This window comes from Gimesia sp. (assembly GCF_040219335.1).
Classification (GTDB): Bacteria; Planctomycetota; Planctomycetia; order Planctomycetales; family Planctomycetaceae; genus Gimesia.
This window is the reverse complement of record NZ_JAVJSQ010000034.1, coordinates 57,672-101,893: the sequence shown is the minus strand read 5'-3', so window position 1 is coordinate 101,893 and position 44,222 is coordinate 57,672. Positions and strand designations below refer to the sequence as shown.

General features: G+C 55.2%; 29 protein-coding genes (1 of these 29 only partly in view). 15 read left to right on the top strand and 14 right to left on the bottom strand.

The window, feature by feature from the left end:
* Positions 1–191 precede the first annotated feature (191 nt).
* Positions 192–2,366, bottom strand: coding sequence for a cation:dicarboxylate symporter family transporter (locus tag RID21_RS27730; RefSeq protein ID WP_350194634.1), 2,175 nt, complete (start codon positions 2,364–2,366; stop codon positions 192–194).
* A 205-nt stretch (positions 2,367–2,571) separates the two neighbouring features.
* On the opposite strand from RID21_RS27730, the gene RID21_RS27725 reads away from it, so the two are divergent.
* Positions 2,572–3,147 carry a class I SAM-dependent methyltransferase gene (locus tag RID21_RS27725; RefSeq protein WP_350194632.1) on the top strand — a complete coding sequence of 192 codons (576 nt, stop codon included), beginning with the start codon at positions 2,572–2,574 and terminating at the stop codon, positions 3,145–3,147.
* A gap of 64 nt (positions 3,148–3,211) precedes the next feature.
* On the opposite strand, the gene carB is transcribed toward RID21_RS27725, so the two are convergent.
* Complete coding sequence (gene carB, locus RID21_RS27720; protein WP_350194631.1) at positions 3,212–6,466, bottom strand: carbamoyl-phosphate synthase large subunit; 3,255 nt, start codon at positions 6,464–6,466, stop codon at positions 3,212–3,214.
* Positions 6,467–7,218: 752 nt separating this feature from the next.
* Here carB and amt point away from each other — a divergent pair.
* The gene (gene amt, locus RID21_RS27715; RefSeq protein WP_350194630.1) at positions 7,219–9,879 is read left to right on the top strand and encodes an ammonium transporter; all 2,661 of its coding nucleotides are present in this window, start codon (positions 7,219–7,221) and stop codon (positions 9,877–9,879) included.
* On the opposite strand, the gene RID21_RS27710 is transcribed toward amt, so the two are convergent.
* From RID21_RS27710 to RID21_RS27685, 6 genes are all read right to left on the bottom strand, one after another.
* Positions 9,880–10,353, bottom strand: a complete 474-nt coding sequence (locus RID21_RS27710) for a hypothetical protein (protein WP_350194629.1) — start codon at positions 10,351–10,353, stop codon at positions 9,880–9,882.
* 44 nt (positions 10,354–10,397) lie between these two features.
* Complete coding sequence (locus tag RID21_RS27705; protein WP_145045622.1) at positions 10,398–10,577, bottom strand: hypothetical protein; 180 nt, start codon at positions 10,575–10,577, stop codon at positions 10,398–10,400.
* Positions 10,578–10,672: 95 nt separating this feature from the next.
* Complete coding sequence (locus tag RID21_RS27700; RefSeq protein WP_350194627.1) at positions 10,673–12,922, bottom strand: VWA domain-containing protein; 2,250 nt, start codon at positions 12,920–12,922, stop codon at positions 10,673–10,675.
* A 21-nt stretch (positions 12,923–12,943) separates the two neighbouring features.
* On the bottom strand, positions 12,944–13,849 hold the full coding sequence (locus RID21_RS27695) for a DUF58 domain-containing protein (RefSeq protein ID WP_350194625.1): 906 nt from the start codon (positions 13,847–13,849) through the stop codon (positions 12,944–12,946).
* Positions 13,806–14,876, bottom strand: coding sequence for an AAA family ATPase (locus tag RID21_RS27690; protein WP_350194636.1), 1,071 nt, complete (start codon positions 14,874–14,876; stop codon positions 13,806–13,808). The genes RID21_RS27695 and RID21_RS27690 overlap by 44 nt, the downstream gene beginning before the upstream one ends.
* Before the next feature lie 125 nt (positions 14,877–15,001).
* Positions 15,002–17,110 (bottom strand): alpha/beta hydrolase family protein, encoded by a 2,109-nt coding sequence (locus tag RID21_RS27685; RefSeq protein ID WP_350194623.1) that lies wholly within the window; start codon positions 17,108–17,110, stop codon positions 15,002–15,004.
* Positions 17,111–17,434: 324 nt separating this feature from the next.
* On the opposite strand from RID21_RS27685, the gene RID21_RS27680 reads away from it, so the two are divergent.
* The 8 genes from RID21_RS27680 to RID21_RS27645 all read left to right on the top strand — a co-directional run bounded on the left by RID21_RS27680 (position 17,435) and on the right by RID21_RS27645 (position 29,309).
* A complete protein-coding gene (locus tag RID21_RS27680; RefSeq protein ID WP_350194621.1) occupies positions 17,435–18,388 on the top strand; it encodes an AAA family ATPase in 954 nt (317 codons plus the stop codon).
* Between the two features lie 290 nt (positions 18,389–18,678).
* Positions 18,679–21,204, top strand: coding sequence for a DUF255 domain-containing protein (locus tag RID21_RS27675; RefSeq protein WP_350194619.1), 2,526 nt, complete (start codon positions 18,679–18,681; stop codon positions 21,202–21,204).
* A gap of 72 nt (positions 21,205–21,276) precedes the next feature.
* Positions 21,277–22,743, top strand: coding sequence for a pyruvate kinase (gene pyk / locus RID21_RS27670; RefSeq protein WP_350194617.1), 1,467 nt, complete (start codon positions 21,277–21,279; stop codon positions 22,741–22,743).
* Positions 22,744–22,772: 29 nt separating this feature from the next.
* Positions 22,773–24,095, top strand: coding sequence for a PQQ-binding-like beta-propeller repeat protein (locus RID21_RS27665; RefSeq protein WP_350194615.1), 1,323 nt, complete (start codon positions 22,773–22,775; stop codon positions 24,093–24,095).
* Between the two features lie 185 nt (positions 24,096–24,280).
* Positions 24,281–25,351 carry an Ldh family oxidoreductase gene (locus RID21_RS27660; RefSeq protein ID WP_350194613.1) on the top strand — a complete coding sequence of 357 codons (1,071 nt, stop codon included), beginning with the start codon at positions 24,281–24,283 and terminating at the stop codon, positions 25,349–25,351.
* Between the two features lie 44 nt (positions 25,352–25,395).
* On the top strand, positions 25,396–26,034 hold the full coding sequence (locus tag RID21_RS27655; RefSeq protein ID WP_350194611.1) for a thioredoxin family protein: 639 nt from the start codon (positions 25,396–25,398) through the stop codon (positions 26,032–26,034).
* Between the two features lie 31 nt (positions 26,035–26,065).
* Positions 26,066–27,013, top strand: a complete 948-nt coding sequence (locus RID21_RS27650) for a DNA-methyltransferase (RefSeq protein ID WP_350194609.1) — start codon at positions 26,066–26,068, stop codon at positions 27,011–27,013.
* 343 nt (positions 27,014–27,356) lie between these two features.
* Positions 27,357–29,309: a preprotein translocase subunit SecA gene (locus RID21_RS27645; protein WP_350194607.1), complete on the top strand. Its 1,953-nt coding sequence runs from the start codon at positions 27,357–27,359 to the stop codon at positions 29,307–29,309.
* A 16-nt stretch (positions 29,310–29,325) separates the two neighbouring features.
* On the opposite strand, the gene RID21_RS27640 is transcribed toward RID21_RS27645, so the two are convergent.
* The 5 genes from RID21_RS27640 to RID21_RS27620 all read right to left on the bottom strand — a co-directional run bounded on the left by RID21_RS27640 (position 29,326) and on the right by RID21_RS27620 (position 37,344).
* Positions 29,326–31,665, bottom strand: coding sequence for an efflux RND transporter permease subunit (locus RID21_RS27640; protein ID WP_350194605.1), 2,340 nt, complete (start codon positions 31,663–31,665; stop codon positions 29,326–29,328).
* A 171-nt stretch (positions 31,666–31,836) separates the two neighbouring features.
* On the bottom strand, positions 31,837–32,787 hold the full coding sequence (locus RID21_RS27635; protein ID WP_242022717.1) for an ABC transporter permease: 951 nt from the start codon (positions 32,785–32,787) through the stop codon (positions 31,837–31,839).
* A complete protein-coding gene (locus RID21_RS27630; protein ID WP_350194603.1) occupies positions 32,784–34,289 on the bottom strand; it encodes a sugar ABC transporter ATP-binding protein in 1,506 nt (501 codons plus the stop codon). The genes RID21_RS27635 and RID21_RS27630 overlap by 4 nt, the downstream gene beginning before the upstream one ends.
* Positions 34,290–34,292: 3 nt before the next feature.
* Positions 34,293–35,282, bottom strand: a complete 990-nt coding sequence (locus tag RID21_RS27625) for a sugar ABC transporter substrate-binding protein (RefSeq protein WP_350194601.1) — start codon at positions 35,280–35,282, stop codon at positions 34,293–34,295.
* Between the two features lie 145 nt (positions 35,283–35,427).
* Positions 35,428–37,344: a polysaccharide biosynthesis protein gene (locus RID21_RS27620; protein WP_350194599.1), complete on the bottom strand. Its 1,917-nt coding sequence runs from the start codon at positions 37,342–37,344 to the stop codon at positions 35,428–35,430.
* 363 nt (positions 37,345–37,707) lie between these two features.
* Here RID21_RS27620 and RID21_RS27615 point away from each other — a divergent pair, with 363 nt between their 5' ends.
* The 5 genes from RID21_RS27615 (at position 37,708) to RID21_RS27595 (ending at position 43,981) form a co-directional block, all read left to right on the top strand.
* Positions 37,708–38,313 (top strand): anthranilate synthase component II, encoded by a 606-nt coding sequence (locus RID21_RS27615; protein WP_350194597.1) that lies wholly within the window; start codon positions 37,708–37,710, stop codon positions 38,311–38,313.
* A 22-nt stretch (positions 38,314–38,335) separates the two neighbouring features.
* The gene (locus RID21_RS27610) at positions 38,336–39,550 is read left to right on the top strand and encodes a molybdopterin molybdotransferase MoeA (RefSeq protein ID WP_350194595.1); all 1,215 of its coding nucleotides are present in this window, start codon (positions 38,336–38,338) and stop codon (positions 39,548–39,550) included.
* A gap of 225 nt (positions 39,551–39,775) precedes the next feature.
* Complete coding sequence (gene lnt, locus RID21_RS27605; protein ID WP_350194593.1) at positions 39,776–41,665, top strand: apolipoprotein N-acyltransferase; 1,890 nt, start codon at positions 39,776–39,778, stop codon at positions 41,663–41,665.
* A gap of 286 nt (positions 41,666–41,951) precedes the next feature.
* Positions 41,952–43,472: a DUF4339 domain-containing protein gene (locus RID21_RS27600; protein ID WP_350194591.1), complete on the top strand. Its 1,521-nt coding sequence runs from the start codon at positions 41,952–41,954 to the stop codon at positions 43,470–43,472.
* Positions 43,473–43,579: 107 nt separating this feature from the next.
* Positions 43,580–43,981 (top strand): hypothetical protein, encoded by a 402-nt coding sequence (locus RID21_RS27595; RefSeq protein WP_350194589.1) that lies wholly within the window; start codon positions 43,580–43,582, stop codon positions 43,979–43,981.
* A gap of 41 nt (positions 43,982–44,022) precedes the next feature.
* Here the strand turns inward: RID21_RS27595 and RID21_RS27590 are convergent, their stop codons facing one another.
* Positions 44,023–44,222 carry the final stretch of a hypothetical protein gene (locus RID21_RS27590; RefSeq protein WP_350194587.1) on the bottom strand. Its footprint extends 250 nt past the window's final position, so only the last 200 of its 450 coding nucleotides appear in the window; its start codon lies beyond the right edge, outside the window; its stop codon occupies positions 44,023–44,025.

The window sequence follows — 44,222 nt, the reverse complement described above, 5'->3', positions numbered from 1 at the left end:
CGCTGGACGTATACCGGCCACCGCACACAGAAACAACAGCAGATCGAACGCCCCCGCACCTGGAGAGAACTCAGGAAAACCAGGAAGCAATGGCAACAATTTGCTCTGGTGGGAAACTATTTGTAATCGGAGTTACTAGCGCCTTGCCGCTCAGAGGAGGTGATGGAGTGGTGGCGATGCTGATTCTGGATTCAGTCTACCCATTGGAGGACGTCGCGGATGATGGACCAGCGGGGTTCGGCGTCTTTGTTGTCTTTGCCGAGGATCCAGTAGTTGTAGAGTTCTTCGAAGATGCCTTCCTTCTTTTTGAGTTCGAGCCAGACTTCCATGAATTCTTCGAACTCGATGTCGTGGGCGCCCAGGTAGTACATGGGGACCTTCACGTTTTTTTTGAGAGGATTGATGACGGAGAATTCGGGGTAGAGGAGCGTCCAGGCGGCACCGGCTTCGGCGCTGGTGACCAGCAGGTCAGCGCCGTCGGCTTTTTCTTCGAAGAAGTCTTCCTCGGAATTGATGGAAACGAAGCTGGCGTTGGGGAAGAACGTGTGTGCTTTTTCATCGAAGAAGCTGTTGGCGACCACGGCGATTTTGAGGTCGGGGGAATGCCGGAGTTTCTCGAATTCGAGGAACTCGACTTTGCGGTAGTCATGCAGGACCATGGCCAGGGTGACATCCATGTAAGAATCGGCGACGGGGAAGGCGGTGGCCCGTTCGATGGTACCTTCCAGTCCGGACATGGCGAGGTCGAAGTGATCTTCCTGCAGCTGTTTGATCAGGGTTTGTGGCCTGAAGGGAACGAACTCGATATCAACGCCGAGGTCGAGGGCCAGGCGATGGGCCATGTCGATGTCGAAGCCGACGAGTTCCCCGCGATCGTTAAAGTAAGAGAACGGCAGCCGTTTGGCGTCGAAGCCGAGCCGGATCGTGCCACGCTTGCGAATGCGTTCGATGCGCGTCTGGCCGGGCTGGATCGGGTCCGGGTTGGGAGCCGATTCTTTGAGGATGGTTTCCTTGACGCCGGGGAAGAGCAGCTGGCGGTCGGCAATCATCGCTTTGGACTGGTAGAGGTTTTTGAATGTAAATTCGAGAACGGTATGAATGCTGCCAATAACAATTCCTGCCATGATCAGCGAGAGGACCGTGTAGACGAAAAAGCGTTTCCACTGCACCTTGAGTGTTCCCGAGAGCGAAGCTGCTGTGAGAACGGCGAAGGAGAAGAGGTAGACCGAGCGCAGGGCATCGCCCAGGCGGGTGGTGTAGACGCCGACCGCGAGATAGAGCTGGAAAATGTCGTGCGGGATGTGCATCAGGTCGAGCAGCCAGGGGATCGTGACCGCGGGTTTAGCGAAGGAACCGGCCATGCCCAGAGCGAGAAACTTGGGGTACTGTTCCGCCATCAGGCTGGAGCCATAGAACCAGGCGGAAAAGGGAATGAAGATCAGCCCGACGATGCGTCCCAGGTCGGGAAAGGGAAAGACGAGGGGAATCAACACGTCGGGCGAACCGCCGGTTTCGTCTTTTTCGAGTTTGTAGCGTTCGAGGATTTCCCGCGCCGATTCCACAATGATGGGGAGGACGGCGAAGGTACTGCTGAGGACGAAGGCCGCGATGACGGCCGGCTGGGAGACGCGGAGCGCATCCCAGTAGCGGACCGGGGTGCAGATGGAGATCAGCATGGGGAGAATGCCGACGGTCAGAATCAGTGTGGCGACGGTATAGGTAATCAGGTAAGCCTGCAGCAGGCCGAACTTTTCAAAGGGGAGCGTACCGACGGCATAAGCGACGATCGCGAAGACTCCGAAGGGGGAGAGATGCACGACGAAGCGGTTAAGTTTCATCAACGCATTGACGGCGACGGACAGTGGTGCGAGGAGCTGTTCTCTTTTGGGGAGCGTGCTCAAAGCGATGCCGACGCCGATCGAGAAGAGAACCACGGCGGGGACGGCGTTATTGGCCAGCGAGAAGAACGGGTTCGCCGGAATAAACAGATCGTACAGACTTTCGGTCTGGGGGCCTTCGATGATACTGGTACTGAAGAAGGCGCCTTTCTGCCAGAAGGGAAAGGAGAGGGACATCAGGCAGACCGTGAACAGACCGATGCACCAGAGGATGAGCATCAGGCTGACGACGGTGAGGGCCATATGCCTGGTCTGACGGATGGAGATCCGACCGAGGTTGAGGATCAGCGAGAGCGTGATGTAGGGGAGCACGGTCATCTGCAGGAGACCGATAAAGATCTCGCCGACCGTTTTCAGGGGCGCACACAGTTCGCCAAAGAACAAACCACAGGAGATCCCCAGCACCAGACTCGTGAGAATCCAGGTGGTGAGTCCCGGTTTGAAATGGGGGTGAGCGCCTTTTTCCATACGCCAGATCCTTGCCCGCTGAGGTATCAGTGTCGAAAAAATCAAATCTACATCACAGGAAACCCAGGACGGGCCATGGAGAAATCCAGGTCGGATGTGTATGTTTCCACAGAAGATACAGTAATCTGGAGTGTGAATCCAGACCTGCGAGTGTTAAGGTTTCTTAACACAAAGTCGTTCATAACTCCAGACCTGTTGTACCTGTATGCCATTCTCCCTTACCTATCATAGTCGGCAGTTCCAGTTTGAAACTGCGGTGGAATTATTTTCTCCCCAGAATCTGGATCGGGGGACGGAAGCGATGCTCTCGACGGTGACATTTGCACCAGGAGAGCGGGTGCTGGATTTAGGTTGTGGCTGGGGCGTGGTGGGGATTCTGGCGGCTTCGGTTGTGGGGCCGGAGAATGTGGTGATGACGGACATCGATGCCCGGGCGGTCAAAGTGGCCCGACAGAACGCCGAACGGAATCAGATTGCGGGGGTGACGATTCTGCAGAGCGACGGCTTACAGGATCATCGCGAGACCGACTTCGACTGGATTCTCTCGAACCCGCCTTACCATGAGGATTTTGCGGTCGCCAAGCAGTTTATCATGAAGGGATTCAACCGGCTGAAGGTCGGCGGGCGGATGGTGATGGTCACACGACGACGGCTGTGGTACCAGAAGAAGCTGACGAGCATTTTCGGAGGGGCCGAAGTGCACGAGATTGACGGCTACTTTGTGTTTCACGCGGAGAAGCGACGCGACACGTATGCCAAACGCAAGAAGCGGAATCGCTGAGGGATTGATCAGACAAGGCTGTGCTCCTCACAGAAATGAGGAGCACAGCGACTTGAGATTGCGTTTAGAGATCGGCCATCCAGTCCTGCAGAGCACGGACCTGGGGAGTGGCATCTTCGGCGAGTGCTTCGAGGGCTTTGACAACCGCAAGGCAGCCGGGGATTGTGGTGACACAGGTCACGCCATACGAAACCGATGCGGAGCGGATTTTGCCTTCGTCCGTCCGCGAGCCTTTGCCGCTGGGCGTGTTGAAGATGAACTGGACTTCCTGGTTGGCCATCATGTCCAGCAGGTTGGGACGACCTTCTTTGAGCTTCTTGACGGTCGAGACTTCGAGGCCAGCTTCGCGAAGAACGCGGGCAGTGCCGGAGGTCGAGACGATCTTGAAGCCGAGGTCGATCAGCCGTCGTGCGGGATCGATGATCATGTCTTTGTAGAGGTCAGCCATACTGATGAAGACGGTGCCTTCGGAGGGCAGGCTGGTATTTGCTGCGAGCTGGCTCTTGGCGAAGGCCATCGCGAAGCCATCCGAGATTCCCATGACTTCCCCGGTGGACCGCATTTCGGGGCCGAGGATGATGTCGACGCCCAGGAAGCGGGAGAAGGGGAAGACACTCTCTTTGACCGAGGTGTGTCTGGGTTTCGGTTCTTTGGTCACGTTCTGTTCCAGCAGCGAGACGCCCGCCATGACCTTGGCGGCGATTTTGGGCAGTGGAAGCCCGGTGGCCTTGGAGACGAACGGCGACGTCCGGCTGGCACGCGGGTTGACCTCGAGGATGTAGACGATGTAATCGTCTTCTGTCTTCTTCACCGCGAACTGGATATTCATCAGGCCTTTGACCTTGAGTTCGCGAGCGAGAGCATGCGTGGCCCGTTTGATTTCGTCGATGACGGAATCGGGGAGCGAGTGAGGCGGCAGGACACAGGCCGAGTCACCGGAGTGCACGCCGGCTTCTTCGATGTGTTCCATCACGCCCCCGACCAGCGTAGTAATGCCGTCGGAGATGGCGTCGACATCGACTTCGATCGCGTCTTCGAGGAACTGATCGACGAGGACCGGATGGTCTGGAGAGGCACTGACCGCTTCGTTCATGTAGCGGACCAGCGATTCTTCGTCGTAGCAGATTTCCATGGCCCGACCGCCGAGCACGTAGCTGGGGCGAACCAGAATCGGGTAGCTGATTTTGCGGGCGACGTTGCGGGCGCTCTCGATATTCGTGGCGATGCCGTTCGGAGGCTGATGCAGTTCGAGCTTCTCAAGAATTGCCTGGAAGCGTTCGCGGTCTTCGGCAGCATCGATCATTTCGGGGCTGGTACCGATGATGTTGATGCCAGCGGCTTCGAGTCCCCGGGCGAGGTTAAGCGGAGTCTGTCCGCCGAACTGCACGATGACGCCATCCGGCTGCATACGATCGCAGATGTTGAGCACATCCTCGGTGGTCAGAGGTTCGAAGAACAGGTGATCGGAGGTGTCATAGTCGGTCGAGACCGTTTCGGGGTTCGAGTTGACCATGATACTTTCGATGCCCAGTTCCTGCAGGGCAAACGAAGCCTGGCAGCAGCAGTAATCGAATTCAATCCCCTGCCCGATGCGGTTGGGTCCGCCGCCGAGAATCATGATACGGCGTTTGTGATCGGGATTGCCCGGCGTTTCGTTTTCATCTTCGTAGGTCGAGTAGAAGTAAGGTGTGTAGGCTTCGAACTCGGCAGCACAGGTATCGACCTGTTTGAAGGTGGCTTCGATACCCAGGCTCTTGCGGTACTGGCGGACATCCATTTCGGTGGAGTCGAGCCAGAAGGCAAGCTGCTTGTCGGAGTAGCCGTGCTGCTTGGCCTGTTTCATGAAGGCATAGTCCAGGTCTTCCAGGCGGGAGACAGCGCGGATTTTGTCTTCGAATTCCACGAGCTGACGGATGTGGTTCAGGAACCAGGGATCGATGTCGCTGAGTTCGTGGACTTCTTCCACGCTCATGCCGGATTTGAATGCGTAACGCAGGTAGAACAGTCGCTCGTCGTTGGGGATCGACAGCTTGGACTGAATCAGGTCCCGCGCGGGTTGCTTGGGTGTGCCCCAGAGATCCTTGTTACCGCCACCCAGCCCGAAGTGACCGATTTCCAGGCCGCGGAGTGCTTTCTGGAGCGACTCTTTGAAGGTACGGCCGATGGACATGGTTTCGCCTACCGATTTCATCTGCACGGTGAGGACCGGGTCGGCATCGGGGAATTTTTCGAATGTCCAGCGGGGGATCTTGGTGACGACGTAATCGATGGTCGGCTCGAAGCAGGCGAGCGTTTCCCGGGTGATGTCGTTGCGGATTTCATCGAGGCGATAGCCGACGGCCAGCTTGGCTGCGATTTTGGCAATCGGGAAGCCGGTCGCTTTGGAGGCGAGTGCACTGGAGCGGCTGACGCGGGGGTTCATTTCGATGATCGTCATGCGGCCCGTATCGGGATTGATGGCGAACTGCACGTTGGACCCGCCGGTCTCGACGCCGATCTCGCGGATACAGGCGATGGTCGCATCACGCATCCGCTGGTATTCTTTGTCAGTCAGCGTCTGAGCGGGGGCGACGGTGATCGAGTCGCCGGTGTGCACACCCATGGGATCGAAGTTTTCGATCGAGCAGATGATGACGACGTTGTCGGCCTGGTCCCGCATGACCTCCATCTCGTACTCTTTCCAGCCGAGGATGGATTCTTCCAGCAGAACTTCGTTCACGGGGGACAGTGCCAGACCGCTGCGGACTTTTTCTACGAACTCTTCACGGTTGTAAGCCACCCCACCGCCGGTACCACCGAGGGTGTAACTGGCGCGGATGATGATCGGCAGGCCGATATCTTTGACCGCGGCATTGGCTTCTTCCATGTTGTGGACCACGGCACTGCGGGGGCAGTCGAGGCCGATTTTGGTCATGGCTTCTTTGAACTGATCGCGGCTTTCCGCTTTGGCGATGACCTCTTCGCGGGCACCGATGAGTTCGACGCCCAGCTGATCAAGGATCCCGCGGCGGGCGAGGTCCATGGCTGCGTTCAGTCCGGTCTGTCCCCCCAGCGTGGGGAGCAGTGCGTCCGGCTTTTCGATTTCGATTACTTTCTGGATGTACTGCCAGGTAATCGGTTCGATGTAGGTGCGGTGAGCGGTTTCCGGGTCGGTCATGATGGTCGCAGGGTTGGAGTTGACCAGCACCACTTCATAACCATCTTCGCGGAGGGCCTTACAGGCCTGCGTTCCCGAATAGTCAAATTCACATGCCTGCCCGATGACAATCGGACCGGAGCCAATAATCAAAATCTTCTTAATGTCGTCGCGTCTAGGCACTTTTTTAGATCACTTTCAACAGCAAATGTACATTGTCATGCGAATGTCGTAGCGAATTTCTGCGCAAATCTTCCCAACGTTAACAAGCACACCAAAATAATCAAGCAAGGCAGACCAGAAAGTGACAGAACGCGCTTTGAAACGTGGTTCCGTAGTGGCGAGGAGAGCAGGCGACTTGAATCAGTAGTTGTTTCGTTTGGTGAGGGGAGACGGTCAACGAACTCTATTTTTGTCGAGCTGGATTTGATGGTCACATCTAGAGACAGACTCAACGAAAAGCAGCCTGCAACAGTGGTGTGACTCGAATTTTCAGCGGCGTTGATTGGGGTAAGTGGTATCAGACGAAGAATTTTCGGATTGAGTGACGGATAAAGTGTATCTTTGGGTCTGGATTGTTGTAGTGGGTGTACCGATTGTGTTGTGGCAGGCTCGATGTGCGTAAGTCTATAAAAGAGAACATTTTGGATTTGTAACTCCGATTACCGCTCGATTTTCGTCCAGATAGACAAATTGATTCCTTCACCTCCATTCAGTTACAGGGAATTACCGCACATAAGTTTTCATAATGTGCAGCTTCTCAGAATGTGTTGCTTTTACGCCACATGTTGACTGAACGGGACATAAACTTGATATGAAAGCAGATCAATTCGGTTGAGTTCTCTCGCCTCTGCTCTCTGATCAATCTGATGACGGCCTGTGGAAAGGTGATAGAAACTCCCATCGAATACGTACTGACTTGAGAATGAACGACTATGGATCTCCATCAGCAAATTGACATTATCTGGGTTCTGCTCTGCAGTATCTTTGTCCTGTTTATGCAGGCGGGATTCTGTTGTCTGGAATCGGGTCTCTCCCGCTCGAAAAACAGCATTCACGTGGCGATTAAGAATATCGTCGACGTAAGTCTGGTGGGGGTGCTGTACTGGATCTTCGGTTTTGGTCTGATGTTCGGTACCACGACAGGCGGTCTGATTGGAACTTCTCACTTCCCGTTTATCAATCCGGGAACGAATATCTTCCTGTCAGCGTTCTTTCTGTTTCAGTTGATGCTCTGTGCGACTGCAGCCACGATTGCTTCCGGAGCCTCCGCGGAACGAATGCGGTTTACCGCCTACCTGATTCTGGCAGTGGTCCTGGGGGGCGTTATTTATCCCGTATTCGGTCACTGGGCCTGGACGAGTCACTTTGCCGGGAAAGCACCCGGCTGGCTGGAGTCTCTGGGCTTTCGGGATTTCAGTGGATCGACGGTCGTGCATTCAATTGGTGCCTGGGCGGCACTGGCTTCGATCATGATTATCGGACCGCGGACCGGTCGCTTTGACCAGGACCAGGAAAAGACAACACGCAAATTCAAAGGTCATAATCTGACGCTGGCGACGACCGGGGTGTTTATCCTCTGGATCGGCTGGTTTGGATTCAACGGCGGTAGTGAATTCGGATTCACGGCGCATGTCCCCCAGATTCTGATCAACACATTCCTGGCATCGGCCTGCGGGGCGATCACCCTGCTCGTCTGGCAGTTTTATCAGCGGAAACAGATTGAAATTGAAAACATTCTGAACGGCCTGCTGGCGGCCCTGGTTGCCAGTAGTGCCAGCTGCGATGTTGTGTCTCCCATTGCGGCTGCGATCATTGGGATTGTCGCGGCGATCGTCATGGAAGCTGGCAGCTGGTTTCTGGAATGGCGTCGCCTGGATGATACGATTGGCGTGATTCCCGTACATGGCTTTGCCGGCGTCTGGGGAACACTGGCGGTGGCGCTGTTTATACCTGCGGAACTCTTGAGTCGTTCGCGGCTGGAGCTGTTCTGCGTGCAGCTGCTGGGCTGTACGATCTGCTTTATCTGGTGCTTCTCTTTCTGCTGGGTGACCCTGCGTGTTGTCAGTAAGTTCATGCGACTGCGTGTGACTGCTGAAGAGGAAGAGATCGGTCTGAATATGGCAGAGCATGGAGCGACCACCGAGATGTACGATCTGCTCAATTCCATGGAACAGCATATCCAGGGAGATTTGGCACCGATTGAAGATCTGGACGAACACAGCGACGTCGGTTTAATTGCCCGTCAATATAACCGGGTGACCCAGGTTCGGGACCAGGCGTTGAAAGAACTGGAGGTCCGCACGGACAAGCTGGAGCAGACCCGCAGTGAGCTGGAGGTGCAGGCAGCAAGTCTGCGTCAGGCTTCGCTGGATGCGGAAGCGGCTTCCCGTGCGAAGAGTGAATTCCTGGCGAATATGAGTCACGAAATCCGTACGCCGATGACGGCGGTGCTGGGTTACACCGATGTTTTGATGGAAGAGAGCTGGGGGCGTCCGGGCAGCATCAAGTTAATTGAAGTCATCAAACGCAACGGAAATTATCTGCTGGATCTGATCAATGATATTCTGGATCTCTCGAAAATCGAATCGGGAAATCTGAATATCGAAAAGATTCCCTTCTCGCTGATCGAAAAACTGCAGGAAGTAGAGTCGTTGATGCAGGTGCGTGCCGAACTACAGGAAATCAGCTTTAAACTGACATTTGCAGGCAAGATTCCTAAACAGATCCAGAGTGATCCCACCCGACTGAAACAGATTCTGATCAACCTCATCGGAAATGCGATCAAGTTTACTCCCGATGGGGGTCAGGTCTCGGTGGAAACATCGTGCCTGAATCCTGACTCGCCTGAACCTCTGCTGCAGTTCAAAATTATCGATACGGGTATCGGAATGAACGCGGAACAGGTTGCAGGATTGTACCAGCCTTTCGTCCAGGCCGATTCTTCCACGACTCGGAAATTCGGAGGAACCGGACTGGGGCTGGCCATCAGTAAGCGACTGGCAAAAATGCTGGGCGGTGATCTGACCTGCCAAAGCACTCCTGATGTCGGCACGACTTTCACGTTACAGATTCAGATTGGCGAATCAGAGTCTCTGGAATTTTACAATGAGCCACAGGACGCGCTCGCAGCCGCTGCACACAAACCTACTCCCGTGATGCCAAAACCGGTTCAGGCAGCGGCCCGCACCTGTTCTGTGCTGCTGGCTGAAGATGGCGAAGACAATCAGCGGCTGATTTCCATGCTGCTCAGAAAAGAGGGCGCTGAAGTCAAACTGGCTGAGAACGGTGAAATTGCGGTTCGCTATGCGATGCATGCCCTCGAACAGGGACAGCCCTTCGATGTGATTCTGATGGACATGTCGATGCCGGTGCTGGACGGATACGGCGCGACCCAAAAACTGCGCGAGCAAGGCTACAAGCTGCCCATTATTGCATTAACGGCTCACGCCATGAATGGGGACCGTGAAAAATGTATCGCAGCAGGCTGTACCGATTATGCCACCAAACCCGTCAATCGGGAGAAGCTTCGCGAGATCATCGAAACCTATCAGTCACTGACGGACTTTTCGGAGCCTATAGAGCTCCCCTGCTGATCAGGTGCGTTCGTTCTGAACCAGTCGATCGTGATTGAGTTTCAGAAAATCATCGGCCCAGTAATACTCCTCAAGCAGACCGGTCGTGTCGTAGCCCATCAGATGGTAGGCGATAAAAATCGCTTCAATGGTGGCAAGGCCTGCGCCCGGGTCATCAAACTGCTTCGAAACCCGTGGATACGCGGTCTCCCAGACAGGCAGACTGCGAACGGGTAGTTCCTCATAATCGCCTTCCATTTTTTCCGCCAGCCGCCAGGTACCATCCAGTACCAGTAGCCCTCGCTCGGCATCGTCTCTGCTGATCTCCGGTCCTTCCATGCCGAGGCGGACGTAGGTCGTCAGTTTTTCCGGTTCCTTGCGGGGAAATTTCCAGAAAATGAAATCGTCACGTTTGCGCAGCGGCTGTACCGAGCATTTACTTTTGCGCTCTTTGGGATGGACAACAATGATCGTAGGGGGATGGGCGGCGGACACGTTTTCAGATTTCACTTGACGGGAGATTCGATTCAGTCAGCGGTTCAGTTGCCTTCCTGAACTTTTTTGATGATTTCTTCCTGGTCGGCGATTTCTTTTTCCAGCGAGGCGACTTCCTGGGGATCGTCCATCTGCGCCTTGGCACCGGTCAACCGCTGACGCAGTTTCTGGATTTTCTGACGAGCGACGTCGATCTGTTTCTTCTGTTTTTTATTCAAGCCCATGCTGTAAACGCTTTCTCTTGTTGCAGGTGACAAATGGAAACCGGACCAGCGAGTATATCACAAACCTGACCGGGAGAACATAGCCCCCTAACGTCTCAACTCTGAAAAAACAGGCTCAGACAGGCCAGGCACATGACTGCCAGAAAAGTCAGCGCTCCCACGGAGAAGCGCCAGAGGAGCAGCTGTTCGACAACGATCAGGGCCAGCACGGTCAGCAACAGGTTTTCGGCGAGGCCTGTCTGTGTAGTCCGTTCCGCGGGCAGCTCCGTGGCCAGGGGGGCGAAGCTGTCTGGTCGGCGGAAATAATGCGGGGGGATTACCTGGGGACCGATGTGGGCCAGGTCGCTTTCCAGTGGGGAGACATTCACAGCGAACAGCATTTTTTCAGCCGAGGTCACTCCCCAGTCCAGCTCGTAAATCCCGGAGAGCTGCGTCTGATCGAAGGTGATCATGCGGGATTCCGCATTCCGATCAAGGATGCTTCGCAACGGATACTCTGCCTGGTCAGGAGCCTGCATGCGGGGCGTTAAAGCGAGCTGATCTTCCCGTGCCAGAATTTCCAGCGGCTGACCGACCAGCGATTCTCGGCGACTCCATTTCCCCGTCGCGACATCCAGAACAAATTCATTCATCATCGGCGGGAAGCTGGGCCAGACTGCCCAACTGCCCCAGCGACGGTCGAGGGATGTGGTGATCAGCAGGATCTTGCCCCGACCGAGCGTGCTCTCAATCACGGCGGGGTCGCCTGTGTCATAGTTCAGCACGAGTCGTGTATTCGAATTCGCCGGTACTTCGGTCTGTACGTATTCATAAATCTGAGTTGTTTCCAGGCCGGCATCCGGATTTCCTTTGAAGATCTCAATCACGGGATGCTGGTACTGCAGCGGGTCGAATTCAAAAATCTTCGATTTCTGTTTCGCATCGCCCTGGCGATCCAGCAGCTTGACGTTCATCAGGCCGGAGCCGGGTTGAAACAGAGTCTGGTTGTAATTGTTCGCATCGACTTGCGCGCCCAGACTGACGATCAGACCACCCCCGCGTTTGACATACCCTTTGAGCAGGTCGCGCTCATGGTCGGTAAACAACGCGACATCGCTGATCACGACTGCGTCGTAGAGTTCGAGTTCGGTGTTGGCCAACTCTCCTTCACTGATCACCTGGGGCTTGATGACTCCCTGCCAGGGTTGTTCCCGCAACGAGGGGGACAGTGCCAGTTCGAGGAAATCGGTCGCCCGTTCCATGGCTTCGCCCGACTGTCTGCCATTGACGAGCAGGACGTTGATCTCTTTCTTGACCGGCATGACTTTCCAGCGACGGTTATCCAGGGGAAGTTGATCGTCGCCGATGCGGACTTCCAGTCGATGGTCGCCGACCCGGGTAAACTGGTGAGTAAATTCGGCCTGCGTGTCGGTATTTGCGGGGAGCGAAACCTGCTTCTGGTTCACCAGCTGATCGTCGACATACAATTGCAGATTCACTCCCTCTCGATTCAGGGGGCTGAAATTGTGCAGTGTCACGCCCAGGCGGACCGGCTGATTCAAGGTGGCAAAGACGGACGGGCTGCTGAAATCGACGATTGCCAGGTTGGGTTCATCCGCCTGTCCTACATCTTTGAGGACCAGGGTCGCTTTTTTCGAGATCGCTTCCAGCAGCGAGAGCACCCGCGCATCACCGGCTTCCCCTTCGAGAGGAGCCCAGCTTTTCGCCTGGAAATCGCTGATTACAATTACCTCTTTCTGAGCGAGTTCCTGTGCCTGTTTCAGAAACTCCAGCGCACTTTGCAGTGCCTGGGTGACATCGCCGTATTCTTCGGTGGGCTGCAGTCGACTGATTTCATCGAGAACGTAAGCCTGCTGCCGGGAGGGGCGAGAAATGAGGGTCTGGGGGGAAACGCTGGAGATCTGAATCAACTGAAACGCATCGCCGGTATTCGAATCGGAGACCAGCGTTTCAGCCAGCTCTTTGGCAGAGGCGAATTTTTCCCGGCCGTCGTTCTGCCAGCGCATGCTGAAAGAGGTGTCGATCACCAGGATTCGATGTACGGGAGCCGCGGTTTCGAAGAACGCGCCTTTGACCGACCAGTAAGGCCGCGAAAAAGCGACCGCGAGCAGCAGCAGAATCAGGCAGCGAACCAGCAGAATCAGCAGCTGTTCGAATCGGACGCGCCGCGAGTATTTTTTCGTCGCCGCCAGCAGAAATTTCATCGCCGCCCATTCGGTTTCGATGAACTTCCGCTTGTGCAGCAGATGGATCAGCACCGGGACCCCTGCTGCCAGTAATCCCATCAGCAGCCAGGGACTGGCGAATCCGAATGCCAACAGGGGCTGCGACAAAATCTGGGACATGAAATGAATCTTGCTGAATCCTTAAGAACCGACGCGGGACTGACGATGCGACAGGAATGCGGACAGGGCGACATCCAGCGACTGATCGGTGCGGATCAGGCTGTAATCGAGTTTCAGATCGCGACAGCCACGCTGAACGGTTTTGAGAAACTTTTCGAACTCATCCTGATAAGCTTTCTTCAGAGCCCGGGGTTCAACCATCTGTTCGGGCAGATTTTCCAGGCCATGAAACAGTACCGGTTCCTGGAAGGGGAAGTCCTGCTCCGCGGGATCGATCACCTGCAGCAGACTGACATCGTGTTTGCGATGCCGGAAATGCTTCAGGCCCAGCAGCACCGATTCAATGTCATCGAACAGATCGCTGATGATGATAATCAGGCTGCGGCGGTTGATGCGTTCGGCCAGTTCGTGGAAGACCTTGCCCAAGCCGGATTCTCCGGCGACAGGTGTGTTTTCGAGCGTGTAATAAATCTGTTTCAGATGAGTCGGCTGGCTGGCGGGGCGGAGAAAATCATTTACCTTGTCGCTGACGGTACACAATCCCGCGGCGTCCTGTTGCTTGATCACGACGTATGCCAGGGCAGCGGCGACCAGCCGACCATACTCCCACTTGGACAGAGCCGCATCCGCGGACTTGTAGCGCATCGATTCGCTGCAGTCGAGCAGCAGGTAACAGGTGAAGTTGGTCTCGGCTTCAAACTGTTTCAGATAGTAGCGGTCCGACTTGGCATAGACCTTCCAGTCGACATAACGCAGGTCATCCCCCACCGCGTATTCCCGGTGCTGTGCAAACTCGGCGGAGAAGCCGTGAAAGGGGCTCTTGTGGGACCCTGAAACATAGCCTTCCACAATCTGACGTGCCGCCAGGTCCAGATTCTGAACTTTAGCGAGCGTCTGCGGATCTAAATACTTGTGGTAATCGTCCATCCAGTTTTTCCTGCGAGGAATCGACGGGGATGAGTTCAATCAGGCGATCGACGATTTTATCGGGAGACATCCCGTCGGCTTCCGCATTGAAATTGGTGATGATGCGATGCCGGAGTACCGGATGTGCAACCGCACGCACATCGTCGGTGCTCACATACAGCCTGCCATGCAGAATCGCCCGGGCTTTAGCACCCAGGACCAGGTTCTGGCTGGCGCGGGGGCCGGCACCCCAGCTGACATATTCGCGAATGAAATCGGGAATGTCTGCCGCCTGGGCATCGTCGGTGGCAATGATGCGCGTCATGCGGGCGAACTGCATCGCATACCGGATCACATGATCGGCCACGGGAACACGACGGACCAGCGACTGAAAAGAAAGCAGCTCATCCAGTTCGAGAATTTTTTTGATCGCGTAAGATTCATCCGAGGTCGTCTGCCTGACGATGGCAAACTCTTCTTCCTCGGTGGGATACTCGACCTTGATTTCAAACATGAACCGGTCGAGCTGTGCTTCAGGCAACGGATAGGTGCCTTCCTGTTCGATCGGGTTTTGTGTCGCGAGCACAAAAAACGGAACCGGCAGTTTGTGTTTACGTCCCCCCGCGGTGACCTGGTGCTCCTGCATTGCTTCCAGCAGGGCTGCCTGTGTTTTGGGAGGCGTACGGTTAATCTCGTCCGCGAGAACCACGTTGGCAAACACGGGGCCTGCCAGGAATTTGAAATCGCGGTTGCCGGTGATTTTATCTTCCTGAATCACGTCGGTCCCGGTGATGTCGGCGGGCATCAGGTCGGGCGTGAACTGCACTCGGTTGAACGAGAGGTTCAGTGTGTCAGCCAGGGTGTGGACGATGAGTGTCTTAGCCAGCCCCGGAACTCCTACCAGCAGACAATGTCCGCCTGCCAGCAGCGAGATCATCAACTCCTCGACGACCTTGTGCTGGCCAATCACGACGTGGTTCACTTCCTTTAGAAGTCGTTCGTAGGCCTGGTGTAAATTTTCGACGGCTTCCAGATCGGAAGCTTCCATCGGAGGATCGCTGCTCACAGTGTTGTCAGTTTCCTGTATCGGAGAAAGAAATGACGCCCGCCTGAATACGTACCTCTATTGTGGCGGGCACTCAGGTGAAGATGCAAGGCTGTTTAGCCGTCTTCTCAGCTGTCAGCACCTTTTGCTCCCCAGGGAGCGATCTGCGTCAAACCTTTACTGCGCTTGAGGTCAGCATAGCATTCGGGCAGATCGAAGCTCGTCAATACATTCGGCACCAGAGTCGATAAGGGCCAGTGATAATGTTCCGTTTCGGCGACATCACTGAAGGATGTCAGGGCGTTTTTCAGTGTGACCTGCTTGACGTGAGGTGAGAACAGGGCAGCGAATGTCGCTGGCAGAGCGCCCCAGCCCCGACCAATCAGATGTACGTCGGTATGCCCATTGGCGGCGAGCCAGTCGAGGACACGCAGGGCGTCAAACGTTTTCTGGCCGAGATAGGGATCGTCCAGCATCACAGAGTGAGCCGCGTAGAAGTAGTCGCTACCGTAAGGCGTGAAGAAGGAATTCGGGTTGGTGGTATCGGGCAGCGATTCCCCGATCCCCCGCACATCGCAGGTGTAGAGCACGCGTTCTTTATCCTGGCTGGCGGTTTTCAGCAGCGGTTCTTCCTTGAGTTCAGCATCGGCCGAGACGTGTGAGAGGTAGAGCGTCGCTTTTTTGCCGGCATTCTGCGGTGGACGCGAATAAAGGCGCTCGTCGGAGACACGGTACACGACGGCCTGGATTCCCGGTTCGGTTTCGACCGCGTAAGTGATCGCATACTTCGCGGGATAACCTTTACCGCCGCGATTGCGCAGAATGCGGTAATCGGGAGTACCCTCGACATGCTTCAGCCTGAGTGTCTCCGCGACAGCGGACTGCAGGGCGGCACCCGATTTGGTTTTTCTCTGCTGCGCCAGTTCCCGCGAGCGCTCGGCGGTGAATTCATGAATGGGTTTCGAGCCGAGATCGGCGACGGAACCTTTGGGGGTGCACCAGAGCGTCTCGTCTTTTTCGATGGTCAGCTTGGGCTCTTTGTCTTCATCCGAAATGCCGGTGGCTTTGTTGAACCATTCATACATGGCTTCCCGGTTTTCCTGAGAGTAGCCGTGATATGTTGGACCGACGAAATGCGAGACATTGTCTTCATGGCCCAGCAGTTTGTAGAGCCGTTTGAGTCGCAGGTAGGCTTCCCGTGCCCCGCGGACATCGAAATAATCCCGCTCTTTACTGAGGATCCGTACCGGGTTGGGTGCCTGGGCTGCGAGGAAGTCCGCATGATCCAGTTCCAGCGCCAGCACTTTCGGCGGACACTGTTCGGTATCTGCAGGAAGTTCATTCTCCATGTTGCGGCGGAAGGTGGTCACGAAGCAGCTGGGAGCCGCCATCGTCCACCGTGGTTCAACGCCACACAACCAGGTGGTCATCGTTCCGCCACCTGAGTTTCCGGTCACACCGACCTGTTTGGGATCGACTTCTTTGCGTGTCAGCAGATAATCCAGGGCACGCACGCCATCCCAGGCACGCCACATCGAAAGATTTTCACCGACGAGAAACTGCTGATTACCTCCATGTAAATGCTCGCGGACGCCGACGCCGATTGTGGATTTCAGATCGTCACCACTGTACTGCACGCGTTCGCCTTGTCCGATGGGATCGTAGATCAGGACGACATATCCTTTGCGGGCCAGCCCCTGAGAGAAGGACTGGTAGGCGGTTTCCGCTTTGCCATTATGCGAGTGTCCACAGGTCCCGACCACGCCGGGCACCGGTTGGGTGATTCCCTTGGGGATGTAAAGATTCGCCGTCACCAGAAATCCGGGGCGACTTTCGAATATGATGTTTTCAATCGTGTAAGTATCGCGATCGGTGGTTTTCGTGACCTTCGCATTCAGTGGAGTTCGCTTCGGTTCGGGGCCGAATGCTTCGCGGATCCGTTTCTGGACCGATTCCACATAGACTTCTGCGTCGGCTTTGGTTTTCAAAGCGTCCAGCCGTGCGATGGTTTTGGCTTCCTGTTCCCGGACGCGGTCCACAAAGTACTCCTGGACCATGCGGGGAAAGCGATTCAGGGCCGGGGAGCTCTGATCTGCTGAGGCGGGGGCTGCTGCCAGTTCCTGGATGACCAGATTTTCGAGCAGGCTTAAGCCGGTGACTGTGACACATCCTGATTGCAGAAAATTTCGTCGTGAGAGAGAGAACGTGTCGTCCGTCGACGGTTTTGAGGCCGGCATAATCTATTAATCCTTTAAAACAATGAATGCAGATACGATGATTTGATATATCTGGTGATCGAGCTGAACAAAGTTGAACAGCTGCTCCGTTCATTGCTGTTTGTTAACAAAATTTGTTTTTCTTTACAATCGGCTTCTCTATAATGAATCTGACACCGGGAGTTGTACAGAAATATTTTTATGGTTTTTAAGAATTCCCCTCCCTGCGGGAACCGGTTTGACTATCGGTTGAAAACCGCTCCGGAATTCAGTAAAGCTGAACATATAAAAACGTATGTGCTCTCCGTTGCTACTGCAGCTTTGCCTATCAGAAATGGATCTTTAATGGAAGTTCGCTCCCAGCAGGAAACTGCCAGTCTGGTTAAGACGCTTCACGATAACATCTCGAGTGTGCTCATTGGAAAACCAGAAGTGGTTCAACTGGCAATCGTCACCCTGCTCGCGGAGGGCCATGTTTTAATCGAAGATGCTCCCGGTGTGGGAAAAACCTCGCTGGCCAAGGCAATTGCCAAAAGTCTCGACTGCGACTACAAACGCGTGCAATTCACGCCGGACATGCTGCCTTCGGACATTCTGGGTTCAAATGTCTTCCTCCCCAGCCTGGGAGAATTCGAATTTCGCAAAGGTCCCATCTTTACCAATGTGCTGCTGGCCGATGAAATCAATCGCACGCCTCCCCGTACACAAAGTGCGTTGCTCGAAGCGATGAACGAGGGGCAGGTCAGTGTGGAAGGGCAGACAATTACGCTGGATCCCCCGTTTTTTGTACTGGCCACACAGAACCCATTTGAATTTGAAGGCACCTATCCCCTGCCCGAAAACCAGCTCGACCGATTCATGATGTGTATCGAGATCGGATATCCCGAACGCGCCATTGAGCGGGAAGTACTGATCCAGCACCGGAACGGCGAACCAGTCAACACGCTGAATTCCGTTGTCTCGCTGAAGCAGTTACGCGAGATGCAGGAAGCCGTACGGAATGTCCGCGTCGATGATTCGCTGACGGACTACATACTGGAAATTGTTGAAGTCACACGGAATCATCCGGAACTGACGCTGGGAGTCAGTACCCGTGGCGCGATCACATTTTCCCAGGCGACCCAGAGTCTTGCCTTTACGGAAGGACGGGACTATGTCATTCCGGATGACATTAAGAAGTTAGCAGTTCCCGTTTTAGCGCATCGTGTGATCACCCGCTCGCTGGTCCGTGAAAGTCAGCGGACACGTGCCACGGAAATCATCCGTCAGATTCTGCAGAAGGTGTCGGTTCCCAATTAAAAGTTAAAATAGGTGATCCCGTTATCCTGATGAACCGCCTGAACGTATCGATTTTTGGCCGTTCTGCTATTATTAAATAGTCGTCTGCCATCGGATTGGATAAGATACGTGTACCCCACCATCCGAACAACCGACTTTCGAAGAAACGATTGCAGCCCCCTTATTACAACAGGGCACTGAATCATCTGCCTGCCCCTGGAGGAATAAAAATGGATTGGAACCCGACATTACTGAGGCGGTACGCCCTGATTCTCTGTCTGCTCGTCATCAGCTCATCCGGGAGCCCTCGCATGTTATCTGCCAGCGAAGAGAACCCGCAGGAACCAAAACAGGAAGCGAAGTCTGCACCCCGGGAAAAGCAGTTTACGAACCGGCTGGCCAAAGAGACCAGCCCTTACCTGTTACTGCATCAGCACAACCCGGTGGACTGGTATCCCTGGGGGCCCGAAGCCTTCGAGAAGGCGAAGCGGGAAAACAAGGTGATCTTCCTCTCGGTCGGCTACAGTAGCTGTTACTGGTGCCACGTGATGGAGCGGCTCGTTTTTGAAGATCCCAAAATCGCGAAATACATGAACGAGAACTTTGTGAATATCAAAGTCGATCGGGAAGAACGCCCCGACATCGATGATATCTACATGACATCACTCTCTGTCTATTTTCATCTCATCGGTGCCCCTTCCGGCGGAGGCTGGCCGCTGTCGATGTTCCTCACCCCCGATCGTGAACCTTTTGCCGGTGGCACTTATTTTCCACCCACCGATCAGGGAGGCCAGATGAGTTTCCCCCGCGTGCTGCAGAAAGTGAATCAGCTCTGGGGAGATAACAAAGAACAGGTCCAGCAGAGCGCGACAATCATCGCTAAAGAAGTCGCCCGCCTGCAGCAGGAAGAAGGAGCTAAGGAAGCGATTCCCCTGGAAAACCGGCTGGTCATCGCGGGGGTTCGTTCCATCAATGCCAGTTATGATGCCGAGTACGGCGGGATCGATTTTTCGGAAGTGACTCCCAACGCACCCAAGTTTCCCACGTCCTCGAAACTGGTTCTGCTGCAGTATGACATTCAGGCCGCTGAGCAGAACCCGACCGCAGCGGAATCAGCGAAGGTGCTGTATCACACACTGGACGCGATGGCCAACGGCGGGATTTACGATCACCTCGGCGGTGGATTTCATCGCTACAGTACGGATCGCTACTGGCACGTGCCCCACTTCGAAAAAATGCTCTACGATAACGGTCAGCTGGCCGGTCTCTATGCCCGCGCTTTCGAACAGACGGGTAAGCCGCAGTACAAACAGGTCTCTGAAGGGATCGTCGATTTCGTACTGCGTGAGCTGACCGATCCGCAGGGCGGTTTTTATTCCGCGCTGGATGCTGAGACGGATGGCGTCGAAGGCGAACACTATGCCTGGTCGCAGGAAGAACTGAAAACCATTCTGGGAGAAGACTACCCGCTCTTTGCCGAATTTTACGGATTGAATGAGCCCGTCCGCTTCGATCATGGGTACGTGCTGCACCGCGTTACCACGCTGGAGAAGCTCGCCGAAAAACACAATACCGGTGTCGACGAGCTGGCTTCTCAGTTGGCCGCGTCGCGTCAGAAACTGCACGCCGTTCGTAATCAGCGCAAGCCGTTGCTCAAGGATGATAAAATCCTGACCAGCTGGAATGGTCTGATGATTGAAGGTATGGCGACTGCAGGTCGTGTGTTGAAACGACCAGATTACACCGCCGCTGCAGAAAAAGCAGCGCAGTTCATTCTCGATCAGATGCGTGACAAAGAGGGACACCTCTACCGCAGCTACCGTGGTGGTGAGGCCCGTCTCAACGCTTACCTGGATGATTATGCATTTTTCACACAGGGACTGCTGGCACTGCATCAGGCAACCGGCAAACAGCAGTGGCTGGACGAAGCCCGCAAGTTGACCGATCTGCAGATTACCCTCTTCTGGGATCAGAAAGCGCACGGCTTCTTCTTCACCACCCACGATCACGAACAGTTAATTGCCCGCACGAAAAACGCATACGATGCTGCGATCCCTTCCGGCAACAGCATCAGTGCCCGTAACCTGATTCAGCTTTCCGAGCTGACAGGGGAAGCCCGCTATCGCCAGCACGCCGATGAAACACTGCAGCTGTTTGGTCGAGTGATTAAACGCTACCCGAATCGCTGTGCCCAGCTCGTCCAGGCCGTGGGCGAATATCTGCAGACACCCGCTGATCAGCAGCAGTCTGCAGTCTCCCTTTCGTCAGGTGAATTTGTTGTGCTGGTGGAAGCACCGGATCAACTGGTCTCAGTCAATCCAGGTCTCGAACTGCTGGCTGCAGCCGGACTGGGACAGACCGGGCAGCAGAAAAAACTGGTGAAAGCCAATGCCTATCTCTCGGTCGATAAACTGCCCGCTGGCAAGAAGTGCAAGGTGGCGATTGTGCTGACCATCGAGGATGGCTGGCACATCAATCAGAATCCATCCAGCCCCGATTTCCTGGTGCCGACCACCTTCAGCATTAAGTCGGCCCAGAATATCAAACTGACCGACATCAAATATCCGGCTGGTCATAAATTCGAAGTGGCAGGTTTCGACGAACCGCTGCTGGTCTACGAAAAACAGGCCATCATTCGGGGAACGCTGGAAATTCCTGCCTCTGCTGCCGGGAAAGAGGAAGCACTTGAACTGAATATCAAATACCAGGCCTGTAACGATCAGACCTGTATTCGGCCGACGACGGTCAGCCTCAAAGGCAAGTTCAAGGTTGCAGCTCCCGGAGAAGCTGTCCGGCAGGTGAATCAGAAATGGTTCAAGACCGAATCCGGCAACTGAAGAACTTCTGCTCCAGCAAATCAAAGCGCAGGGAATGGTTTGCTTTAAATAGATTCACGCTAAAGGTTCATGATGAACGCGACCCAATACCAGGAACATCCACTCGTAAAAACCAAGATTATCGCCACCGTTGGTCCCGCTTCCTGTTCGCGCGAAATGCTGCAGAAGCTGATCATCGCGGGCGTGGATCTGTTTCGGTTGAACTTCGCGCACGGCAAGCATGAATGGCTGGCCGAAATCGTTACGAATATCCACGAACTGTCCGAAGAGATGGCCCGCCCCATCGGAATCCTGGGCGATCTGTCCGGCCCCAAAATTCGGCTGGGAGTCTTACCCGGTGACGAAATCAACTGTCGGCAGGACATGAAGTTTCGGTTCATTCAAGGAATAGAGACCGACAATCCCCAGGAACTGACCTGCACCTACGAATCGCTGATCAGCGATCTGCGGGTCGGCGATCCGGTACTGCTGGCAGACGGAATGGTCGCTATGCGGGTCACCGAGAAATCGGAAGACAATGAATACGTCGAGTGCGTGGTCGAGCGGGAAGGTGTGATTCGCAGTAAGCAGGGGGTCAACCTGCCCGGCGTCCAGCTCAGCACCCCCTGTCTCACGGAGAAAGATCTGGAAGACCTCGCTTGGGCTGTGCAGCATGGACTCGATTATATCGGGCTCAGCTTCGTGCGTTCCGCGGATGACATCAAACAGCTCTACGATGAGATCGAAAAACTGAATCCCATCGAGTCGCCGCACGTTGTCGCCAAGATTGAAAAAATCGAAGCGGTCAGTGATATCGAACAGATCCTCAAGCTGACCGATGCAGTCATGGTGGCCCGCGGTGATCTCGGCGTCGAAGTCGACATCGAACGGGTGCCCATCATTCAGAAGCGGATCATCCATCTCTGCAACCAGTATCGTGTCCCGGTAATCACCGCGACGCAGATGCTGGACAGCATGCAGTTCAACACATTTCCGACTCGCGCTGAGGCCAGCGATGTCGCGAATGCAGTGCTGGACGGCAGCGACGCGGTCATGCTGTCCGGTGAGACGGCGGTCGGCGTCAGTCCGCTGGCGGCCGTCGAGATGATGAGCCGTATTGTCCGCGAAGCAGCGCGGATCCTCTCATCCAATCTGCATTCGGAAGAGACCACCAGTAATCGTCGCCTGTATGCCCGCGAAGTGACCGAAGCGGTTACCCTCGGAGCCGGGATGACGGCAGAAAAGCTGGATGCAGACCTGATGGTAACCTGTACCCACGAAGGCAAAACCGCGATGGCCCTGTCCAAACAGCGGCGGACGGTGCCTACCGTGGCGCTCACCGATCGCCCGGCAACGGCGCGCCGGATGACACTCTACTGGGGAGTGACATCACTCCTGACCGACGTGGTCGACAAGTCGCCACAGAAAATTCTGAAGTACATCGTGAACTATGGAAAGAAGCAAGGCTTTCTGTCTTCAGGCAGTCAAATCGTCCTGATCTCCGGCACCGACTGGAGTTCGCTGGGGCATGATATGCTGCTCGTTCACGAAGTGAAATAACGTTGAACCCCGAAACCTGTGAGGCTCTGATGTATCCGAAACTGTCGCTCGCGCTGATGTTACTCTGGACGATTCTGCTGCCTCAAACCGGTTTCAGTGATGACTGGCCTCAATGGGGAGGACCACAGCACGACCTGGTCTGGCGCGAAAAAGGCATTGTCAAAGAACTGCCAACCAAAGGCCAACTGCCCCGGGTCTGGTCGACTCCCATCGGTGAAGGCTACTCTGGCCCCGCGGTCGCGGAAGTCGATTCCCGCTGGTGTGTCTTCGTCACCGATCGCATTTATAAACAACGGGTCGGCTTCGAACGCGTGCACTGCCTGGATGCAGTGACGGGAAAACTGATCTGGGGCTACGAATACCCGGCCGAATATACCGTCAGCTATCCCGCCGGTCCTCGCTCGACTCCCGTCATCAATGACGGACGCGTTTATACCCTGGGTGCCCAGGGACACTTCTTCTGCTTCGATGCCAAAACGGGGAAAGTGCTCTGGAGCAAAAACTTTGTGGAAGACTACGGCACGAAGCTCCCGAACTGGGGTATGGTCGCCTCTCCTCTGGTGGACGGCGATCAGCTGATTACGCTGGTCGGCGGCCAACAGAATGCGCTGGTGGTCAGCTTTGATAAAAAGACAGGTAAAGAACTCTGGCGATCACTGAATGACCCGGCCGTCGGCTATGCACCGCCGGTCATCTTTGAGTTCGGAGGAAAGCGCGAATTGATCGTCTGGCATCCGACGGCGGTCTCGGCCCTCGATCCGGAAACCGGCAAGATGATCTGGCAGGTTCCCTACGGTGTGAAGTACGGACTGACGATCGCGACACCCCGCAAAGTGGGGAACCGGCTATTCGTTGCCAGTTTTTATAACGGGCCGCGGATGATTGAAGTTTCCGACGATGGCAGTTCAGCGAAAATCGTCTGGTCCGGGAAGAGCGACAGCGAGATCAACACCGACGGTCTGCATCCGATCATGATGACGCCGGTCTTCGACGGGAAGAACATCTACGGCGTAGGCAGCTACGGACAGCTCCGCGGTCTGGATGCGAGCAACGGCCAGCGGTTATGGGAAACATTAGCTGCGACCGGTAAGGGGCGCTGGTGGAATGCCTTCATCATTCCACACGAAGATCGTTATTTTCTGCACAACGAACAGGGCGATCTGATCATCGCGAATCTGTCGCCGAAAGGGTACGAAGAGTTGAGCCGGGCGAAGCTGATTGAGCCGACCCGCCGCGTCCAGCGGCGGATGACAATCTGGTCTCATCCGGCTTTCGCACTGAAAAGCGTGTTTGCCCGGAATGATAAGGAAATTGTCCGCGTCGATCTTTCGGCTCCATCCGCAGGGGAATAGTTTAAGCTGTTCAGACTGAACGACTTGCCCGTTTGGTTAGAATCGGGAAAAGATTTTCGCGGGAAGGCCTGAGAGAGTCGTAACCGGTCCGGTTTGGCGTTAATCTGGTAGATGTTTCATCTGATGACTGCTCGGAACAGTGATCAGATGTGGCCAACCCACGCCCCGAATTGAGAGTCACAATTATGCCTTCGGATCATTTTGCCCCGGCTCAGGATCGATCCCAGGAAGTTCTGCTTCCGCTGGAACCTCTTAAGGAATTACTGGTCAAGCTGTTTGTGCGGATGGGCATGTTTCAGGTGGAGGCGGAGATTGCCGCCGACCGCCTGATCGAAGCGGACCTGCGGGGCATCCACTCGCATGGGAGCCGCACTGCAGAACGTTACCTGGACGCGATGGACATGGGCGACATCGATCCCCGCGCACAGATCCTGACCGTCAAAGAGACCCCCGCGATTGCTGTGATGGATGGCAGCAAAGCGATGGGACACGTTGCTGCGACTCGCGCCATGGAACTGGCGATTAAAAAAGCGGGTGAAGTCGGCACGGGAACCGTGACGGTCTATAACAGCCACCACTTCGGAGCGGCCGCCGTCTATGTGATGATGGCGGTGAAGGCCGGCATGATTGCGTACTGCACGACGAACACGGGTCGGGCGACTGTCGCCGCTCATGGAAGTACGCAGGCAGGCACAGCCAATAATGCAATCGCCTGGGGTGTTCCCAATCCGCAAGGCGCTCCCTTTGTTCTGGATATGGCGTGTGCCAAGACCTCCTGGGGCAAACTGGAAACGCAGGCCATGTACGGCCTACCCGTCCCCGCCGGTTACGGTCTGGACAATGAAGGGAACGAAACCACTGACGCTGCCGCTGTGAAAACACTGCTTCCCGCCTCGGGGCCCCGCGGTTACGGACTGGCTTTGATCAGTTCAGTCCTGACCGGCGCGCTGACGGGAGGCAAGATGCCGATCAACAAGACCAAAGCACCGGAGATTGAGGGTTCCGAACATTTCTTCTATGTGATCGATCTGAAACAGTTCGTGGAGGAAGATCGCTTCCATGCCGAACTGGCGTCTGCGACAGAGGCCCTGCATCAACTGACGCCCGTACGGGCAGAGGATCCGGTGCGTCTGCCGGGTGAACTGGAATGGGAGCAGACACAACGTTCATTGCAGGAAGGGATTTCGGTTCACAAAGATCATGCAGAGCAGTTAAAAGAACTCGCCCGGCGCGTCAAGTATGACGTTCCCTGGTAAACGCGCTGTCTCGAATCATCAGTTTAAAAGAAGGTCTGATTATCATGCCGACTTCATATCGAATCAGAACACTGCTCGCTCTGGCTGTCTGCAGCCTGGTCTGCCTGACGGTACCCGTTCAGGCGGGAAAGTATAATCCGGTTCTGGATGTAGGCGACCAGGCACCGACCTGGGAGAAGCTCCCGGCGACTGATGGGAAATCGTATGCCAGCGATTCCTTCAAGGATAAGGATGTGCTCGTCATCGCGTTTACCTGTAACAGCTGCCCTTACGCCGTCGATTATGAAACGCGCCTCAATCAGCTGGCAGAGAAGTATCAGGGGAAAGATTCCAGGGTGGGCGTCATCGCCGTGAACGTCAATCTGATTCCCGCTGACAGCCCGGAGAAGATGAAAGAACGGGCTCAGAAGGAGGGCTTCATGTTCCCTTACCTGTTCGACAAGTCACAGCAGATTGGTCAGGCTTTCGGCGCCACGCGCACCCCCGAGTTTTTTGTGCTCAACAAAGACCGCAAAGTCGTCTACATGGGCGCCATGGATGATTCGACCGACGCCAGCAAGGTCAAACAGAATTACGTTCAACAGGCAATCGAAGCGGCTTTGCAGGGAAAGCAGCCGGAAACGACCGAAACGATTGCTATCGGCTGTAATGTGCGCTATAAACGCATTCGCAGAAATAAATAACACTCTTCCCGCAGCCGACACAGCCACGCTTATGACCAGTTTCAATCAGATACAGATTCAGGATTGCATCACCGGGATGCAGGCACTGCCCGACGCATGCGTTGACCTGGCCTTTGCCGATCCGCCTTTCAATATCGGTTATGAATACGATGAGTACGAAGACCGCCTGGAGAGCGAACAGTATCTCGACTGGTGTGAGAACTGGCTCAAGGAAGTGGTGCGGCTGCTGAAGCCGGATGGAACCTTCTGGCTGGCCATCGGCGATGAATATGCGGCAGAGTTAAAAGTCATGATGCAGCGGACGCTGGGGCTGACCTGTCGCAGCTGGGTCATCTGGTATTACACCTTCGGCGTGAACTGTAAGAACAAGTTCAGCCGCTCGCACGCCCACCTGTTTCATATGGTCAAAGATCCGAAACAGTTCACGTTCAACGCCGACGATCCGGCAATTCGCGTTCCCTCTGCCCGACAGCTGGTCTACGGCGACAAACGCGCAAACCCCAAAGGACGCCTCCCCGACGATACCTGGATCCTGCGTCCCCAGGACATTCCCGAGAGCTTTCAGGCGGATGAAGATACATGGTACTTCCCCCGCATCAACGGTACGTTTAAAGAACGCCAGGGCTGGCACGGGTGCCAGATGCCCGAACAGCTGTTGGGACGAATTATCCGGGCCTGTTCTAATCCGGAAGAGGTTGTCCTCGATCCCTTTACGGGGAGCGGCACCACGCTGGCGGTTGCCAAAAAACTGAATCGCCAGTATCTCGGCTTTGAACTCTCTGCGGAATACGGTGCCCGCGCACAGCAGCGACTGACGGAAATCGAAGTCGGTCAGCCCCTGGATGGTCAGGAGAATCCGTTGACCAGTGCGCCTTCCACCAAGAATGGAAAACGGCTCGCAGAGCGCGAGACCGACGCCCCTGCTCCGCGGAGCAAGGCGAAGGGCAAATCCAGTCCCCGGCAGAAAAAACTGCTCTGAGCGATGCTCTCTGATTGATCCCTTCCGGCTCCCCCTGCGCGCACCGCGGACCGGCGTTTGAGCCGTGTTGCTTTTCCACTCCCTCCTGCCCGCCGCTGGCATGCGATTCGCGTTTCTTCTTCTTCGTGTCCTAAATCAGCTGAAAACAGGCATTTGAGGCCTGTGATGTTGATTGAAAGCGACAGACGTTTCCAGGAAACGTTGCCCAAAGTCAACAATCGACCTCGCTTACTCGTACGAAGAGACGAGGCCGGTAAAAAGGATCGAATCGGCCCTGCTGGTCGGTTAGAATGTAGCGGTTCCATCGTTTATTACTCTGGACAGGGATTCGGGATTCAACGTGGTGAATATCATCAGCTCGCTCACAGATCGGTTTCGCGGCATGCTCCCCAGCGGGGGGACCGAAGTACCCGCGCGCTGGTGGGCCCTGGTGGAGCAGATTCAGTCGCTCCAGGCTGAATACGCGAGCCGTTCCGAAACGGAACTGTTCGATGAGTGGAACGCACTGCGTTATCGTGTGCAGAGTGGTGAGTCACTGACAGACCTGCTGCCAGAAGCGTTTGCGATCATCAGCGAACAGATGCAGCGGCACCTGGGGATGACTCCCTACCCGGTGCAGTACCTCGGCGCGATCGCCATGCATGAGGGGGCGATTGCGGAAATGCAGACCGGTGAGGGCAAGACGCTGACCGCGGCGTTGACGCTCTGCCTGAACGCCCTGCCCGAACTGGGAATGCACATCGCGACGGCGAATGACTATCTGTCTGAACGCGATGCCCGCTGGCTGAGCCCCGTTTATCATTCGCTGGGGATGACCGTCGGGACGGTCACGGCAGCTTCCTCCATGAGCGAACGTCGCGCTGCATATGAATGCGATATCACCTACGGCACCGCGCGGGAGTTCGGCTTTGATTACCTGCGGGATCTGCTCAATTCACCAGAACTCAAAACATCTACGAATCTGCGTCGTCAGCAACTGTTTGGACAGGAACAGACAGGCGAAGATCAGGGGCTGCTCAATCCTCGGTCTCCCTACATGGTGCTGATAGACGAAGCGGACAGCATCCTGATTGATGAAGCCCGAACGCCGCTGATCATCGGACAGGCTGATGCGCTGGAGGCCTCGCTGTCAGAGGTCTGCCAGTGGAGTGCAACCGCGGTTGCCCGGCTTGCTGAAAGCGAACATTATCTCGACCATGGTCCACAAAAAGGTATGGAACTCACTGAAGCGGGGCGGCGGGTGATACGAGAACTGCTGCTCCAGCCGGAAGCACCTCAATCGCTCGATCCGGGAACGGCTTATCTTTCATCCGAACGGGCCCTCAAAGTTCAGAGCTACTTCCAGAACGGCAGAGACTATGTCGTGCGTGAAGGAAAAGTCGCGATCGTCGATGAATTCACGGGGCGAATTTCGGAAGGTCGGATGTGGCAGAACGGCATTCACCAGGCGATTGAAGCCAGGGAAGGGGTTGAGATTACCTCACCTACCAGAGTCGGTGCCCAGACCACGGTCCAGGAACTGTTTGCCCGCTATACCCGCATGGCAGGCATGACGGGGACGGCTGCTTCCGCACGGAGTGAATTCAAAAAAGTGTTTGGCACTCCCGTGATCACGATTCCCACCAATCGCCCCGGCCGCCGCGAACAACTCCCGGAGAGAGTCTTTCTGACGGCAGAGGAAAAATGGACCGCGATTGTGGAAGAGACCGCAGCGCTGCACGCACTGGGACGACCGGTGTTGATTGGTACGCGGTCAGTCAATCTTTCAAAACAGCTCTCCGAACGCCTGGCAGCAGCCGGTCTGGAGCATGAAGTTCTGCATGCATTAAATCACGAGAACGAAGCGACCATCATCGAACGGGCAGGACAGTCGGGTAAGATTACGGTCGCTACGAATATGGCGGGCCGGGGAACCGATATTCTGCTCAGCGACGATGTCGTTGCACAGGGGGGGCTGCATGTGATCTGTGCGGAGTTGCACGAATCATCGCGCATCGATCGCCAGTTGACCGGTCGTGCAGCACGTCAGGGCGATCCCGGCAGTGCTCGGGTCTTCCTTTCACTCGAAGATGAGATCCTGACCAGCGGACTGGGAGCCGAGCACGCAGCAGCCCTGCGGGCCGACTATCAGCGTTCCGGACGGAATCTGCAGTCAGCAGTCCGATATTTCTATCAGGCACAACAGCGGGTCGAGAAACGCCACGAACGCCAGCGTGTCGAACTGGTGAACCGGATCAGTGCACGACGTCAGATGCTGCAGCAGATGGGTCAGCATGCGAACTTGAACGCACACTGACCCGTGTCAGCTGAGCTTATTCTGTAGAGAGCTTGGAGTGAGTAAGTCCAATCGTCTCGGGCAGTCCTGCTTTCGTAAACTGCAGATGCCGGGCAAAGGGCTGCATCAGCATGGCCGGCAGGAATAACAGGTCGCCGATCAACGCTGTGGTCAGTAGGGTCAGCATCATCCAGGCGAAGCGTTGCGTTGGAATGAAGCTGCTGAAGCCGAAGACCAGCAGACCCAGACCACAGATCATAGTGGTGTGAATCATGGCTCGTCCACAGTGTTTCAGTGCGGCGTGGACCGCTTCTTCACAGCTGCGATCCAGCTGTTTCTCCCGGCGGAACCAGGAGAGGAAGTGCAGCGTGTCATCGATAGCAATCCCCAGTGCGACACTGGCGGTCATAATCGAACCGATGTCGAGCGGGATATCCATCCAGCCCATGATGCCGAAGACGACCACGATGGGGAAGACGTTCGGCAACATGCTGAGCAGACCCGTCCACAGGTTTCTCTGGACGATGACAATCACCAGCGCGACCAGACCAAAGGCGGTCATGAAGCTCCAGGTCAGGTCCTGCATAATCAGCTGTTGAACTGTATGAATCAGCGGCATAATCCCCGTGTAGTACGCGGTGAGGTGGACATCCTGTTCGCGATATTTTTCCAGTTCCGGCTGGAGTGTCGATTTCAGTTTATTGAGTGCGGCCCCGTAATCGACCTGGGCGAGAGCAGGTACGCGGGCACTGATCCGCCACGATTCCTCACCATCCTCATCGGAGAGGTATACGGAATCCAGAATGGCTTCACGGTTTTCTTTGAGTTTCTTATTGGTGACGACCTTGCGGAAAATCGATTCAAAGCCATTGTGTTCGACCGGATTGGGGCCGAAGGTCGCTGCCGACATGGTGCCGGTATAACCGTCGATGTTTTTAATCGTCTTCTCAATGTCGTCAATAATTCGCAGACGCTGCAGGAAGGTTTTCTTGCAGTCTTTATCAAACTGGATAACGACTTCTACGGGAATCAGCGGTCCCATGCGATCTTCATTGAAGCGATAATCTTTCAGAACCTGACTACCGGGTGGGAACAGGGACGGAATATCGACGGAAGAGCGGGTATATACCAGACCATAAGCGGAGACGGTCATCAGCATCAATGATGTCAGGAAGACGGGCAGCGAATACCGCTGCAGCCAGTGAGTGAAACCGTTCAGGAAGCGGGACAGGCGGGTTATTGTTCGTGGCATATGAGCGGGGTGTTCTGCCTGGTTGGCTTTCAGAATCCGCTGCGGTGGCCAGAGCTGCATGGCTCCGGGGAGAATCAGTAACAATACCCCCAGTGTGACCAACAGACCGATGGAGGCGATCATGCCAAACAGGGCAATGGGCGAGATCTGGCTGACCATCAAAGATCCCAGACCGATGGCAGTGGTGATGGCAGCCAGCAGACAGGGCAACCAGCCTTGTGCAAAACTGCGGCGGACGGCTTCTTCTGCTTCTGTTTTCGTTTTCGCCTGTGTCGTACAGAGTTCGTCGTAGTAATAGTTGACCAGGTGCACGCCGGCGGAAATTGTGAGCACAAATACCAGTGAAGGTGTCACAATCAGGACGGCATCCAGTGATGCGCCCGAGTAGTAGACCATGGAGAGCACCAGCCCCTGCCCGAACAGACCTGCCAGCAGGATGGTTCCGGTGAGCATCCAGGAGCGGATACAGAACCAGCACAACAGGGTCGCGAGGATGGCAGACAATGCGCCGAAGACATTCACACTGTGAATACTGGCGCGGTCGATGGCGACGCCGTCCACGGGAGGACCGGTGAGATAAAATTCTTCGCGCGGCAGTCCACAGACATCTTGCGCGACTTTCAATACATGATCGATGGCTTGTGTTCGTAATTCGTTGCCGCGGTAGGTGAGAATAATCACCGCACAACTGTCTTTCAGGTTTTTACCGACCAGAACCCCCTGCAGTCTCTCCAGCGCTTCATCGCGGGGCAACTTGAGCGGGGGAGCCGTTAATGAGTCGACGGTTCCCGCACCGGTGACAATTCGAGCGAAGATCTCCTCGTGGGTTTCACCGAAGTCGGTCTTGCCGGGGCCTTCGATTCGTTTTTCGAATTCGGTCAGCCGGGGATCATCGACGGTACAGCCGGGCCAGCTGATCAGAATCAGATCATTGCTTTCGAAGTCTTTCATGAACCGGTCATAGTTCTGGCGTGACTGCATGTAAGGCGGCGCCCACTTTTCGGGGGCGATACTCATGCTTTCGACGCTCTGATGCGCACCATAAATCAGGAAGGGCGCAGCCAGAACCAGGACAATGACGGTGATGATATAACGACGGATATAGCGAGGTTTTTCAGAAGTCATGAGTCGGTCTCTTTACGAGGGGCTTAACAAGATCAACCGGCACGTGGACATAAACAGCCCATACGTACACAGGAAGTCTAGCTCACGACTTCGTGTCCGTCAGAAAAATGACAAACTTTTTGCAGGCTTATCCTCTTGCGCAACCGCTGCAATCGGCACAGTGCTGTCTGATTATCGGTTTCGTCTGACATCCAGGTAGACGGCAACCAATATCACTGCGCCCTTCACGATATATTGCAGAGAGTAATGGACTCCTGCCTGATTCAGGCCTTTATCGAGTATCCCGATAATAACGGCCCCTAACATTGTACCAAACATGGTACCCCGTCCGCCAGTAAAACTTGTGCCTCCGACCACAACTGCGGCAATTGCTGTTAACTCAAACATTTCCCCTGAACCGGGTTCCGCCGAATAAAGTTGAGAAGTATGAATCATGCCCGCCACACCCGCCATCAGGGAACAGAGTAAATATACAGTGATTTCTACCCGTACAATTGGTATTCCTGTGTAGAGGGCCGCTTCGCGATTTCCGCCCAGAGCGTAGACATGCTGGCCGAAACGGGTCCGATGCAGCAGCAGGGCCATCAATAAAAACAGTGAGAGCATAATCACCACGGGATACGGCACGACATCAAACAGTCGCCCGTTGCCAATCGCGAGGAACCAGGTCTGTTCGTCTTTGATAGGCATCGGTAATCCGCTGTTGAAACGCAGCGCGCACCCGCGAGCGATGAGCATGGAGGCCAGTGTGATGATAAATGGCGGCATGGCGGTTTTCGCAGCCGCGATCCCGTGAAAAATGCCAAACAGAGAAGCGACTCCCAGTCCTGCGAGGATCGCTGTCAGTAACATGAATGGATCTTGAGTGTCACCCGAGAGTGCGGTGAGACAGTAGACGGTGGTCGTACCGACAAGCGCCACCATCGCGCCGACTGACAGATCGATCCCACCAACGAGGATAACCAGCGTCATGCCTAAGGCGAGGATCGTGTTGACGGATATCTGTTGAGTCAGGTTCAACATGTTTTCCGGTGTCAGGAAGCTGGGGACCCAGATGCGGAACAGCAGCAGGAGGATAATGATGGCTGCCAGCAGGGGAACCATTTGTTTCACGACTTTCACGCGCTGCTACCTCCCGTTAATTGTTGCATCACTTCTTCCACGGTGACCGACTCTGCCGGCGAGACGCCTGTCAGGCGGCCTGTGCGGAACGTCCCGATCTGGTGTGAGATATTCATGACTTCATCCAGGTCCGAAGAGATCAGGATCAATGCCATCCCCTGGCTGACCAGTTCTCCGATAATTCGATACAGGTCTTCCCGCGCACCGACATCGATGCCGCGCGTCGGTTCGTCGAGGATCAGAATTTTTGGCGGATGTTCCATCCAGCGCCCCACGAGTACTTTCTGCTGATTGCCTCCCGAAAGATCGCGGACCGGTTGTTCGGCATCGGAGAGCTTGACGCCGAACCGTGAAATGGTCCGTTCGACCATTTTATCGCGCGTTTTGTAATGAAAGGCGCAGCCGCGAATCCATTCTTTCAGCCAGGGGAGCGTGATATTGAAAGCCACACTCTGCTCGACGATCAATCCCTGTTGCTTGCGGTCTTCGGGGACCAGCACCAGACCCTGTCGTAGAGCATCGCGAGGACTGCGGATCCGGACGGGTTTACCGTCGATCTGAATTGTTCCTGAATCGATCCGGTCGATGCCGAACAGGGCCCGGGCGAGTTCGGTGCGTCCGGCGCCCACCAGTCCTGCCAGCCCCAGAACTTCACCGTAACGGACTTCGAATGAAACGTCTGCCACGTTCGCGTTACTCAAATCACTCACGCTCAATGCGACCGCGCCAGGACGATGAGAGGGCCGCGGAAAGTGGTCCTTGATATCTCGACCGACCATCCAGCGGATCAGCGTCTGGGGATTGACCTCACTGGCGGGAGCGGTGCCGACCGTCTTCCCATCACGCAGGACGGTGATGCGATCAGAAAGTCGCATGATCTCTTCCATGCGATGTGAAATATAGACGATGCCAACCCCCTGTTCGCGCAGGCGACGGAGTGTCTGGAACAGTGCCTCCACTTCCAGTTCGGAGAGGGACGACGTCGGTTCGTCGAGTACCAGTACGCGTGCTTCCTGAGACAGTGCCCGCGCGATCTCCACCAATTGCTGGTGAGCGGTGCTGAGTGTCGAGACGGTTGCGGTCACGTCGCGGAGTTCAGTGAGTCCGAGCTGCTGAATCAACGCTTGTGCCTGGCGGTTCATTTCCCGTTTTCGCAGCCAGCCCAGGGCGCTGGGTTCGCGGCCGAGAAAGATGTTTTCTGCCACGGTGAGATTGGGGGCGAGTGAAAGTTCCTGGTGAATCATTCGAATCTGATAACGATCGGCGGCTGAGACGTTGGGTAATGTAATCGGTTCGTCTTCCGACCAGAGTGTGCCAGCATCGGGTTGGTGGATGCCTCCCAGAATTTTGATCAGCGTACTTTTACCAGCGCCGTTCTCGCCCAGCAGCGTATGGATTTCGCCTGCCTGAATCTCCAGGTTGACCTGATCCAGAGCGGTGACATTCCCGAAGCGCTTGGTGATGCCTTGCAGTCGAAGCAGTGGCGTTAAGGTGGCAGGCATCTGTCAGTCTGCCTCCAGGTGCTGCTCCGCATTCTCGGCTGTGATCAGTTCGACTCGCACTTTCACGTCTTTCTCAACCGGTTCTCCATTCAGATGAGCAAGCATTTTCTCCGCTGCGATCTTGCCGATCTCTTTGGGGAACTGAGCCGAGGTTGAATACAGCTTTCCCGCCTGGATCGCTTTAATCCCCGCCTGCGAACCATCGACGGTGACGATGGTTACGTCGTCCAGTTTGTTGGCCGAATCGAGAGCTGATATCACACCCAGGGCATTGGGATCATTGATGGCGAAGACTGCGTTCAGATCGGGATAGCGACCGATGAGGTCACGCATCACGGGACGGGCTCCTTCGGTTGTTCCTTTGGCTTCCTGGACGTCGAGGATCTCCATCTCCGGATATTTCTGCAGCGTCTCTTTAAAACCGGCGACGCGGTCGATGCAGGCTTTATTGACCGAGAGGTGCAGCACAACCAGTTTCGCTTTGGGGTTCACTTTGGCCAGGGCCCCGGCAGCGAGTTGTCCCGCGCGGACATTATCGGAGGCGACCGTACAGACAATCAGTTCTTCGTCTGATTCCTTGACCGGGGCATCGACGATAATGATGGGCACGTTTTTACGCTGCGCTTCCAGCAGGGACCCCTTGAGGCCTTCCCAGTTGACCGGATTGACGAAGATGCCGGCAACGTCTTTGAGAATCAGATCGGAGAGATCGTTTTTTTGTTTCAGTGAATTGAACTGCGCGTCGAGGATGATCAGTTCATCGCCGTGTGCTGCGAGTTCTTTCTGCAGTCCTTTGCCCAGATCGACAAAGAAGGGATTGTTTAGTGTCTGAAAGGAAGCACCAAACAGTCGACCTTCAGGGGCAGTGTTGCCCTCTGCCTGCGCGGGGCCGGGACCGGTCCCTGGAGCGGAGCTGTCATTACAGCCGCTGAGAAGTGGTGCGAAGAGCAGCAACAGTGAAGACGAGATCAGAAACCGTAGCGCCTTGTTCATAATCTACCTGCGTTTTCATGGTGTAAGAAACGGGCCCATAAAACGACTCTCTGTATTACTATTAAGTAACAGATTCAGGCAGGGATGAAAAGGTACTGTAGGGAATCGGCGGCTGATCGCAGCTGAAGTGGATCACAGTCCGACTTTAAGCAGCGCGGCGGAGAGGTGTCTCTGCGGGTTGAGAAATGCTGGACTGAAATTCGGGAAGGATCCGCTGAATTTCTGCCAGGATCACTGGAGAGGGTTGTTCGGTGATGGCTTCCAGTCGCGCGAAGGAGTCATGAATGAACTGTTCGCTGACCGAGACTTTCTCGGCGACCATGATTTTGGGATGCCGGGTCGGCAGATGTTTTTCGCCGTCAACGTGCAGTTCTTCATAGAGCTTCTCGCCGGGCCGCAGACCGGTGAACTGGATTTCGATATCTTCACCCACTTTGAGACCGGAGAGTTGAACCAGGTCGGTTGCGAGATCAACGATCCGCACGGGTTCGCCCATGTCGAGGACGAAAATTTCCCCGCCCCGACCCATCGCACCAGCCTGAATCACCAGTTGTGAGGCTTCGGGAATCGTCATGAAGTAACGCTGCATCCGTTCGTCGGTAACCGTGACCGGGCCGCCGTTCTGGATCTGCTGTGTGAAGATTGGCACCACACTACCGGCGGAACCCAGAACGTTGCCGAAGCGAACCGTCACAAAGTGACAGCGAGAATGAGCGGCGAGCGACTGCACGTACAACTCGGCAATCCGCTTGTTGGCGCCCATGACGTTGGTTGGGTTGACGGCCTTGTCCGAGGAGATCATCACGAACGAGCCGACGTTGAATTCTTCTGCCAGATCGGCGAGGTGTTTGGTAGCCAGCGCGATGTTCTTGACCGCTTCGCCCGGGTTGCCCTCCATCAGAGGGACGTGTTTGTAGGCAGCGGCGTGGAACAGAATGTCGGGCTGGTATTCCCGCATGACGGCGCGAATGCGTTTGGAATCGTTGATGTCGGCAATCACGACATCGAAGCGTCCCGCGTATCCCAGTTTGATCAGTTCTCGTTCGAGGTAGAACTGGCTGTTCTCGGACCGGTCGACCAGGATCAGTCGTCGGGGAGAAAACTGCAGCAATTGACGACAGATTTCCGAACCGATGCTGCCGGCACTGCCGGTGACCATGAGTACGCGGTCATCCATCCAGTCGCGAATGTTCTGCATATCGAGCTGTACGGGCTCACGTCCCAGCAGATCTTCAATACAGACGGGCCGTGGTTTCATCTCCACTTTACCCGAGAGCAGTTGTTGATAACTGGGGAGTACCTGAACCGAAATGTCGGCCGAGTTGCCGGCTTCCATTAACTGGCGGACGGTCTTGCCCGGAATCTCATCGGCTGGTAGCAGTACTTCCGAAACGCCGTAGTCTTCTGCGAGGACGCACATCTGGGCGAGTGAACCGAGCACCGGGACCCCGTTGATGCGGGTACCGATCCGGCTGGAATAGTCGTCCAGGAAACCGACGACTCGCAGGCAGGAATTTTTATCGCGTTCGATCATCCGCAGGAGCGCGGCGCCGGCTTCATTGGCACCGATAATAAATGTTGGTTGGCAATTCCCCTGCTGGCGAAACTTGCGGCCACTGTCACGAACCATGCGAATTCCGGCACAGATTCCACAGACCACCAGGATCGTAGAGCCCCAGTCAATCAGAAAGACCGAACGAGGCAGCATGATCTTGGGAAAGAAGAGGTAATCGACCAGAGCCAGCCCGATGGAGCTGATAGTGACTGCTTTGGCCAGGTTGACTACATCACGCGTGGTGATGTAGCGACTGCGGATTTTATAGACGCCGCTCCCCCAGAAGGTGATCGTCTTCAGACCAACGGCCCAGAGGACCGTTGCGCGAAACATGCGAAAGCCGTTTTCTCCCAGTACGCCATCGACGTTGAGAGAGCCTTCATAGCGCAGCCAGAACGCCAGATAGTAGATCGCGCAGAATATAGGTAGAAAGACAACCATCCAGAACAGCTGCCGCCGTGAGATGGTGAAGCGTTTCAACCAGTTTGATATCGGCCTGGAGTCCAACCTTAACCCCTGTAACTACAGGTTTCCGCCGGTTTGCTATGGGCGGAATGTGTACATTTAAGCATTTCTAATCCGGGTCCTTCCGGAAAGGCAGGGATTCATAACAATTATTGCCATTTCTGGTCAACACCAATATTCTTAAGAACAAACCAGCTAATACGTTGTCTTATCAGTCAGAGCGGACAGACGCCGCTGGTTGATTTGACGATGGATGTACGTGTGACGGTCAGTCGGAATTCGCGGCTCCAGATCGGCCGTGAAGGACAGGAATTACTCCGGGCCAGTCGCTTTTCCGCCGTCTGTCGTCTATGATTTGTTATTATCAACATACATTACTTAACTTGATCTGCTGCAGGGTGACACGTGATTTTCGTTCTCGATAACTATGATTCCTTTACCTATAACCTTGTTCAACGGTTTGGGGAAATTGATCCGACACTTCAGATCGAAGTGGCCCGGAACGATCAGACTTCGATTGAGGAGATCGAGCGGTTAGCTCCCGAGAAAATCATCATCTCACCCGGTCCCTGTACTCCGGGCGAGGCAGGACTATCGAAAGAGATCATCGCACATTTCGCGGGAAAAGTTCCCATCCTGGGGGTCTGCCTGGGGCATCAGTGCATCGCCGAAGTCTTTGGTGCAAAAGTGGTTCGTGCTCAGCGACTGATGCACGGCAAAGTCTCAGAGGTATATCATGACGGCAAAGGCGTGTTTCAGAACCTGCCTTCCCCATTTCAGGCGACCCGCTATCACAGCCTGATTGTTCCCGAGGAAACCTGCCCTGAGGATCTGGAAGTTTGTGCCTGGGTCGAAGAAGAGGGACAGCCAAAAGAGGTCATGGGGCTCCGGCATCGGAAATTAGCGGTCCATGGCGTGCAGTTCCATCCGGAAAGTTTTCTGACGCACGAAGGAATCACTCTACTGAAAAACTTCCTGCAGTTGCCCGCAGAAGAACTCACCAGCGCTTGAACCAGAGAGGGAGGCGTTCCTGATGCTGTCTGTCCAGCAAGCATTCGATCAGATTCTCAAAACAGTCCGACCCGCAACTCCCCAACGTTGCTCACTGTTTGAAGCCACGCATGGCGTGCTGGCGGAAGATGCCGTCAGTGATGTCAATATTCCCCCGTTTGACAAGGCGCTGATGGATGGCTTTGCCGTTCGCAGCTGCGACGTGCCAGAGGGAACCGGGACCCTGCAGATTCAGGAAGTCATCTACGCCGGTTCGGTGCCGAGTCGGTCCCTGGAGGTGGGACAGACGTCGCAGATCATGACCGGCGCCCCGTTGCCGGAAGGTGCGGATGCTGTGATTCAGATCGAACATTGTGAGATCAACGAATCCGAACAGACCGTGCGGCTTAAAACGACGCCCGTCGAACCGGGTAAGAATATGCTTTACCGGGCTTCGGTACTGGAAGCAGGGGCGACCGTGGTCAAAGCGGGCGCGTATCTTCGCGCCCAGGAGATCGGCGCGCTGGCCGAGACCGGCAGTCCCCAGATTTCGGTCCGCATGCGACCATCGGTAGCGATTCTGGCGACCGGCGATGAGCTGGTGCCCCCGGAAGAGCGTCCCCAGGCGGGACAGATTCGTAATTCGAATGAAGTCATGCTGCATTCCCAGATCCTGCAAGCCGATGCTCGACCTGTACCACTGGGAATCGCCCGCGACGAACGCACCTATTTACGCGAGAAAATCCGGGAAGGTCTGAAGAGCGACTTCCTGCTGCTCTCCGGTGGTGTTTCTGCCGGGGAACTGGACCTCGTCCCCTCAGAACTGGAAGCTGCTGGTGTGAAACAGGTATTTCACAAGGTGAATCTGAAGCCGGGCAAGCCGCTCTGGTTTGGGATTCTGGAGCGTGAGACTGGTTCGCCCTGCTACATTTTCGGTCTGCCTGGGAACCCGGTGAGTAGTATGGTCTGTTTCGAACTTTTTGTGCGCTCCGCGTTGCGACAGTTCCTCGGAGATCCCCATCCGATGCCCCGGACATTGAGAGCACGGCTGACGACGGACTATCAGTCGCGAGGTGATCGCCCCACTTATCAGCCGGCTCGCGTCGAGTGGTCAGAGGGGGCGGCGTTCGTAACTCCCTTGAAATCAATGGGTTCTGCAGATTTGCATGCGACGGTGGCTGCGAATGCAGTGGCGCTGTTCTCTACGGGCAATCAGCTGTATCAGAGCGGGTTCTTAATTGACACATTTTTATGGTAGTAGAGTGAGTTTCTCCCCTGATTGATCTACTCCTGAAAGCCTGATTTCAGTAAAAAACACCAGAATCAGACACAAAAATGGGGACCGCTGACTGGATTGGCCCCATTGAGAAGCGTTGAAGCGACGTAAGAAGAATGACCGGTTTCCGTGGGACAGGATGTTTCACGATCAGGAAATCGCTCAGTCAGCGTTTCTCTGCGAGATCGAAAACCAAGGATGGAACTCATGACCTCGACCACAATTTCTACCGAACCAAATCCCTCTGATCTTCCTGAAATGGAACCACAGTCCGTGTCTGATGCTCAATCCTCCCAACCTGAATCCACCCCCGATCATGCCTTGGGGCAGGACATTCAGCGGATCATCAATACCGCGCGGACTTCGCCTGCTCCCACCTGGGGAGCCTGGACGTTGTCGGGATTGACGGCGGTGCTGATGTGGGCCAGCTTCACTCCCATTGACTTCGGACCGCTGGGCTGGGTCTGCCTGATTCCGCTGCTGTTGCTGGTTCGTATTCCCCGCGCAACCAGATTGATGTATACCGCCACCCTCTGTGGCGGACTGCTGTTTACAGTTCCTACGCTGCAGTGGATGCGACTCGGTGATCCCAGCATGTATATCGCCTGGATCGCACTGGCGTGCTACTTCGCTTTATATTTTCCAACCTTCGTTTTCTTGAGCCGCATTTCCGTACATCGGTTCCGTATCCCGTTGCCACTGGCTGCACCCGTGATGTGGGTTGGTCTGGAATACATGCGGGCTTACCTGTTGACCGGGTTCTCCTGGTACTACATTGGTCATACACAATACCGGTGGACCGAGCTGATTCAGATCAGTGACATTACGGGAGCCTACGGGGTCAGTTTTGTTGTGGTGATGCTGGCCGCCTGTTTTACCGATCTGCTCCCGATGTCACTGATGAAGCGGCTACAACTCTTTCCGACCAATCTGACACCCGAAGAACAGAACCTGGATCAAATTGGTCGCAAGCAGATGATTCAGACCGCGGTCTGTCTGACACTGTTTCTGTCGGTGCTGGGCTATGGCTATGTACGACGCGGGCAGGCTGAGTTTAAAGATGGCCCCCGCATCGCGCTGATTCAGGGAAATTTCCCGACATCAGTCAAACACGATCAGAATCAGTGGCGGTCAATCTATCTGAAACATCTGGTGTTGATGGGCGCCGCTGTCCGGCATCAGCCCGATCTGGTGGTCTGGCCGGAGACGATGTTCCGCTGGCCGCTGGTGGATCGCAACGGGAAAACCAACGAGCAACTGCAGGCGATCGCGCCGGAAATCCCGCTGAAGAAATGGAACGAACCTTCAGTTCACAAAACACTGACGAATATGAGCCAGGAAGCGAACGCCGCATTAGTGATTGGACTCGATACGGTCTCTGCCGGAGACAAGCGCGTGGAGCAATATAACTCCGCTGTCTTCGTGCGGCCGGATGTCGGGATTACCTCTCGCTACGACAAAATTCACCGGGTCCCGTTCGGCGAGTATCTGCCCTTACGCGACACCCTGCCCTTCCTGCAGGTCTTCACTCCCTATGGGGCCTCCTTCGGGATTCAACCTGGGAAACATGCGGCGAACTTTGAATACCAGGACTGGAACTTCGCTCCGGTGATCTGTTTCGAAGATACCGTTCCCCAGTTGGTTCGCTCGGTAATGAATCAGTCATCGACGGCAGAGTCACCCTCGGCCCCGATCGACTGCCTGGTCAACCTGACCAATGACGGCTGGTTCCATGGCTCCAGTGAGCTGGATCAGCACCTGATTACCGCTTCGTTCCGCTGTGTGGAGAACCGGACACCGATGGTGCGTGCCGTGAATACGGGGATCTCGGCTGTCATCGATGGTGACGGCATGATTGTTGAGCCCGATGTCTTCATTGATGGTGACAACCAGGGTCGGAAATCATTTGTGAATCCGAAGACGGGGCGGTGGAACAAATCGATGAATGCGGTTGTCATCGACACGGTTCCCCTGGATAACCGGACCAGCCTGTATACGAAATACGGCGACTGGTTTGCGGGCTTCTGCTGCTTTAGTGCCCTGTTTGTCTTCTTTATGGGGCTGTTGCTGCGAAAGCAGAAAACTGCTGCTGCCTGAAGCAGTTGCGTCTGACGCCTGGCCTGTCTGAGCGTCTGCTGACCGCTGGAGGGGCCAATCATAACGATTCTGGTAGCGGGTGGCCGAAACGCCTCACTTCCAGGTGGTGGAACTGCGCGCGCCCCTTTGTTTTTATCGGTTTTTCGAAAAAACAAGGTGAAAATCGTAGATTTGCGCCCTACCCTGCCCATTAAAATAGGCAACTAGAGCACGGGCCTTGTGCGCGCAGTTCCAGAGACTCAGGCACAAATTCACTTTAGATCTGTCACAGATTGTTAGATAAAAAATGGCACAGGACAGCTGGTATTACAGGCAGTCAGAAGAAACAACATCTGGTCCCATCTCCTTCGAAGAGCTGTTTTCCATGGCTCATGCAGGAAAGCTGACGCCACAAATGGAGGTCAGAGTTGGTGAGGGTGGGAACTGGTTTCCCGCAGCAGACATTGGAGGGTTGTTTGACGCACGCGAGTCAGGGGAGACCGAACTCTCCCTGGACGATTTTTCGATCGTGGACTCTTCGTTTGGGATGGAGGAGAATACGAACCTGCCTTCCATGGAAGGTTTCTCAATCGTCGAAGAGGAAGATAAACTTTCTTCCGAGCTCGAATCTCAACTCCCCCGCTTTGCCACTTTGGAAGCGGTGCGGAGCAAGCATCAGAAAGTGCAGTGGTACTGCCGGGTGCTGAATCATGAACTTGGGCCGATGTCAGCCGACGATCTGATGCAGATGCTGTTTGATGGTGAGCTTGCACCGAACGATGAGGTGAAGTCATCTGCAGAACCGGAGTGGGTTCCTGCGCGAACGGTGGTCTTCTTGAGTTCATCGGGAAGTGACCTGGACGTCATTGATGCGGAAGATATGGATGCAGACCAGATCGTACCGACGTCCGGCGAAACGGAGACCGAAGAGGCAGAAGCGGAAGTTTCTGAATCATCCAGGAAAAAGAAAAGCAAGAAAAAGCAAGCAAAAGAAGAAGAGAAGAAAGCAGCAGAGCCACCCAAGCCACCGATCCTGAAGTTGCGGTCCCGTCAGAAATGGTACTGCAAACTGGGAGGCATGGGTTACGGTCCAATCGAAGCACACAAAATCAAAATGTGGGCGGAGCAGCAGCGTGTCGAACCCACCGATTTGCTCAAGCTGGGCAGAAAAGGGGAGTGGTTTGAAGCCTGGCAGATTGAAGCGTTACAGTTGAAAAAGCCCGAGCCGAAGAAAGAGGAAGCAGCAGCTCCCGCGGAAACGGAGAGCGCTGAGGCGACGTCCACAGAGGCAACTCCCTCTGCTGCTGTTCCACCGCCGGCCAGTAGTCCTGCTGCCTCTCCAGCTCCGATGGCAGCGACTCCTCCGCCGGCTCGACCCGCCAAGCCACAGATCAAAGTCGCCCGTTCCAATCCATTCGAGGCGCTGGGGCCCATGATGGACCCCAAAATTCTGGGAGGTGTAGGCGGAGCGATCGTCTTGGCTGCAATTCTGTACTTCGTCCCACTGGGAGACCTGTTTGCCCCCGGCGGAGATGCTGAACTGGCCAAGTTTAAAGAGATCCACCAGCAATTCCTGGCACTGCAGCAGAAGCAGGCCAGCGATGCCGAGTGGTCCAGTTTCAAGAACAAAGTCAGTGCAGAAATGGATCCCCTGATCAAAGAGCTCGAATCGAGTGCCGGTTCTGATCGCCCTCAGCTCCAGCAGATGCTCTGGGCGGGCCGCGATTATCTGCCTGGGATGCTGGACAATGCACGCACCGAACCAAGTCCCGACCAGGAAAAATTTGAGAAGCATCTCAAAGAGGCAGAACGCATTATTAATGAATGATTTGTGGTCCTGCGTGATTGATTCAGGAACGTGAAAGAGATATGGAAAACCGATCAGCCCGAACTACCCGTTCTGGATTTGCCAGGAAACTCTTTTGGAGTGGCCTCGTGTTGACCGTTGTTGTGGTTGTTGGCCTGCTGCTGGGAAAAGCCATTCAGCGTTTTTCTACCATATCATCACTGAGTGATCTGACAAATCAGCATAGCGGTCGAGATGAATTAGCAGAGTTTAAGAATGTGTATCGGGATTTTCTGATCCTGCAGAGGATACAGGCCAGTGATGCCACATGGGAGCAGTTCAAAATACAGGTTCAAAAAAGAACGGCCCCTGATATTGACTACATGAAACAAACGGCCTGTGCCGATTATCCACAGCTTCAGCAACTTCTCTGGGCCGGCAGAGATTATCTGCCGTGGATGATGGATACTGCCCGCTGGGTTCCCAGCGAAGCCCAGATCAAATTTGTGAAACACCTCAAAGAAGCAGATCGCCTGATCAATCAGAATTAACCAGGGGCAGGCAGATGTCATACCGCTGTCTGCAGAAATTCTTACACGTCCGGTTGGGGTGGCGTTTTTTTGAGCCAGATCAGCATGCGGGCCGGTGAGGGATCTTCTCTAAGAAGTCCCTCCACCTGGATGAATTGATTCTTCCGGATGCGATAGGCGAACGATCGTGGCTGGGGCTGCCGTTTTCCTTTGTTCGGACCGGCGGTCACTTCCAGATCAAAATAGACGAAGACGTTGACTT

What these genes read in the sequence shown, in the direction of transcription:
- RID21_RS27610 (WP_350194595.1), top strand. Translation starts at nt 38,336, where the DNA reads ATGCTGTCTGTCCAGCAAGCATTCGATCAGATTCTCAAAACAGTCCGA.
- amt (WP_350194630.1), top strand. Translation starts at nt 7,219, where the DNA reads ATGGATCTCCATCAGCAAATTGACATTATCTGGGTTCTGCTCTGCAGT.
- RID21_RS27725 (WP_350194632.1), top strand. Translation starts at nt 2,572, where the DNA reads ATGCCATTCTCCCTTACCTATCATAGTCGGCAGTTCCAGTTTGAAACT.
- RID21_RS27685 (WP_350194623.1), bottom strand. Translation starts at nt 17,110, where the DNA reads ATGCCGGCCTCAAAACCGTCGACGGACGACACGTTCTCTCTCTCACGA.
- RID21_RS27600 (WP_350194591.1), top strand. Translation starts at nt 41,952, where the DNA reads ATGGCACAGGACAGCTGGTATTACAGGCAGTCAGAAGAAACAACATCT.
- RID21_RS27665 (WP_350194615.1), top strand. Translation starts at nt 22,773, where the DNA reads ATGTATCCGAAACTGTCGCTCGCGCTGATGTTACTCTGGACGATTCTG.
- RID21_RS27680 (WP_350194621.1), top strand. Translation starts at nt 17,435, where the DNA reads ATGGAAGTTCGCTCCCAGCAGGAAACTGCCAGTCTGGTTAAGACGCTT.
- RID21_RS27630 (WP_350194603.1), bottom strand. Translation starts at nt 34,289, where the DNA reads ATGCCTGCCACCTTAACGCCACTGCTTCGACTGCAAGGCATCACCAAG.
- RID21_RS27695 (WP_350194625.1), bottom strand. Translation starts at nt 13,849, where the DNA reads ATGGACGATTACCACAAGTATTTAGATCCGCAGACGCTCGCTAAAGTT.
- RID21_RS27700 (WP_350194627.1), bottom strand. Translation starts at nt 12,922, where the DNA reads ATGTCCCAGATTTTGTCGCAGCCCCTGTTGGCATTCGGATTCGCCAGT.
- RID21_RS27655 (WP_350194611.1), top strand. Translation starts at nt 25,396, where the DNA reads ATGCCGACTTCATATCGAATCAGAACACTGCTCGCTCTGGCTGTCTGC.
- RID21_RS27625 (WP_350194601.1), bottom strand. Translation starts at nt 35,282, where the DNA reads ATGAACAAGGCGCTACGGTTTCTGATCTCGTCTTCACTGTTGCTGCTC.
- lnt (WP_350194593.1), top strand. Translation starts at nt 39,776, where the DNA reads ATGACCTCGACCACAATTTCTACCGAACCAAATCCCTCTGATCTTCCT.
- RID21_RS27675 (WP_350194619.1), top strand. Translation starts at nt 18,679, where the DNA reads ATGTTATCTGCCAGCGAAGAGAACCCGCAGGAACCAAAACAGGAAGCG.
- RID21_RS27650 (WP_350194609.1), top strand. Translation starts at nt 26,066, where the DNA reads ATGACCAGTTTCAATCAGATACAGATTCAGGATTGCATCACCGGGATG.
- RID21_RS27690 (WP_350194636.1), bottom strand. Translation starts at nt 14,876, where the DNA reads ATGGAAGCTTCCGATCTGGAAGCCGTCGAAAATTTACACCAGGCCTAC.
- pyk (WP_350194617.1), top strand. Translation starts at nt 21,277, where the DNA reads ATGAACGCGACCCAATACCAGGAACATCCACTCGTAAAAACCAAGATT.
- RID21_RS27705 (WP_145045622.1), bottom strand. Translation starts at nt 10,577, where the DNA reads ATGGGCTTGAATAAAAAACAGAAGAAACAGATCGACGTCGCTCGTCAG.
- RID21_RS27640 (WP_350194605.1), bottom strand. Translation starts at nt 31,665, where the DNA reads ATGACTTCTGAAAAACCTCGCTATATCCGTCGTTATATCATCACCGTC.
- RID21_RS27660 (WP_350194613.1), top strand. Translation starts at nt 24,281, where the DNA reads ATGCCTTCGGATCATTTTGCCCCGGCTCAGGATCGATCCCAGGAAGTT.
- RID21_RS27730 (WP_350194634.1), bottom strand. Translation starts at nt 2,366, where the DNA reads ATGGAAAAAGGCGCTCACCCCCATTTCAAACCGGGACTCACCACCTGG.